Genomic DNA, 57671 nt, shown 5'->3' on the forward strand with positions numbered 1-57671 from the left:
TTTTCTTGTACTGAAAACCCTAGGCTATGCCTGGGGTTCCGGAAAGCTTCCAGCGATGTATCAAAAAAAGCCTCCCTTCGTGCTAAGATGAATTTTGGTTCGCCAACCAAATTCATCAGACAAGGGGAGACTTTTTTAATGTCATCGGATGTTAACAGTTTAGCACATACAAAATGGAATTGTAAGTATCACATTGTTTTTGCACCTAAGTACCGAAGACAAATCATCTATGGAAAGCTAAAAAAAGATATAGGTATGATTTTTGCGACAGTTATGCGAACGAAAAGGTGTAGAGATTATCGAAGCCGAAGCGTGTAAAGATCACATTCATATGTTAGTCAGTATACCGCCTAAGATCGGTGTCTCAGCTTTTATCGGGTATCTCAAAGGGAAAAGTAGTTTAATGATCTTTGATCGACATGCCAACTTAAAATATCGGTACGGAAATCGAAAATTTTGGTGCAAAGGATTTTATGTGGACACAGTTGGAAGAAACAAGAAAGTCATCGAAGAATACATTCGCAACCAGATACAAGAGGATGTAGTCGCAGAACAATTAAGCATGTTTGAACACATTGATCCGTTTACTGGAGAAGAAGTCAACCGCAAAACAAAGAAAAAGTAGGGGCAGCCCTTTTAGGGTAGCCGGGAAAGTAGTGCGGTTGGCGAACGCCTCGGTGCCCATTTAAGGGCTGGCCAGTAACAAAGGCTTTCAGCCGTAGAGCAAACCACCCGTTCACACGGGTGGTTTTGATTTGNCGCCTCGGTGCCCATTTAAGGGCTGGCCAGTAACAAAGGCTTTCAGCCGTAGAGCAAACCACCCGTTCACACGGGTGGTTTTGATTTGTTAGCCTATATTTAAATATAATGTTGTTTTTTAGAAACGAAGCCGCCTGAGTGCGAGACGCATGCGGGATCGCGAGCCAGGGGAGACCCCGCAGATAAAGATCATGTCCGAGGAGGCTCCCGGATCGCCCGCGGCAAGCGAGCACCTGCAGCGGCGGCTAAAAAACTGTAAAAAAACAACAGCAAACGTTTAACAAAGCCATTTCTTAAAAAGGAGCTAAGGCTATGCAAAAAGTGGATGTACGAGAAAATCCTGCAAAAAGAGAGAACAGAATAAAGCAGCAGTGGGATGAACAGAACGTTTTTCAACAATCAATCACCAACCGTAACAACAGTCCTTCCTTTGTTTTCTATGATGGGCCGCCGACTGCAAATGGTATGCCCCATGCCGGGCATGTTCTTGGCCGGGTCATTAAAGACTTTGTCGCAAGATATAAAACGATGCGCGGTTATCAAGTAAGGCGAAAGGCCGGATGGGATACACATGGGCTTCCCGTGGAATTAGGTGTCGAGAAGCAGCTAGGCATTTCGGGTAAACAACAAATTGAAGACTACGGGGTAGAGAAATTCATTAAGAAATGCAAGGAAAGTGTGTTTACGTATGAACGTGAATGGAAGAAGTTCACCGAAGCCATCGGCTACTGGGTAGATATGGAGGATCCGTATGTCACGCTTAATAACACGTATATTGAAAGTGAGTGGCATATCTTATCAACACTTCATAAAAAGGGATTGCTTTATAAAGGGTATCGCGTTACGCCCTACTGCCCAAGCTGTCAAACCTCATTAAGTTCACACGAGTTGGCACAGGGGTACAAGGATGTCAAAGACTTAACGGTAACAGCGAAATTCAAAATTAAGGATTCCGAAAATGAATACTTTCTTGGCTGGACGACAACGCCTTGGACACTTCCTGCCAATGTTGGGCTAGCAGTTAATCCAGAGACAACCTATGTTAAAGTCGGCCAGAATGGCGAGATTTACGTCGTTGCAAAAAATCGGTTAAGTCATGTCATGAGTGGAGACTATTCGTTAATCAGTGAGCATCAAGGCGAAGAGTTTGTCGGCTTGTCTTATACTCCGCCTTTTTCATTCGTTCAAGTTAAAAATGGCTATAAAGTCATTGCAGGTGATTTTGTTACTGAAGATAGTGGGACGGGTATTGTCCATATCGCGCCGGCCTACGGCGAAGATGACTTTCGGGTCGCAAAAGCGAATCACCTTGATCTCGTAAATGTGGTTGATCGAGCAGGACGTTATACGGAGCAGGTGAAGCCCCTTGCCGGCAAATTTGTGAAGGATTGCGATGTTGAGATCATCAAAATGCTTGCTAATGATGGCCTCTTGTTTGACAAGAAAAAGGTGGAGCACAGTTATCCGCATTGCTGGCGATGCGATTCTCCGCTCTTGTATTATGCGATGGAAGGTTGGTTCATCAAAACCACAGCAATCAAAGATGTATTGTTGAAAAATAATGAATCCGTTGAATGGCATCCGGATCATATTAAGCATGGCCGTTTTGGTAAATTCCTTGAAAATGTGGTGGATTGGAATCTAGGACGTAACCGCTATTGGGGAACACCGCTGAATATCTGGGTTTGTGAGCAATGCGGTCATGAATATGCACCGGACAGCATCAAAGATTTACGAGAAAAAGCCATTGAAACAGTTCATGAAGATATAGAGCTGCATAAGCCTTATGTCGATGGTATCACGCTGAGGTGTCCGGACTGCGGTCATGAGATGAAGCGAACAACAGAAGTCATTGATGTTTGGTTTGATAGTGGCTCCATGCCCTTTGCACAATATCATTATCCATTTGAGAATAAAGAGTTATTTGAAAGCCAGTTTCCTGCCGACTTTATCGCGGAGGGTATTGACCAGACGAGAGGCTGGTTTTACAGCCTTTTAGCTGTTTCTTCATTATATAAAGGCAAAGCGCCATATAAAAGGGTTCTGTCACTGGGCCATATTCTTGACGAAGATGGGCGGAAAATGTCCAAAAGCAAGGGAAATGTCATTGATCCAATGGAATTAGTCAGCGAGTTTGGGGCCGACGCCTTAAGGTGGGCACTGCTGTCGGATAGTGCACCATGGAACAGTAAACGTTTCTCAAAACAAGTAGTGAATCAGGCAAAATCAAAACTGGTCGACACACTTGTCAATGTCCATTCCTTTTACACGCTTTATGCAAGTATTGATCAGTTTGATCCGAAAACAGATCCTCAAGGGAAACAAACAACGCTGGATCAGTGGATTCTTTCTCGATTGAACACTGTTATTGGTCTTGTAAAAGACAATCTAGATCGTTATGAATTTACCGGAGCGGCACGTGAACTCTCAAACTTTGTCAATGAATTGAGTAACTGGTATATCCGCCGGTCACGCGCTCGCTTCTGGAGCGAAGGACTTAATGAAGATAAGCTTGCTGCCTATCATACACTGAATCAAGTGCTCGTAAAATTAAGCCAGTTACTTGCACCATTTACGCCGTTTATTGCCGATGATATCTATAGCAATCTGACAGGAAAAAGTGTTCATCTTTCAGATTTTCCTGAATCGGATTTAAGCCGCATCAATCGTTCATTAGAAGAAGAGATGGGTGAGGTTTTGGCGGTTATCGAGACCGCGCGTTCATTACGAAATACAGAGGGGATTAAAACGAAGCAACCATTATCTGAACTGTTTGTGATTCCTAATCAGAATGTGGCTGTCGATTATTTGCTTAGCTATTCAGATATTGTTAAGGAAGAAATAAATGTTAAAACTTTTGATGTTCTTCAGGATGACTATCGTTTCGTCAACTATCAGCTAAAACTGAATTTCGCGACGGCCGGCCGTAAATATGGAAAAAACAGCCCGCTTCTTCAAAAATATCTGCAAGGACTAAGCAATCAAGAGGCAAGAAAGGTTGTTGCACAAGGCTTTGCGGAAACAAAGCTTCCGAGTGATAAGGATGTTCGCGTTACTCTGGAAGATGTAGTGGTTGAGAAAAAGACGACAGAACATATGGCGTTGGCGTCCGACCAAAAGCAAACCATCATCTTGAATACGGAGATCAACAATGAACTCAGGAATGAAGGATTTGCAAGAGAACTGATTCGTTCTGTTCAGGAATACCGTAAAGAGCTTAATTTGCCAATCGAAAAGCGAGCTGATGTCGCTTTTGAAAGCAGCGCGTACGTCCAAGAGATTATTCGTGATTTCGACCAATTGTTGAGAGATAATCTTCTGGTCAACACGATAACGTTCAGCAAGGGAGAGAATGCAACAAAGTATATCACAGTTAACGGGGAACGTATTGGCCTCACCGTACATTGAGATGAGCATATAGTAATAAATAGCGCATTTGATGGCTATATAAACTACTTATGACATGGAATATAAAAGCGGCTCAGCCTGAATAGAGGATGAGCCGCTATATTTTTTGTATAGCGTTATAAAGGGGCTTTAGGGACTTATTTAACTTTAATCCGAACATCTCCATGAATCCGTTCAGGATAATCCATAATTTTTAGTGTGATCGGGCCTTTGTAGTTACGATTTGGAATGTTGACTATCTCATAATGAATCGATTTGCTGAACATCTCTGTTCCTTCCGATCGGGTATCATACTGTTTGCCGCTCTGGTCAGTGAAGGTAATGTCAAAGATTCCATAACCGGAATGGCGATCAATGCTCGGCACGTGTACAGCGAATCGCAAGGTAAGGTCGTTCTTGTGATCGCTGACGCCGGTACGGATGGATTTTAATGCGATTTGTTTAGCAGCAGGGTTCCCAACCAGTTTTTTCTTCTTCAAATCAACCGTTACATAACGCGCGCTCTTATCAATAGCACGCGCACGGGTTAATCTCAGATACAGCGACCGTGGATGCGCGAAATAGTTGCTTTGTAGATAAAATGTTTGATCATTTTCATTCGACCAAGTACCAACGAGTCCGTCTGGCGGGGTCCAACCGCGCCCTTGTTTATCGACAAGCTGCAAATCATCCAGATGGGTGATTTGTTTTGTGTTTTTCGGGTCGTAAGTAATGTGAACCGCGATTCGTGTAGGATAGACGGTGACCGATTGAACAGTTAGCTTTTGCCCTTCCAAGGAAACGGTCTGGTGCACCGGATAACTCATCTTCATCTTTTCGTATTTTGTCACATCATAAGGAACTTTGAACGTCCATGTTCCCATCTTAAAAATTAGAGATAAATAGAGTGGGTCGGTCAGTTTTTTCGCATCAAGTGATACCGATAATCGGTCATGAATTGGTGACTGATTTTTTGACCCGTGGCCGAGTAGGTAGTTAAATTCGGCAGCACCCATAACTGAGTGTCCATCTTTGTTTTTAACATCAAAATCGTTCAGTTGTGGATTAATCTTTTTCCCGGGCTGCTTAATGGTATAGAAGAAAATAACTTGATCTGAATCGGCAATCATGCTGTCAATGGTGACTGTTGTTCCGTTCTTTGTTTGTGACAGGTCGAGCTTTTGCAGGTGGTGATGGTTAATCGCGTCTTCGAGACCGTGATCGCCATTCAGCAGGGTGACGATCGTCTGCATGCCAGGTACACGAGAGATATAGTCAGCGAAGGTAGGCGAAATTTTGATGGAAGAGAGAAACAGGAGCAAAATCGCTGCCGCCGCGATCATGCTTTGCATCGCTCGCCGTTTTCTTTTGATTCGCTTCTTTGCTTGTTCAATGCCCGTATAAATGGCTGATTTAGATTGATTGGACACATCCGTTTTGTAAAAGTGTTCACTCATTTTGGTCAATTCTTTTTCAAGATCCCGCATTAGTGTTCCTCCTCTCTGTCCAATTGATTTCGAAGCCGTTCTAAGCCATGATTTAACCGCGTTTTTACTGTACCTAAAGGTATATCCAGGTTTTCCGCAATTTCGGAGAGTGTATATTGGTGATAGTATTTTAAAAGAATGATTAGTTGATATTTTTCATCGAGCCCATGAACGAGCTGCTCGATATCAAGTTTTGCCGCTTGATCAGGAGGAGTTTCGAATCTGTCCGGCACAGAATCAACGGGCATAGCTTTCCTTTGACGTTTCAGTTCGTCCAGACAATAGTTGATCATGATCCGGATCATCCATGTTTTTACATACTTTGGATTCTCGACTTTATGAAAATGCTTGTAAACACGGCAGCTGACTTCCTGAAGCGCGTCGAGCGCGTCATGCTCATTTTTTAGGTAGTGCCAAGCCAGGCGGTAGAGTTCACTGTGACAAGATGCCATCAAATCGGTGAATAGCTGATCATCACGCTTTTTGACTCTGTTGAAGAAGTTCCCAGACATTTTGTTCACCAAATTTCTTTTTGCTCTATACTTATTAGACTGCGAAACTGCGGAAACGGTTTTTGATTTTTTTTTTGTGGGGAGGAGAGCCGAACAAAGGAGCTAATGTTGAACACAAAAAAGATGCGATAAAAATGGAAACGGCTCAACCTTTATAAGGCTGAACCGGTTTTTGTCAAACATATGTTCGCTTTGTGCTGCAATTCAACAAGGGAGGCTATACCTCAACTTTTATACTAATAGTATAGAACATCGTAAATTATAAGTCTATATTTTTCAAGTGAATTCTTTTATTCTAAATTTACCCGGCCGGTAATACGCACATCATCAGGACGTTGATGTAGGGAAACGAGGAAGCACAAGTGAATGTTTTGAAATGGGATCACAATTTACAGATTCGCTTAGTTGGCGAAGCGTTATTTAATCTGTTTTTTTGGATGTACTTCCCTTTTATCACCGTCTATTTTAGTCACGCATTAGGCAATTCGATTGCAGGGATGCTGATGATGGTTCCTCCAATTATGAGCACGTTTGGCAACTTGATTGGCGGCGGATTGGCTGACCGAGTAGGACGGCGTCCGATCATGCTACTCGGCGCAATAATCCAAACGGTGATGTTCGTATCTCTTGCGTTGTCTCCATCGATCTGGCTTGATTACTTTTCTTTTATGGGGATCAGCTTGGGGACGGCTCTTTATAGCCCGCCAAGCGCAGCGATGGTTGCTGACCTTACACCGGAGAAAGAGAGACGTCAGGTGTTTGCTACCTTCACGACAGCCAATAATATCGGTGCTGTTCTTGGCCCTGCACTCGGAGCCATTTTATTTTTTCATTATAAAAGTGAACTTTTGTGGACTTGCGCTATAGTCTTGTTGACCTATTCGGTGGTTATCTTCTTTAAAATACATGAAACCAAACCTGCAGTAACGGATGAGAAAAGTGATGCACCATTAACGCGACAGTTATTTAGAGGACTTTGGACGAAATTCAGCATTATCTTTACCGACAGAGTGTTTGGACTCTATATTCTGGCAGGTGTTTTTGCGATCATTACGATTATGCAATTGGATCTTCATCTAGCCGTTTATGTGATGAACCACGTGCCTGCGCAACCGTTGATTGCTTGGAATCATTGGTCCTTCAAGCTTTCGAGTTCTGAAGTTTTTGGCTGGCTGCTCGGGTTAAATGGACTGATGTTTGTTGTCCTTGTGCTCCCGATCAGCAGCTGGCTGAAAAATTGGCGTGAGCGAAATATCTTGCTTCTCTCGTGTTTCTTATCTGGAGTGGGTACATTTGCGGTGGGATTAAATTCGAATATATGGTATCTATTTTTTGTAACTATTATTTTCACACTAGGAGAAATTGTACGCTCTCCGGTAACGCAAAGCTTTGTCAGCAATTATGCCCCTGAGCATAGCCGTGGCCTGTATCTAGGAGCATCAAACTTACAGTTCACAATTGGACGATTTCTCGCTCCGATCAGTGTATTCTTGTCTGCCTGGGTTCCACCGATGGGTATTTTTAGCATTCTGCTCTTTTTTGCGCTTGTCGGCATGTCGCTTTACTATTATTTATTTAAAATTTACGCAGTAAACTAGGGAAACACTTAAATTATATAAATGTTTGTTTAATGATAGGAAGAGTTTGAACGATATTAAAAGTAGTTAAATAATGAACAAAAACTGCTCGATGATGGCACAAAAATTCTATTTGCAGAAATGATTTTTATGGATTGCGGGGTGGGTTATTTGTTGTTTGATCAATCGCCTTTTCATTGTCGTGTTGAATGGGGGAGACGTGGTGCACGAGATGCAGCTGATCGTGGAGATCTTGTCATTGTTGTTGATGTCCTTAGTTTTTCCTCAACAGTTGTCACAGCCTTAAATTATGGTGCGATTATCTATCCGTATCCTCCTAACTTAAATGGAAAGGATTTTGCGGGAAAGATTGGTGCTCAATACATTTTGGGAAGATCCGAAGCAGCAAAGTTAGGAATACCAACTTTATCACCGGTTTCTTTTAATCAGGCACATGAAAACAAAAAGTATGTGCTGACCTCGTTAAATGGGGCTTTCTGTACGTGGATTGCCTCAAAGGTGCCTGCACTACTCATTGGCTCACTTTTAAACGCATCATCAGTTGCACGGGTTGCCAATCAACTGAGCACGCAGGCGAATGTAAACATTACGGTCATCCCATGTGGTGAGCAATGGAATGACGTAAGAGCGAATGAAGATACACTGCGGCCATCAATTGAAGACTATCTCGGTGCCGGTGCGATTCTTGCGGAATTGGAAGGGAGCAAATCACCGGAAGCTGAGCTCTGCACAGCTGCATTTACCCATGCGAATCAAAAGATAAGCGACCTCATTTGGGATTGTGGCAGTGGCCGAGAATTACGCGAAAAAGGATTTGCAGAGGATGTCAGGCATTGTAGTCAATTGAATATATTCCAAACCGTTCCTTTGCTTAAAAAGGATCATTTTGAAGACGTGAGGTGAACTATGGGAAATTGGTTAGATAGTCAAACACTGATCTGGTTCTTTCCTATTGTGTTTGTCTTTCATGATTTTGAGGAAATTATTATGATTGAACGTTGGAACGAAAAAAATAAGCAAAAGGTCTATCAAAGATTGCCGAGACAATGGGCGGATCGAATGATCAGACAGTTTTCCATGTCGACAGCACAATTTTCTGTTGCCGTGCTGGTCGTCTTTTTATTTGTCAGCAGTTTTACCTATATGGCAAGTCAGTATGTCCGACAGGGTCCCGGCGCAAATATTTACTGTTTTACGACGGCTATATTGCTATTGTTCATCCACTCGTTTACCCATATCGGCCAATCCGTTTTTTTTCGCTCGATTACGCCGGGTGCGGTTACGTCACTAATTATCGTTTTGCCTTATAGCCTTGTGTTGTTGTACTCGCTTCTAGAAAGCCATGTATTTACATGGTCGATGATCTTTTTCAGCCTGCCATTTATGGTATTAGCGTTACCGGTGGTGCTTCTCGCTCATTTTATTGGGAAAAAAGTGGTTTGAAATGAGAAGGTATTATGATTGCTTTAGATAACCGCGTGAATCTCGTTGTTGGACAAAAAAACTCCAGCTTTTCCATCTTCATTTGCATGAGACTTCATTACTTTATGTGAAGCTTAAAATGATCATTAAGGAAGTGTGTATCAGAAAATAGATCCAAAATGCTTTCCAGTTGTACCCTGGATTCTTGTGGAGATAGCTTAGACGTTCATTGCGGTCTGGTATTTCTATTTTCAATCTGTTTATCTCACGCAATGCACCTAAGAAGCAGAAGTAATTTGCAAACAATGTAAACAAAATTCCAACACCAAAGCTAACACTATAATCTGCAATAACCGGTACATAATCTGAGAATAATGAATCAACGATCCAGAAGGCTAAATATCCATAGGACAAATAGTATAGCTTACGGTGCGCAGACCAAAAGGAAACAGCGAAAAACGCCGACCAATTCCATGAAAAGAATCGTCTCTTTTTGCTCATCTTCGTCCAACGTTTTTCGTAGGTTTCATCATTTTTGCCGAGATAGATTAATAACTCTTCTCTTGTGTCTGCATCTAAATCTAAATAATGGACACCCCAATCTGTGTTCACATAAATCCTCCCCTATCTATTTATTTATCAGCCATCCTACAGTTTACTTTTAGAAATACCCTTACCATGACAAAGAGCAAGGACAATAAAAGGGACAGGGGATGGCCTATTTATCTATAAAATGAATAATCCCGTTCGACTTTGCTGATCCGTGTGACGAATGAGGCATACCAGTCGCTTTTTCCTTTGTTCTGCGCCATTCGGTGATCCATGTTTTCTTTCCACAGCTTGATGCTTTCCAGCGTCGCCCAGTAAGAGACGGTAATACCTAGCCCATGTTCGTCACGAACACTTTCAACGCCGAGAAATCCTGGCTGCTTGCTTGCAAGCTCAACCATTAAATCAGCGACTTTGCCATATCCTTGTTCATCGCTCTCAGTCCGTTGAGATGTGAAGATCACTGCATAATAAGGGGGTTGGGGTGTGTTTGCAAATGACAACTGTACTGCCTCCTTCAATGATTCGTTCCATTTATGAACAGACGGATCCAAAGGTTCTCTTAATATTGGATGAGCCCTTGGGCTTTCAATGTATCTAGCATCTTTCTCTTGTTTTCCGATTGTTCTGCGGATACTGCCTTTGCGATTTGATTGGTAAACGTGTCTACTCGGCGGTTCGCATCACGCAAATCATAATATTGATTGACGTCGTGGTCGTAGGCTTTTAATTTTTCCGAAGGCTGTTCGATTGGTTGATATTCATTTTCGTGATAGACTGCTTCTTTTGGAAGGCGCGGCTTAAGTTGCGGGGACTGGTTTGGATAACCGATGGCGATACCGAATGCAGGAAATGTGTATTTCGGCAGCTTTAAAAGATCAATGACTGCTTGAGGATCATTCAAGATACTGCCGAGGTAAACGGCACCAAGGCCCAAGCTTTCTGCGGCGATCACGAGATTCTGAGCGGCAATGACCGTATCACTGAATGCTCTAAAGAAGAAATCGGTAGAGCCCAGGATATCAGTAGGCTGTTCCTTTGCTTCGGCGATCTTCGCGTTTCGGTTCATGTCTACAACGAATACGAAGAGACGATCTGCTTCGGCTATGTAGTGTTGATTGCCTATTTTCGCTAGAGCCTGCTTCTTTTCTGGATCAGTAACACCAATAATTGAATATTGCTGGAAAAAGTTGCTGGTCGATGCATGTTGCGCAGCACTGATGAGTAGATCCACTTGTTCCTGCGGAATCTGTTGATCGGTGAAACTGCGAATACTGCGGTGATTTAATTGCAATTTGATTGTTTCATTCATGCTCATCATAAAGGACTCGCTTTCATTTAAGATGGAGAACTCGCTAGGATCGCTATATATATATAAATGATTGATCCTGTAGATTTGCTTTTGGTTTTTCTGTAGTGATTATATCATGTCCGCGCCAGTGATTAGTGTATGAAAAATCCACCGTATCGGTTGGTTGTCATTGGAGACAGACACAGACAACCCGGTTAAGACTCACTTTGTCCGGATATACGCTGTGTTTTTACCTCTACCCACTGTTTGGATCAAACCCTTACGCGTAAGTTGTTTGAGAATGCGGCCGGACATCGTTTGAGAAACCTGCAAAATGTTTTCTACATCTCTTCTGCTGATTTTCATTTTCTTCTCCACCAGATTAATCACAGCCTGTTCCTGTTCAGAAAGATCACTTACTTTATTGATTACATTCTTGTTAGGAAGGGTAATTTTAAATGCATTATCGGATACTTCAAACTTTGGTTTTACTGGGAAATCGTAATAACTTCTGATCATTTTAGGAACTCCTGTCCCATAAGCTTCTACCAGCTTTAGGAGATAGAAAATACGAGCCAATTTCTCGTTTCGTGTCATCGAAACACCAAGCATCATATCTTCAATTGAGATTCCTTTGACTAAACCACCAATTGAAACAAACTCGATACGGTCGTCAAAAATACTGAGCAAAGTACTTGCGCTATAAGCATAATCTCTATGAACCAAAGAGTTGAGCAGTGCTTCTCGTAGGGCATCCTCAGGGTAATCTCTGCGATCTACACGGTGAAGACCGGAAAATTCTGCGCGAATACGATTGTACTGAGAAATATATTCATAAACCTCATTAAGTTGTCTGAGCAAAGAACCTCCAAATTCACGACGATCTTTGAACACCGCTTTGTCTGTCCCTTCAAAAACGGCAGCTTTAATGGTATGCGCACATTGATCGGACAACAGCACACCGAGATTTGTGTAAAGTCCGTCTGCATTCACTAAATTTAAGGTTTTATATTGACTTGTGCCAAAGAGAACTTGTCTATCCATAAATTCTTCATTTGCAGCTTTGAAAGTCAAATTCTGATTAAGTGATCGCGTGGTTTCATAGCTGTCACCATCTGTTTCCTTGATCATTCTTCTTATGGCACTTTCAGTAGCGGGAACGGAGGAAGGACCTTGACGGATAAACACACCTTCCGGACGCATTCCTTTTCCTGAAAGATAGTAAGGACTTTCCGTTCCTTTCTGTATCGTTACTTTTATTACAATCTTTCCTTCTATAGATTCAGTTTTGCAGGAAGTAAATAGTGTGATATCGGGTTTAATCGCATCTCTGATCATATTTGTCAATTTCAGCATTTCTCCATCCGGATTTTGTACACCGATAATTTCACCGTCATCCCCAATTCCTACATAAATCGTTCCTCCATCTGTATTGGCGAAAGCAACAACTGTTTTTCGGAGATCATCAACAAACTGTCTTTTCAATTCGAGTGTTAAACCTTCTGTAAATTTCATATGAAACCTCCCGACCTTTCTAACACATATTCTAACACATATTCTAACACATTCTAACCATTCTTATTCATTGAAAGTGTTAGAATAGTATTAAGGAGCATACAAGTTGGTTTATGGGATTCGAAGGTTCATCCATTAGTTCGTATCTGTGCAAACTCCAGTATGATGCTCGATTAAATCATTTGAAATTCCGGTGAATTATTTTACGATATTTACGAGACCTTAACAAAAACAAAATAATCTTGTTTTACACTATTTAGTGAAATCGTTTTTTCGTGATTCAAGATTCTACGTAGTTTGTAAAGGTAACGAGGGGAGATTTACCAATATGATCAGCCGAATAACTGAAAAGAGCCTAATCTTTATTGAAAAATATTTTTATTTATTTGCGCTCATTGAGTTGCTCATTCTTCTCTTTAACCTTTATTACAACTTGAATCTACCGAATTTGAAAAGTTGGGATGAGTCGCGGCACGGAAGCAATGCTTTCGAAATGTTAAAGCAGCACAACCTTATCGTGAATTATTATCGCGGCATGCCGGATTATTGGAATTTAAAGCCACCATTGGCTAACTGGTTAATTATGATGGGTTATCAGTTGTTTGGTTACAATGCGCTAGGGCTCCGATTCTTTTCGGGTCTATGTATGGTGATTATTGAGATTGCTCTGATCCCGTTTATGAAAAACCGATACGGGAGTTTAGCTGCATTAATTACCGGCGCTGCGTTTCTTTCATGCGCACCGATAATATTGAATCATTGCGGGCGTACGGGCGATCCTGATGCTGTATTTCTATTGTTTTTTACGCTATCCATGTTGAGTTTGATGAAGATGGACCAGAAAATGATTTACTTTTATCTGAGCGGATTGTTCTTTGCATTTGCATTCCTGGCAAAGAGCTGGCATGCCATGTCCATTGTGATCATTATCGGACTGGTCATTTTGTGCGGAGGAAAGCTCAGAAAAATAAGCATTCGTCAATACGGTTTGTTTTTCTTATGTGCGGTTCTTCCAATCCTTCTTTGGGCATTAGCTCGATACTTCTATGACGGTATGACCTTTTTTAAAGCTATGATTCAATATGATCTATTAAAAAGGAGTACGCTTGCCATTGAGCATCATCGAGAACCGCGATGGTTTTATTTTCATTTTATTTTAACGCATTATACGTATTGGTCTCTGCTCGTGTTCGGAACGTTGACCGCATGTCTTACTTTGCTGAATCGGGAACGATTTAGTCGGCATAAATCTGCTATTATTCCAATTTTTTTCTGGCTGATTATCCCTTTTATCATTTATACGCTATCGAAAACAAAGCTTTTTTGGTATATTTGCCCTGTATTTCCTGCACTAGCCATATGTGCCGGACTATTCACAGCGCGATTAATACGAATGAAAAAGACCGGATTAACCGTATTCTTGATTGCTCTTCTTGTTTTATCTTTTTACGGATCGGAAAAATATATTGTACATTCAATTACAAGACAACGACCGGCAGACATTCAGCTAATCTTCCAAAATGCAGAGCGCGATGCGCATGTTAAGCAAATGAATGTCTATCTTGGGGATCGCTTGACTTGGCAGCAGAGCACATACTTGTCAGCTTTGCTCTATGGTCAATTTAAACCCCGAGATGGCGGCTTATCTGCCTTTGCTCGCGCTCATGATAACAAGAGTCTTTTGCTCCTTTCAAATAATGTGGAAAATAAACGAATGATTGCATCGAAGCACTATCAGATAGTGACGAGCAATACCGGTTATTATTTGATTAAGAAAAAATAGAGTGCCGATGCGATTTATTTCGATTCCACCCAAGTGAGTCGCTTTGATTGGGGTTGAAAATGTGTTCTATGGTGTTGTTTTTAAAATTTTATATAAACCTATAAATGAAAGCGCTTTATTTTAGGAGTAGTAAAAAAGTCTGGGTATATCTTGTCGAAGGTTGTCGGCAAATCTTTGCTATGCGGGATTTTTCGGGGTTTTTCAGGAGTTTAGACCGTGTTCCAATCTGCCGTTCTTCTACTATACTTTTCTCAAGAAATAAAAAAACATCGTTTATATGACCTGCACCTTCACCTCAGAAGACATCTTCATTTATTTATTTATTCTTTCTTACTCGACGCAAGCATCCCTAATCAAGCGGAAAACCGTCATTGACGGCTCACATAATGGATCTTCCGCTAAATACGCGCGCTTCTTGTGCACAACGCGGAAGTCACCACATCATGTGGAAGTTCCGGCATGCACATGCATGCAACAAAACAAGGAGGTTTTATCATGGCAGGACAAATTCGTTTAACTCCGGAAGAACTGCGCAGCTACGCCGCAAAATATGGTCAGGAATCTTCAAACACAGGCGAATTGATCGGCCGGTTGGATGGCATGATTAATCAGCTTGCCCAAGTTTGGGAAGGCGCGTCAAGCCGGGCATTCAAGGATCAGTATGAACGGCTTCGTCCATCCTTCCAACAGATGCAGCAGCTCCTCGAAGATGTCAATCATCAGCTTGCGAAAACAGCGAGCATTCTGGAAGACACCGACCAGCAGATTGCCGGACAAATCAACGCATAATTCACTGAGAAAAGTCGGGCTCTGGAGAGGAGTCCGACTTTTTGCCATGAAAGGAGGTGCGCCTACATGGGGGCATCTGAAACATTAAACGCAATTTTCCGCACGCTGGCCCATCAGTCGGCGGCGGTGGACGATAAAATTGACCGGTTAAAACGGGCAAATCGAAGGCTGGGTCAGGAACAGGCCGCAAGTGTTCATGCTATCCGCAACCTGACACAACCGGAGCTCGGTGCAGATTGGACGGGATCTCGAGCACGTACGTTCCAGAAAAAGCGAGAAACCGCGCATGATGCGATGAAGGCCAAACTGACCGATGATGTGGACGGTTATCAGCGGCGGATTGAGGCCAAAATCCATGAACTGCAGCTGGAAAACGACTTTCTCCGAGCGACCAATGCCATGGCGCGTGAAGCGGGCACGCTGCTTCACAAAGGTGAAAAAGCCGCAGATGCTCTGGAACATAAATTAGCCACAATAAAAGGGCGGTTATTCTAATGTATCAGATTGAATTAAACCACAGCGTGGTGAGCGGGCGCATTGATGAGGCGGAGCAGGCACTCGGCCAGGTCACACGTCCTTCATCCACGTCATCGGGAAGAAACCGACTGGCCGTGACCGCTGCTTGGCAGGATGGGGAACAGATGATGGTACAGCTTCTGTCTGCGTACCTTGCCGGGGTACGGAAGAACATTGCCGATACGCGTGCCAATGTTAACCTGCTGAAACGGCAGGACGAGGTGATCAAATGAGAATAAATTCAGGCGGTGCGGGGTCTGCAGGAGACACAAAAACCTATGATTCCGAATCGCTCATCTCAGCGGCTAATGCGCACGCCAAACAGTACGAGACATTGAGAAGCCAATTCCACACCTTAAGGACAGCTTTTATCCAAATCGCTAATATCGGTTCGGATTTTCAGGGACAGGGTGCTGAGGCAATAAAAAGCTTTTACTCCGCACAAGTCAATGTGGTGGACGCCTGGCTGCGGATGATTGACAAGAAGATTGCTTATTACCACGATGTTGCCGGTACGATTGATAACAAAAACCTCGGCGGGAACACGCAAGTTCAGGTTCCTTTTCTGAATGAAGACCTGTCCCGAGGCTACGCACGCTCAAAAGAAATGATACGTGAGCAGCGTGACGACATTTCCAAAATTTTATCCAGCATCTCCGACCTGGTGCCGATCAACGTTTTTTCAAATCACGAGGTCGATCAAGCGCTCGACGCTGCTGAAGAGAAACGTGCTCAAAATGTTCTCGATGTCCAGGAATTCGATCAGAACCTGACGAATGAATACCGGCAGGTGAATGAAGATTTACCCTATATTGCTTCTCTTTACGGGGAGCTGATCAACGCCACCCATCAAGGTGCTGATGTTCAGCCGATGCATTTTAACGCTCATGCTTATCATGACAGCAAGATCTTTCAAGTTCAGGACGAGATGGCGAAGGAAACTCAGAAGTATCTCAAGATCAAGAAGCAGCAGGAAAAGGCGAAAGAGGTAGAGAAAACTTCAGAGAAAGATCCTATCGAAAGCCTTGCCGCGGCAATTGAAGGCAAAGTGGCGGACACCGTTGATCAGGTTGTTGAAGAGGTCAAGAAGGAGACAACACAAGCTGGAAGAACTGCCGGCGAAATCAAAGATGAAGCAGAGAAAATGGCCAACTCTTCAGCGGTTCAGGGTGTTGTTCATTTTACTGTTGGTGCCGCCGATCAAGTTATTGAAAACAACACGGGCTTAAAGATTGGTCACCAAGATGAATGGGATCAGTTCAAAGCCTATAAAAGCGGTGAAATTGCTGGAGATGTGTTCTCTGCTTTTGAAGGGGTTGCGGAAATAATCGGAGGCGGAGGCATCATAGCGGGTGGTACTACTGTTTCCGTTGCTGGTGCCCCCGAAACCGGCGGAGTTTCCCTCATCATCGAACCCGGTGTCCTTGCATTGGGGGCTGCCGAAATTGGCCATGGCAGTTTCGTCACAGCGAACGGGTTTAGCAACTACGCCAAAGACATCAAAGATCTGAAACAGGATATTTCTGTTGAAAAGACGGGTGGGGGAGTTAATAAAGCAGGTGTTCAAACAAGTAAAAAGCTTCAAAATGTAGAAGGGTATACGCCATCTAAAATTAATGGCAATGGAGATATGTTGAAACGAACTTACACCATTGAGGGGAAACAAATTGTAATTAATAGCGGGCATGGATTTAGGGCACAAGGCCATAAAACAGGAAGTGTACGAGATATAGGATCAATGGATGAAATAGAAACTAAAATCTTAGATGATATAAAATTATATATTAAATCAAATGGTAATATTCCTAATGTTCCTCAAAAAATTGAAAGAGTAGTAGAAGTAAATGCAAGAGAAGTTGGATATAATCTAACTAGAACAAGTGATGGTGTAATCAGAGTTTCTACGTATTATCCTAAGTAAAGGGAGTGATTACTTGAAGCCATATGAGCTTGCTTTAAAACTACTTGATTTGTCTGAAAAAAATTGGTTTGATTATAGCCAAAAAGAAAGAGCCAATCTAGAATCTGAGTACAATCATTTGATTGAGTTGTTTATAAAAAGTATAAAAAGCGAAAGTGATAGAGCAGTAATTCAATCGATTATCGAATTAGAAAAGAAAAAATTATTTTTACCTACTAACTGTCTAATTAATTTATACAAGCAGGCTTTAAGCCTATCCGATGAAAAGATTGAATTGTTAAATGAATTTTTATCCTTCTTGGATTTATACAGTCCTGATTGGGATGTTGAAGTAGATAATATTAAAAATGCACTTAAAAATAGAAGCATAACAGATGCCTACGATTTAGCAATGCATGTTTCTGAAACGAAAGATTTTTGTTAATGGATATTAAGAACTACTTTCCTAGGATCATTATCATGTGCATAATCCCAACAGCACAGTCAAAAAAGGTTATTACCTAGATGTTAATGGTAGCCAAGTATCAAAAGGTTAGAAAGCATCACATATAGAATCCGCAGGAGGAGATTCATGGAGCTTTCAAAGTTTATTAAAGACTATACCCTTCATGATAGTCTCGTAAAAAAATAGAATATGATAAGGCGAAGAGGCAATTAACATTAACTTTAGATTTATGTCAATGGAAACATTCTTTTTATAAAGAAACAGATCCAGAAATGCAGCTTGGATTTTTAATTTTTTCAGATGTCGTTTCTATAAAATTGAACCTGAATTGTACGAGCTGGATAGTAGTGAAGTATTAGAAGTTGAAGTCCGACCATCTGATGGAAAAAGCGAATGTATTAAACTAGTCATTGAAGGTTTGGACGATGTAATCGTGATCAATATTTAGTCTAATAAAGTTGAATGGAAGATATCAAACGTGGATGGATAAGAGTCACTTTTAAATGAACTGAAAAAAAACGATCTACTTGCGTAAACTTCGTAATTGATCGTTTTTTTCTATGGCTAGATCATTAATGAATGTTACTTTTTAGTCGCATTATGATTTCTTAGAGCGGTACGGTATTGATCCTGAAACCGGACGAAAACTGAGTGCCGCAGAACGTGTAGAAGCCGGAGCCATGGCTGCTTCCACATTCATTCCGATTATTGGCTGGTACGGCAGAATCGCCAAAGGCGGCGAGTCACTTTATAAAACGGCGAAAGGTTTGGAAGCTGCCGACCAATCCCTGAAAGCATATGATCAGGCGAGCCGAACCTTGAAGATGTCTACAACAACGACTTATAAATAACTGAGAGAATAACAACTGTTAAAGACCAAAACGGAATATTTGAGTGGATTGTTGACCCGACCAAAGGAGTAAATCATAGAAGATTTATTCCTAATGGACATATTACAGGTTCTCCAAATCAAAGACCATAAGGTTAAAGGTGATAATAATGATTTTTTCTATTAATATTTTTAAGAAAAATAAAATCAATTACGATTGGAAAACATTATATGTGGGATTTAATCTGGGTTTGATTAAAAACTCTGACATAACTAATTATGCGGTTGATTTTTTAGGCAGCCATTCAGAATCTGATAATCAAAATATTGTTGAACTCGCTTGGGGTGGAAATGATATTGATTACGAGAGATTACTCAGGAACATATTGAGAGAATCAAATGTCGATGACTTAGTTCCAGATTCAGATGTTTGGCAATTAGAAACAAGAAAATGGAGATTCGGTATTCTGACTGATTTAGAAATAATGTATCAAAATGATCCTGAAGAATTATTAAACAAGATTGCTGAAGTGTATGCTGATTTTGATTATCCAGAAGACATGGATAGTTTCATTAATTATCTGACACCTAAAGCTGGCTATGATCCGTCATTGTACTCACCAAAGGAGAATGTAGCAAGATTAATGAATTATTTTAATGTTTTTTTAAACAAAGAACAACAATACTTACAAAAAATTGCATGACTTAACAGTAAGAATAAGCTTTTGCAAAAAAGCTATTCAAAATTTTGTTATATAACAAGGATTTTATTCACTATAAAAAAAGCAGTATACTATCTAAATGAAACATCAATGAATAGACAGTTTGGCGTGTTGTAAACTGGAACTGACGATTTAGAAAAAGTCGTTGCTCATTATTTATTGAGTAGGCGATGAGATGAATTTTGAAGTAAACGGAACAGTGAAGGTTTTAGAAGATAATTCTAAGGATGGTATTAAAAAAGGAGATATTCGTACGATAATAATGGTTTATGAAACACCTAATATAGCATATGAAGTTGAGTTTGTAGATGAAGAGGGTAAGGTTAAATTTCAGGGAGTTTATCATGAAACTCAAATAACTAAATTATAATAACTTAAAACTTGAAGGGATTTTACTTTTCAGGTTTTTTTGTGCTCGCGCCAAGGTGCAGAAGTTCACCCCATATATTTCAACGCTGAAACTTACCATGACAGTAAAATCTACTAGGTTCAAGATGAGATGGCGAAGGAAACGCAGTTGCGGATAAGAAGCTTCTGATCGGGGGATTTCTTTATGCTTGGGAGTGGTTGGTTTCGGCCAAAGGATTTTTTAACATATAGAACCCGTAGGAAAAGAATAATCAAGCCTTCAGAATTTATTAAAGACTATACACTTCCTGAATGTCTTCTGCCGTAGATATTCTTCTAGAATTCGACTGTTACTTAAAAGGCTAAATAGCCGACACAGTTCGACAACACGTCTAATTGATGTAGTATACAATTAAAGAAACTTACAATGATTAGGATGGATTAACCATGAAAAAATTCTACCTCATCCTTAGAATAGGTATAACCGTTATTTCTGTTTTTCTCCTTACACTTTCATACTTGAGAATAATTTCTATAGCAACAGCAAGCCAAATAATTATTCCTATGTGCATACTGTATATCGCATTTGTTCCGACAGGTACAAAAAATTAGAGCCCACATCTAGGACTATAGATAGTTAATCGATTGTCGTTGTTCCATTCGTTCAGGTAAAAATTATAGTGTATAGATCCTAGATGCCTTATAATCACATTTCCAACCGTCATATTGATAACCGTCAGGGATTCTCAAGAAACACCCAATTGTATGATCACGTCTTCTTTTTACGATTCCTGAGACATTCTGGTTATCTATATTACCTTCTGCTGTAACAAGAAACTCATCCTCACATGCAAGCACGATACCGATATGATCATGCCACGCACTGTCTTTAGGCTTGTTTTCCGGAGAGATTATATGATTAAAAATAACAATATCACCCCTCTCAGGTATAAATCCGCCATTGTCATGAGAAATAAAACCATTGGCTTTACCCCATTCATACCACGCGCCTGCTCCGGCAAATCTGTATTCAATCGGCGGCTGTTTAATAGGCAGCTCCATCCCGGCTTTCAAAGCGCAATGATAGACAAAAGCAGCACACCAGTTATTTCTTAATTCGTCGAAGGCAGAGGCCTCAGGATAATACTTGATGATCTCAATAAAAGTTTTATTTTCTCGTTCCCCGCATATGTTTTGTCCGGCAAATTTTTCAGCAATATCTGCAAATAATGATTTTTTGAATGGTTCAGCCGCGGTTTCCTGGTTTTGTCCATAGTCAATAGATGCTGCTTCGATGTCGAATTCATTCAGCAGTTTATTTAATCGCGGAACAGCACGCTCATTTATGAGTGAGACGGTGTCGGTTAAAAACCGTTGCAATAGATCTGCATCTTTTAATACTTCATCGTATTCATCATGGACAACTTCTTTATTTGAATGGTAAAAAATTGCGGATAGGATACACTTTTTCTCTTCATCCGAAAAGATATTCATATTTCTGATCGCCGGGCGAGCCATCTCCGCACCACTTTGTGCATGGCATAAGGAGCTTCCGGTAAAAAAGGCATAGATGTCATGCAAGAGCCCGCTTATATAAGCAAGTTCAGTATTCAGTCCTCTTCTGCCGGCAATAAGTGCGCAGCATTGGGCAACACCATAAGTATGAATGATTGCACTTTTGCGTTCCGTATCCGATTTTATGTTTTCTATAATCTTATCAACATAATGCTGTACAATCGAAATTCTATTCACTTGATGCCCCCCACTTTACCATATTCTTATTTCTATTAACGTTATTTTTGACTACTTTACAGGATCTGAAAGGCTTTATCAAAGAGTAATCTTATATGAACGGTAAATCTAATTAGCATGCATAATTCATTTTCAAAAATTTAAAACTACTTCCGTTAGTATCCTGCATAAAACTATATTCTTCTTTAAAACCAATTTTTTGATATACCTTTATTGCTCTTTGGTTAAAAGCAGCCACTGATAATGTAATAGTATTAGGTTTATAGTTTGATTTTGCAAAATCAATACCTGCTTTTAAAAATTCATATCCGTGTCCTTTACCCGTTAACTCAGGTTTCATACCCAGTCCTATTTCAATAGTATTATTTGAAAGCTTATTAAAGCAAAAGAATCCAATAATTTTATTGAAACTTTTAACTACGTAAAACAAATTACTTCTTTTTTCAGGATTAAGAAATTCTTCTAGATCTTCCTCATCTGCTTCCATATCATAAAAAGAATAGTCACGGTCATAATGCCAATTATAGGATATATCTTCTGCTTGTTCCTGTGTCATTACTTCAAACTTATAATTCATAATAGATGCTCCTCGAACGATTATCTTTTTAAAAAGCCCACTATTCTAGTCTACTGAGAATATAAGAATATGTTTGTTACATTTAATAACAATATAAAAATCAGCCATGATCTCTATATGAATGAATGCCAAGTTGCGCCGCTGTTCTTTTGAAAGTGGAGTGCATCGAGAACTCTGGTACGCATTTTGGGGCGAGTGAGGTAATCTGCAATATTTTCAGGGGTTAAGGTGACGAATGCGGTTTCCTGTGTTTCATCAGACGTTCTTAGCGTTCCGCCGACAGCTTTTCCGATAAACTCCAGATTGATAATATTCTTTGACATATTTTGGTTGATAGCACAAAGCTGTTCAACCTCAACAAGGATTCCTGTTTCTTCTTCGATTTCTCGTTTCAATGCGTCGACAAGTGCTTCGCCTTCTTCTACTTGGCCACCGGGCAGCTCCCATGTATCGTCTCGCCAATAGGTTCTAACCAGCAGCACTTGGTTCTTGTCATTGGTGATGTAGCCGCGGACGGCGACGATGTGCATTGGTGTGTAGTAATCTCCAGTTGCTTTTAGAAAATCTTCGTGGCTTGTCATAAAAAGCGGTTCCAATTGTTTTCTTCGCTCTTGAGCACGTTTGTACATAGGGTCTTGTGCAACCGCGCGCATGATTTTTTTATAAGCATCAAAGTTTTCGTACTCCCAGATCACCACGATTTCATCTTTATTTTCAGTGACTAGCCGTTCAACCAATTTGGCTCCGTGCTTCAATTGATTGGGAAACAGGTACTCATCGAAAAACTGAGTAAATCGTTCGTATTGATCAGGGCGTATTTGATAACTTTCTCTCCGGTAGATCATGGTTAAACCTCCAGAAAATGTTCCGTATAAAGCAATTGTATTCCCATCCTCCATAAGATAAAATTGAAAATAAAAAAGTTAGGTTGACACTTCTTATTATATTTGCTATAAATGGAGTCACAAACGCAAAAGGAGTTTTTACTCATGATTGAATCGGGCAAACTCCAATTGAATACATTTTATTACTACTTTGGTTTCTTTCGTTAGTGTTTGCATTCGTTTCACTGGATGCAAACACTTCAGCAGATGTTTGCATCCATGCGGAAGCCAGAGTGGTACGGTTCAACTCGGGAAAAATAACCACATGGATAAATGATCAATAATCCGTGTGGTTTTCATTTATTAGTAAGAAGCCTTAAACACCCACGGTTATTGATGCCGTGGGTGTTTTTCTCTAAAAAAAGGCTATGTTAAAGCTCAATTTTGAATTTGCTACTATGTTAATTGGAGCGGAAGGTGCGAGACTCCTGCGGGAGGGTTCCTGATGATCGCGAGCCAGGCGAGACCCCGCAGCGAAGTATTGAGCGAGGAGGCTCGCGGATCGCCCGCGGCCGTACCTGTTGATGCGAGCACATGGAGCGAAAATCAACAGTAAAATTTAACAAAGCCAGAAAATACAAAAGGCAGGGAAAAAAATGAGACATTCATTAGTTGGCAAAATGAAAAAGGAATTGGCGCTGTTGCAGCCTTCGGACATTTTGTTATTTGATCAAGCGACTTCATCGATTCCTGATATTATCAAATTAACGATTGGCGAGCCGGATTTTAATACTCCGGAGCATATCAAAGAAGCGGCAAAACGAAGCATTGACAGCAATCATAGCCATTACGCACCACCAGCAGGTACACCTGAATTAAGAAAAGCAATCAGCAATTTTCTTAAAAAGAAATATGATTTGCATTACAATCCTGATCACGAAATTCTGGTAACAGCCGGTGCAACGGAAGCGATTTATACCGTCTTGACATCGATTCTGAATCCTGGAGACAAGGTGTTGATGCCGACGCCGATCTTCCCACTATACATTCCGGACACGATTCTCGCTAAAGCAGAGCCAGTGTTCATGGATACATCATCAAATGGTTTTGTGCTTTCTCCTGAACTGCTTGAAGAAACGCTTGAAAAGCATGGCGATGCAGTAAAGGCCATTATTTTTAACTTCCCTACAAATCCGACCGGCGTTACGTACCGGAGAGAAGACGTAAAGGCGCTCGCTGAGATTCTAAAAAAACATGATATCTTCATAATCAGTGATGAAATATACAGTGAACTCACGTATGGCGAACGTCACGTGTCCATGGCTGAGTACCTGCCGGACCAAACGATTGTGCTTAACGGTGCGTCAAAATCGCATGCGATGACTGGTTGGAGGATTGGGTTCATCTGTGCTCCGGCAGCAATTACGACAGAGCTTGGTAAGATTCATCAGTTCACGATCACTTCGACAACAACGATGGCACAAGATGCTGCACAGGAAGCTTTTGAGAATGGGATGAACGATGGCGCGGAGATGCGTGTGGAATATGAAAAACGCCGTGATTTTGTTTATCAAGAAATGCGCAAGGCCGGCTTTGAATGTGTAAAACCAGAAGGTGCCTTTTATCTATTCGCTAAAATTCCCGATGGATTTATCCAAAAGAGCTTGGATTTCTGTACGGATTTGGCACATAAAGCGCGAGTTGCTGTTATTCCGGGCGGATCATTCGGCCCGGGTGGCGAAGGGTATATCCGGATTAGTTATGCAGCAAGTATGGATCAGCTCAAGGAAGCGATGCGCAGGATTGCGGGCTATGTAGCCGAGAAAGAGGAAGAAAAAGGGAGTGTGCAACGATGAAAATCATCATGTTCAGTGTCCGAGACGACGAGGAAGCGGCGATCCGAGAATGGGAGCAAAAGAATGGTGTGCAGGTGACTATCAATCGCCATGAATTGGATGCCGAATCGGTGAAATTGGCACAAGGTTATGATGGGATTGTCATCCAGCAACGCAATCGCATCAGTGATCCAATTATTTACGAGACGCTCGAAGCATTCGGCTTGAAACAGCTTACCTCGAGAACAGCGGGATTCGACATGATTGATATAGATCAGGCAACGGCGCATGGTCTTGTTGTTACCAATGTACCCGCGTACTCGCCGAACTCAGTTGCTGAATTGGCGGTCACTCAAGCGATGCGGTTGATTCGCAACCTGTCATTGTTTGATGAGCGGGGCAGGCAGCAGGATTACCGCTGGAGCGGCCTAATGGCACGTGAGATCCGCTCCTTAACCGTCGGTGTGATTGGCGCGGGACGAATCGGCGGAACGGCTGCCCGTTTGTTTAAAGCCTTGGGCGCAACAGTCATTGCGAATGATGTTGTCGAGCGGGACGATTTGAGCGATGTGCTCACCTATGTATCAAAGGAAGAATTGCTGCGACAGGCGGATATTGTGACGTTGCATGTACCTTTAATGGAATCAACCACGAAGCTCATCGATACAGACGCTTTGGCATTGATGAAACAGGATGCATTCCTGATCAATGCCTCGCGTGGTCCGGTTGTTGACACCGATGCTCTGATTACGGCATTGCAAAATAAGAAAATTGCAGGGGCGGCTGTTGATACGTTAACTGGTGAGGAGCATTTCTTCAATCAGGATTTGCGTGGTGAGGAAATCCCAAATGAGCAGCTACAAACATTACGAGCGATGCCAAACGTCTTGATCACACCGCACATCGGTTTTTATACAAACCTTGCCGTACAAAATATGGTTGAAATCAGTTTGAATGATGTGCTGACTATTCTTAAAACAGGGAAAAGTGAACATCAGGTCAATAAGGTAGCAGTTAAAAATTGATCAATGATTCTCCATCATTTAGTGGAAGAAGAGGATTGAAATGGAAATCAAGTCCACAACAGATGCTGCACTGATCGCAAGACTTAATGAACCGGTACAAAATTTGCATGCAAAATTATACCCGGAGTACTTCAAACCGTATAATTTTGATGAAATAAGAAAATGGTTTGAACGGGTAGTGGAAGAAGATCACGAGTCAACCTTTTTAGTAATCAAAGATGAGGAACAAATTGCCGGGTACGCGTGGATTCAAGTTTTTACTCGTAAAGAAAATCCTTTTAAGAAAGAATCAAGGGCACTTGAGGTTCATCAATTTAGCATCATGCCCGCTGAACACAAAAAAGGTTATGGAACTCATTTGATGAACTACATTTGTCAGTTTGCTAGAGACAAAGGAATCAATGAAATCGTTCTTGATTACTGGTCGGATAATAAAGCGGCAGAACAGTTCTATCAGAAGCAACAATTTACGGTATATCGAAAAGCTGCTCATAAGCTGCTATAAATTGAGTAAAAGAGCTAACAAATAATTTCACGTAAAAAAGTTATCGCGCAGACGATTCATCTGCGCGATAACTTTTTTTACAGGATGAATTCAGGGTTCATATCGGCGGCGTAATGCTTGGGAAAAGTTCTGATTCAGAACACGAAAGTGCGAGACTCCTGCGGGACTGGTATTGTTGATGCGAGCCAGGGGAGACCCCGCAGACAGCGGGTTGACCGAGGAGGCTCCCGGATCGCCCGCGGAAAGGGAGCAACTGAAGTGTCATCAAAGCACAAGTTTGGTGAATTAAAGCCGCATAATAGTGATTGCCTGGTTTTTTTGATGAAAATTGGATACGAAAGGATAGATCCAATTGGATCTTTTCAATAACAAGTGGCGTGCTATGATAGGAATAATAATTTTTAGAAATCTTACTGAGGGAGGGTACCATGCGACTGGATATTAACCGGAATGAGACGCTTCCTGTGTATATGCAAATTGCCAATCGAATTAAAGAGCAAATCCTTTCAGGAATTTTGCCGGCGGGATTCGTGTTGCCGCCGGAGCGAAAAATGGCTGACGATCATGCGGTGAGCCGAACGACGGTAATCAGGGCTTATGAAGAACTCAAAGCTTTAGGACTCGTTGCGTCACATCGAGGAAAAGGAACAGTGGTGACTGAACGGAAAGTGCCTGAATCGCACGGGAATGACCAGAAAGTCTTTCCCTTGTCCTGGTACCCCCTGTTTGACAAAAAAATTGCCAATGTGAGCGATACAGTCAGTGAATTAATGCATGCGGGCAATCACAACGATGTCATTTCTTTAGCGGCCGGCATTGGTGATCCTAACTTGTATCCTATTTCTACACTACAGCAGATTCAAAGAGAAAGCCCTCTGGAAAGTGATCAGTTGAATCTTAGTCCTGTTGAGGGTCTCTATTCACTTCGAGAAAGTATCAGCCGGCTAATGACAGGCCGCAACCTGTCTGTATCGGCAAAAGAAGTAATGATCCTCGCCGGATCCATGCAGGGAATTGATTTCGCCGCACGTGCTCTTCTTTCTCCAGGGGATGCTGTTATTGTTGAGGAGCCGACGTTTTTACAGGCGATTCAATGCTTTCGGGCGGCAGGGGCAAAAATAATTGGTATCCCAATTGACCGGGAGGGTATTCGACTTGATGTACTCGAAGCACAGCTCGCGCGCTATAAGCCGAAATTTATTTATACCATTCCCGCCTACCATAATCCGACTGGAGTTGTAATGAGTATAGAGCGTCGAAAGGGCTTGCTTGACCTTGCTTATCGTTATCAGGTTCCTATTCTCGAAGATGATCCTTATGGCGATATCAGCTTTGCTCAAGAGAGGCTACCGCCGCTGAAGGCACTTGATCCCTACGGTTATGTGATCTATCTCAGCACATTCTCGAAAGTGCTTTTTCCCGGCTTGCGGATTGGATGGACCATTGCGCCGGAACCGGTCATGAGAAAGTTTGCACTCTTAAAACAAATTGCGGATCTTCACGTGAACACACCAGGGCAATTTTTGGTGGACCAATTTCTTAGAAAGGGATACTATGAAGCGCATTTGCGAAGGACATCGTTGGATTATCAAAAGAAGAGAGATGTCATGGCAAAAGCGTTAACTCAAGCAAAAGGTTTGATTCATTTTGAGATCCCTGACGGAGGTTTCTATCTTTGGTGCCGGATTCCGTACCAGATTTCGCAAAAAGAGTTACTGGCTTTGTGCTCAGATCAGGGTGTGATCTATACACCGGGCAATGTTTTCTATCCTCAGGAAAGTGACGGAGAACATTGGCTGCGTTTGAATTTTACCTATGAATCAATGGATCGTTTGGAACGAGGGCTTTCTATTTTTATAAACGCTGTGAAGAAGTTGAATAAACAAAGCAGTCAAACCGATTTAGAGACAGGCTCACGGCCGATTGTTTAGGCGGATAGGATTCAACAATAGAGATGTTTTAATACAAAAATATTGAGAGAGAGTGAGATTCATGGAAATAAAATTTTCAGAACGTGCCAAACATGTGTCAAATACAGCAACACGCGAAATCTTAAAAGTTACCGAAAAACCTGAAATTATTTCTTTTGCCGGTGGTCTGCCAGCACCTGAGCTTTTCCCAGTTGAAGAAATTAAAGCAGCTTGTGAGGCTGTGCTCAATGAATCTGGGGAACAGGCGCTGCAATACAGCACAACGGAAGGCTATCTTCCTCTACGTCAAGCAATTGTTGATCGGTTAGCAGCGATAGGGATTGATACAACCCCAGATAATCTCCTAGTCATTACCGGATCCCAGCAAGGACTGGATTTAACTGGCAAGTTGTTTCTGGACGAAGGCGATATCGTGATCTGTGAGAGCCCGACGTATCTTGCAGCCATTAATGCGTTCAAAACGTACAATCCAAAATTTGTTGAAGTACCGATGGACGACGAAGGCATGATCATGGATGCACTTGAACAGACACTTCAAGCGAACCCGGATGCAAAATTCATTTACACAATTCCGGACTTCCAAAATCCAACCGGGCGGACGATGAATCTGGAGCGGCGAAAGAAAATAGTTGAACTGGCTAATAGATACAACATCATAATCGTGGAGGACAATCCGTACGGTGCCGTTCGTTTTGCCGGTGAAGCACTCCCGCCTGTGAAGCATTTTGATACAGAAGGCCGTGTTGTCTACCTGAGTACATTCTCTAAAATCTTTGCTCCGGGTCTTCGTCTCGGATGGATTTGTGCAGATGAAACGCTCCTTGAGAAATATGTTGCCTTTAAGCAGGCTACAGACCTGCATACAGATAGTTTTGCCCAAAGAATCACCGCTAAATATATCGAGCTTTTTGATCTTGAAGAACATATACAGAAAATTAAAGCAGTCTATCTTTCGCGGCGTGAGAAAATGATGGAATGTATCGATGCCTTTTTCCCGAAACAAGTGAACCACAGTGTTCCGGAGGGCGGTTTGTTCATTTGGATTGAACTGCCTGAACAGATTGATACCGAAGAACTCTTTGCCGAGTGTTTGAAAAATAATGTCGCATTTGTGCCGGGAAAACCGTTCTTCCCAAATAGTGCGAAAAAAAATACCTTTAGGTTGAACTACTCCAACATGCCGGAAGAAAAAATTGTCGAAGGTATGAAGCGTATTGGAAAAGTTCTAGACGAGGCAATAGCAAGTCAGGCTGAAGTTAGTGTTCATTAATTCATAAGAAAACACCTCCGACGGTATGAACCGTTTCGGAGGTGTTGCTGTTTTCTAAGCTGTTTCTGTCAAGCAGCCGTTTGTTTGCTTGTTTTCAACAATCCAAACTTTGTGAGACGCTGACGGACCTGGATGCCGACAACGCTGGCAATTAACGCTTTGATCACACCGACAACGATGAAGGGATAGACACCGACAGCAAGAGCCTTCGCCCATGAGAGATCCAGCACGAATTTCAGCTGAACGGTTCCAATTACCAAAGTCACAATCATACCAACAATATTGGCAACGATGGCCATTGGTGTGTTGAATGCGGTACGTTCGAGAATAAATCCGGTAACAAAGGCAGTCACAATGAATCCGATGATATAGCCGCCGGAAGGACCAAGGATGACGCCAAGGCCGCCGTTCATTTCAGCAAATACCGGAAGACCAATAGCACCTAGTCCTGCGTAGACAAGCATTGAAAGTGTACCGTAGCGACTTCCGAGAATGGTTGCCGTCAGTCCAACGGCAAGTGTTTGTCCGCTGATTGGGATAACCGGAAGTGGGATGTTCACTTGTGCAAGAATTGCAGTAATCGCTGCAAACAGTGCACATAAAATTAAATTTTTCAGTCTCGAATGATTCATGAGTAAAAGTCCCCTTATATATATGTTAACCTTAACAAGAAATAGGTTAACATATATTTTTCGAAATGGCTATATTTTTTCTTTAATAAGCGTGAGCTTTTCACGGAATAACTTGGAAGATTTGGTACGGGAACTTCCGCTGATTATGGTCCTTAGTTATTTATAAAAAAATCCCATCCCGCTGATTAGGAGATGAGATGCAACTAATTATGATTTATTGTTAACCATGAAGCATGCGCGTTTACATGGAATGATAGGAAATAACAAAGTGCAGGATTGCTAGAGCTGAGGTTGGATTACAGTATTTGTGGTCAAGATCTCCTTTGAATTTAATGGAGTCATATTCATTCAGATGATACGTCTCACCGCCTACTTCCAGCGTCAGTTTGCCGGACATTACAGTGACGTATTCAATGACTCCGAATTGATGAGCTTCGGATGGGTATTCAGCATGAGGTTGCAGGTATCCACGGTAGAGTTCATATAAGCCATGGGATTGAAACAAGGGTTCCGCGACAAATACTTTGTCTGAGCTCATCAGTTTCAACCCATCTTCTTTTCTGGCGATCGACACGTCGGACTCAATGGACAGAAGAGCGCTCACCGGGATATTCAGGCCGTTGGCAATTTTCCAGATGACAGATAGTGTGGGATTGCCTTCGCCGCGTTCAACGTTCATTAAGGTAAGTTTGCTGATCCCGATCTTTTTCGCCAAATGCTCCATGCTCATGCCGCGATTCGTGCGAAATTGACGCAGATTAGCGCCGATCCGCTTTCCTGCAGCGCCTTCTTCCCAAGGATTACTTTGTACCACTATATACACCTCTTTCGGTTGGTATAATCTAATTTACAAAAAGTAAAACATTATATACTAAATGTGCCGCTTATATTATAATAAACAATAAGTTTAATCTATTATACTATTTGATTGGCTTTTATAACATCTAAAATGACAGATTCTAAGAAGGGGATCCCATTGATTCAGAAGAAGGAAACGATAAAAACAGCGTGTATGGAAGCATTGCCGCTAGCGCTTGCGATTGCAACCTACGGCTTGTCTTATGGTGTTTTGGCGACCCAGGTTAAATTTAGTTTGCTTACAGCAGTCAGCATGTCTGTATTTGTTTTTTCAGGATCGGCACAGTTGGTTACGGTAGCGATGCTGGCCGGCGGCGCCAGTTTGATTAGTGTGCTGCTTACCGTCATCCTGCTTAATTTGCGCAATCTACTCTACGGTGCAGCGCTCGCGGAAGGTCTTGCGCCGGCAAAGAAATGGACCGCGTTGCTTGCTTTTGGTATATCGGACGAGCCATTCGTGCTAGCAACTTCACGGTTTAAAAAGGTGGGCCCTGATCCTCTCTATTTTGCAATTGTGACAGGCATGTTCTATATCGCCTGGATCCTTGCTGCATTCTTCGGTGCTTTGATTGGCAACCAACTTGACCCGCAGAAATGGGGCTTAGATCTCGCGTTTCCGGTCACATTTGCTGCGCTGCTTGTCCCTGGACTGAAGGGAAAACCGGTGATTGGAACTGTTCTGGCTGCAACTGTTATTGCAATGGTGCTCGAATATTTAAAACCGGGCAATGAACTAACGATTATTATTACCGGACTGCTTGCACCGCTAGTCGGACTTTATTTGCACAGGAGGACAAATCATGCTTAATCAATGGCTGTTGATTGGCATTCTTGCCATTTCTACGTATTTATCCAGACTTATTGGCGTTGTTTTTATGGCTCGGCAGAAAATGAGTCCGTCGTTGCGCCTTTATTTCAATTATGTTCCGATTGCCATCATTGCGGCATTGCTTGTGAAGCAAATTTTCGTTCCTACTGATGGGCAACTGACAATTTCTCTGCCCGTACTCATCGGGTGCATCTCAACAGCAGTCGCAATTAAAATCACAAGGTTGTTTCTTCCTTCAGTTGTAATCGGTATTGTGGTCGGTCTGCTTGTCCGGTATTTTTTAATCTAGAAAACATCAATTCAGCATATATCCTTTTAGTGAGTGCGCATATCTCCTTGAGTTTCGTGCATAAATTTGTAATATCGCGCATAAATCCAGTCGGTTCGCGAATAAACCTAGGGGTTAAGCGCACAAGTTCTTCAAGGCAGACAAACGAGCAGGTGAATGATAGACTCGTAAAAATTGCGTTTTGTTGCAATTTATTATAATATAAATCGTAATTATTACTATTTATATTGATCGATCACCAACATACAATTGAACGTCAAACTGAAAAGGAGAACGAACAAATGCCAAGCAAAAGTGAACTCTCTAGTGCGCGAAGAGAATTGAAAAGCACAAACAAGAAAACACAGCGAAGAGCATTAAAAGTTATTAAAGAAGCGAAACGCTTAAAGAAAGGGCTATAAGTTCGGTAAATGATTGAAGACGCCGAATGTTTATTTCTAATCCTTTACCGATAATCGAAAGAAAGAATAAAAAATGGCTGTGCCGAAAAGAAGAACGTCCACAACACGTAAAAATAAAAGACGTACGAATAAGGGTTTAAATGGTCCTGCATTGTCGCGTGATCCGCAGACGGGTGAGTATCATCTTTCTCACCGTGTCAATAAAGATGGCTATTACAAGGGCCAGCAAGTGATTGAACCGAAAGATTAAGAGAAACGAAGAAAAGAGATCGCCTTACAGAAGGGCGATCTCTTTTTGTCTTAATCAGTAGCGAACAGATTCGGTGATCGGTTTATGAGTAAGAATTTTACGGTTTTTAGTTGCAAAATAAATAAGCACATAATAATATAAGTGTATTGATATATAATCGGAGGTGAATATATGATTGAGACCATTGAAGATATGTCTGTAATTTCTTCAGTGCTTAAACTACTTGGTGATAAGACACGGCTGACCATTCTTTCTTATTTGAAGGACCAGGAACTTTGTGTCTGTGAACTTGTTGATTTGTTAGACATTTCTCAGCCGGCGATCAGCCAGCATTTAAAAAAGTTACGCGTAGCAGAAATTATTCGTGAGCGCAAACAAGGCACATGGGTCTATTACAGCTTGAATGAACAGATTCCAACGTATGTGTCAGTAATCATCGATCACTTGCCGAACCAGAATACGAAAGACTGCAGCAATCATGAATGTTGCTAATAAAAAAAAGTAACAAATAAAAGGAAGTAGCAGTGAATGGTGTTCAAAGGCTATTGAGATAGGATTTGATGCAAATCAAGTAATTTACGGAAGAAAAGAAGGAAAAGGGCACTAATTAAGAAAGGGACGAAGAACACATGAAAAGTATTCAAATTTTCGAACCGGCAATGTGCTGTGCTACAGGGGTTTGCGGTCCGGGTGTCAATCCGGAACTGATTCGCATCACTGGTGCTGTTGGAAACTTGCAAAGGCAAGGATATCCGATTAACCGTTACAATTTGGCTAACGATCCAGCTGTATTTGCTGAAACAAAGACCATTCATGATCTTTTGGAAAGTAAAGGGATGGAAGTATTGCCTGCAACATTTGTCGATGGGCAGCTTGTTAAAGAAGGAACGTACCCAACGAATCAGGATCTTGCGAAGTGGACCAGTGTGCCTCTTGATGAACTGAGTAAGAAGCCGCAGTTTCGCATTACGCTCAACGTGAACAACTAAGGGAAGAGGAGAACCATTTGACTCATCTATTTCATCCTCAAAACATGGATCTGACCCCGTTCCTTTTCTTTACGGGAAAAGGAGGTGTAGGAAAGACATCCATTGCGTGCGCGACGGCGACCGCTTTAGCCGACAAAGGGGAAAAGGTGCTGCTTATCAGTACCGACCCCGCATCCAATTTACAGGATGTTTTTGGCATTCATTTGACAATGGCATACAAAGAAATTGCTGAGGTACCTAACCTTTTTGTTTCAAACCTGGATCCAGAGGCGGCTGCGGCGGATTATCGAGAAAAGATTGTCGGACCTTATCGTGGTAAATTGCCGGAAGTTGCTGTAAAACAAATGGAAGAACAGCTTTCTGGGAGCTGTACAGTGGAAATTGCGGCTTTTAATACTTTTTCTTCGATGTTGACGGATCAATCGATTACTCAGACTTTTGATCATGTTATTTTTGATACGGCGCCAACCGGACACACCTTGCGCCTTTTACAATTGCCAACGGCATGGAGTGGATTTTTCAAGACGAACACCCATGGAACTTCCTGCCTGGGACCGCTTGCTGGGTTAAGCGATAAGAAGAAGCAGTATGAAGAAACGGTTCAGGCGCTAGCGGATAGAAAGCGAACGACACTCATGCTAGTCACGCGTCCTGATATTTCAGCACTTTCAGAAGCTGCTCGTGCTTCCAAGGAGCTTAGGAACATTGGTATTGAAAACCAATATCTGCTCGTTAATGGACGAATGAAGGAATTCTCTAAAGCAGATTCATTAGCTTCAGCCTTTATCAAGCGTGAGCAACAGGCACTTGCCCATCTTCCTATTGAATTGAAAAATATCCCTGCATTTGATCTTTTTCTAGCACCTTTCAATATGACGGGTGTCATGAACATTCGCAGGCTTTTTTCTACGGAAAATTCAAGTGAGGCTGTGCAAACAAGTCATACTGATCAAAATAAAATTGTTCAGTATCCCAAATTGAATGTTGTTATTGACCAGTTGTTGAAACAAAAGCAACGAGTAATTTTCACCATGGGGAAAGGCGGCGTCGGGAAAACAACCATTGCCCGAAGGATTGCTGTCGGTCTTGCAGCTCATGGAAACAAAGTGCACGTGACAACAACAGATCCGGCGGGTCATCTGGATGAACTCATTTCTGGTGAGAACGGAAACATAACCGTCAGCCAGATTGATCCGAAGAAAGAAGTGGAACGTTATCGGCTGGAAGTGATTAACCAGTCCAAAGATCAACTTGACAGCGAGGGACTGGCTTACCTTGAAGAAGATCTCCGTTCCCCGTGCACAGAAGAGATTGCTGTCTTTCGTGCATTTGCCGATGTTGTAGAACGAGCCGATGATGAAATCGTTGTTATTGATACAGCGCCATCCGGACATACACTTTTGCTGCTGGATGCGGCGGAGGCATATCATAGGGAAATTGCTCACACTGCCGGAGAAATACCTGCTTCTGTAAGGAATTTGCTGCCGCGCCTGCGGAATTCGGATCAAACAGCCGTCATCATAGTGACCTTGGCTGAGACAACACCTGTATTTGAATCTGAAAGACTGGCGACCGATTTGAAGCGTGCAGGTATTACCCCGAAATGGTGGGTGGTGAATCAAAGTTTGGCGGCTGCTAAGACGATTCATCCCGTATTGCAAGTCCGGGCGGCAAACGAACATGCCTGGATTGAGCGTGTCGCAATCGATTCAGAGGATCACATGGCTGTTGTGCCCTGGCATGAGTAGACATTTGGAGACTTTGAGGAGGAATCATGATGAACATATCAGATGATGCAAAGGAAATTCTGTTAAAAAGTATGAAAGAAAACGATTGTAATTGTATACGTGTCACTTTTGAACCTTCTGGATGCTGTGGATCTTCGATTAGTTTTGCATTGGATAAGTTAGTCAATGGTGATCAGCAAGTCAAAATTAATGATCTCGCCATCGTTATGGATGAACAGGCACAAAATCAAACAGCATCACTAACGATCAATGCTGAAAATGGCGAACTCGTTGTAGATGGGGGAGATCACGGCTGCGGTTGCGGATCTTCCGGCTGCTGCTGAAACAATATATCGGGGTTAAAAAAAATTGAATCTCTAACTCTAATTTTATTTTGTAAGATAGAAAGGAAGAAACTAGGATGTCCGCAATTTTAGCGATCATTGTTTTTTTACTTACGCTTACCCTTGTGATTTGGCAGCCAAAGAACTTATCCATCGGCTGGTCGGCATGCGGAGGCGCGCTCATTGCACTGCTTGTCGGTGTTGTTCATTTAGCAGATGTTTGGGCGGTTACCCATATTATTTGGAACGCGACGCTGGCCTTCGTTGCGATTATCATTATTTCATTAATTTTGGATCACATCGGCTTTATTGAATGGGCCGCATTGCATATGGCTCGGCTTGCCAATGGAAACGGCATACGCATGTTCGTCTTTATTTCGATTCTGGGTGCGTTTATCTCCGCCCTTTTTGCGAATGATGGCGGTGCATTGATTCTGACGCCAATTGTTTTGGCGATGGTTCGAGCACTTAACTTTGACGAGCGACGTGTTTTTCCATTTGTGATTGCCAGTGGGTTTATTGCAGACACAACGTCCCTGCCGCTCGTGGTCAGCAACCTGGTCAATATCGTATCAGCTGACTTCTTCGGTATTTCGTTTGGTAATTATGCATTACATATGATCATACCAACGATTTTTTCACTAATCGCGAGTATCGTTGTGCTTTATCTCTACTTCCGAAAAGACTGGCCGCGAAAATACCAGATGTCAGATCTAAAGAAACCATCTTCGGCTCTTAAAGATATCCGGATGTTTCATATTTCATGGTTTGTCTTGATTGTTCTGGTTGTTGGTTATTTTGTCAGCAGCCTAGTAAAACTTCCGGTGTCTTTTATTACCCTTGCTGTTGCTTTTATCTTCCTTTTTCTCGGGAGTCGGAGCTCCGCCATTCAGACAAAAACGATACTAAAAAGCGCACCGTGGAGCATCGTCTTCTTTTCATTAGGTATGTATGTTGTTGTCTATGGCTTAAGAAATGCGGGTATTATTCATCTTCTTGCCCGAGTGATTGAAAGTGGATCAGATGGCGGACTTTTTGCCGGTACCATGATGATGGGCTTTCTCTCTGCTGTGTTGTCGGCAATCATGAACAATATGCCAACGGTAATGATTAACGCGCTTTCCATTGATGCAACGTCAATCACTGGTGTCATGCATCATGCTCTGGTCTATGCGAATGTGGTGGGCGCTGATCTTGGACCAAAAATGACGCCAATTGGCTCTTTAGCTACTTTGCTCTGGCTCCATGTGCTATCAGAGAAAAATGTGAAAATTAGGTGGGGCGATTATTTCAGAATTGGCATCGTGATCACCATTCCGGTCTTGTTCATCACATTGGTTGGCGTTTATTTGTCCATTCTTTTATTAGGATAAATGAGCAATAGTTTTGAAAACGGCTTAATAAACAAATGTAAAAATTGTGTAAAACCGTGTTTCATTGATTGAGATATATAATAACGCGCTTATATAATGATCATATAAAATGCTTTTCCAATATAAATTAAGTTGGGAGATATAAGATGAGAATCGTAGTGATTGGCTCTGTAGCAGCAGGAACAAGCGTCGCGGCAAAGGCGAGAAGAAATACCGAAGATGCTGAAATCGTGGTCTACGACCAAGATAAGGATATTTCTTATTCGGTTTGCGGCATTCCTTATTATGTAGGCGAAGAAGTTGAAACAATTGATGAATTAACGCCCAGGAATGCGACGTGGTTTAAGAAACGCTACAATGTTGATATTTTTACAGAGCATCGAGTCACTCATATTGACGAAGTGAAAAGCGAACTACAAATCATAAACTTGCAAACAGGCCAGATAATCATTGATTCGTATGATGCGCTTGTCTTGGCTACAGGTGCTGCACCGATTACACCGGATGCTTTTACACACCAAAAATGGAGGAATGTGTTTCAGGTACGAAATATTCAAAATGCATTATCGATTCGTTCCTATATTGAAGCGCATCAACCGAAAAAGGCAACAATTTTGGGTGCTGGATTTATTGGGTTGGAAATGGCGGAACAGCTTTTTAATGCGGGTTTAGAGGTCACTTTGATCCAACGTGGAAAACAAGTCATGAAACATATGGATCCGGATATGGCATTCCGTGTTGAAAAACTTTTACGAGACAAAGGCATTCGCATTCTTCTCGAAACAACCGTAACAGAAGTGGTTGGTAAACAGTTAGTGACTGCTCTGAAAACGAGTGCAAATGAGCAGATCGATACAGATATGGTTATCCTTGCTACCGGAGTCAGACCCAATACACAATTGGCTAAAGAAGTAAATGTGACCATAGGCGCAACAGGTGCCATACAAGTCAATAAGAAAATGCAGACGAATGTGAAAAACATCTATGCGGTCGGTGACGTTGCCGAGAGTTACTCTTTAATAACCGGAAAGCCTATGTATCGTCCGTTAGGTTCAACAGCAAACAAAATGGGCCGCATTGCGGGTGATGTGATTACCGGCGGAGGGTTGGAACATCGAGGCATTTTAGGTACGGGCATCGTTCGCGTATTTGATATGGCTGTTGCACAAACAGGACTGACCGAGAAAGAAGCAAGAGAGGCTGGATATGACCTTGCCGTTTTGTATAATATTAAGCCGGATAAAGCGGATTATCTTGGCGGAATAGAGTTGACGATAAAAGCGATCGCTGATAAATCCTCGGGCCGTATTTTAGGTGCTCAAATTACCGGTGTAAACGGCGTCGATAAACGAATTGATGTATTGGCAACAGCAATTACTTTTAAAGCGAAGGCAGAGGATTTGTTTCATTTAGATCTTGCTTATGCGCCGCCGTTTGCGACAACAAAAGATCCTGTTTTATATACAGGGATGGCTCTGGACAATGCGTTGAAAAAGAATCCGCTCATTACTCCGGCTGAACTTGTCATGAGACAGCAAGCTCATGAACCACTGCAAGTGATTGATACCAGGTCTCCAAAACAATACACAGTTTCGGCTGTAGAAGGTGCAATGAATATTCCTTTGGCCAATCAAAGGGAAATGGCGGAAACTCTGGATAAATCTATTCCAACCGTCACGTATTGTAATAAAGGAGTAACAGGAAATGCCGCTCAAAATATTTTGCTGAACCTAGGGTTTGAAGAGGTTTATAATTTGTCCGGCGGGAATAAAAACTACCAACTATATCTTCAAATGAAGAAGTAATTTATGCTTTTAGCACCTTCTATTTTTAAAGAACCGAAGAAAACAAACATGTTATCTATGATTGTTTTCTTTATTTGAAATAATTAATTGCATTTTACAAATAAATATTCTATACTTAGTATTTGTAAGGGAGGAATTGCGATGGAAAACCTCAGAGAAATGTTTCAAATCATGATCAGGCGTTTCGGTTTTCTGGATAAATACTGTTGTTCAACAGGTGGCTATAACATTTCTCTTGTTCAGAGTCATATCCTGTATGAGATTTGGCGCCGGCCTCGACAGTCTATACAGACTATTTCTGAAACATTGGGCATCGAAATGTCAACATTCAGCCGGCAAATTCAGACGCTCGTTAAAATGAATCTTGTGAAAAAGTCCCCAAGCTCAGATGATGGACGTGTGTTTGTGTTGAGCCTGACAGAAGAGGGGAAAGAAGTGGCTGATCAGATCGACGATCAAATGAACAGTTTTTTGGATGACGTCTTTTCTCGGATGAGTGCTTTTGAAAAGGAGACGGTCATACATTCAATCAAATTGCTTAACGCATCAATGGCTCAGTCGGATCGCTGCTGTTCACCGGTTTCTTGCAAGCAAGTGAAGGAATAATCGGATCGGAATGCCGGCATCTAGTCTTGTTTTCGAGGCTTGTTTGGAGAGTCTATTATATTTCATGGTAGATGTTTTTTTATAAGTATATATTTGCATATTGCAAATAAATAGGAGGATGACCTTTGTTCCGGAATATTATTCAAAGCTTCTTATCAATCGCTCTTGAATTGACGCTATTATTCATTGGTATTTCTTTTCTCATCAGTTTGATTCAGGGTTTTATTCCTTATGAAAAAATGAATCATTATTTGAGTGGAAGAAATACAGCCTTGGGTGTTCTGGTCGCCTTGATTTTGGCCTTCATCACACCCTTTTGTTCTTGTTCAACGATTCCGGTTATCGTCAATCTGCTAAAGGAAAAGGTACGTTTTGGTATCGTTATGGTCTTTTTGTTTTCCTCTCCAGTACTTGATCCGACGATTATTACCTTGATGGGCGCTCTGCTTGGCGTTAAAGTTGTCGTTACCTATACCGTGATCACGTCAATCTTATCCGTTATCATTGGTATGCTCCTTGAAAAATTAGGATTTGAAAAGTCGGTAAAACAGGTGATTATGACCGGTTATGAAGTGAATGAACAAAAGTTTAGTCTTAAAAAAGCATTTCGGGAAACCATAGCGCTCATGAAATCTGTTTACCCTTATTTGATTATCGGAGCGGCAATTGGTTCAGTGATCCACGGTGCTGTGCCCACAGAATGGATCTCGTCTGTGTTTGGCGGAAATCAGTGGTGGCTTGTTCCGGTAGCCGCTATTATCGGTATCCCATTATATATCCGTTTATCGATGATGATTCCGATGTCGCAGATTCTGATTTTAAAAGGCATGGCCGTTGCGCCTGTGATGGCTCTGATGATTAGTTCTGCCGGTGCAAGCTTACCGGAACTGACGCTACTACAATCTATTTTTCATAAAAGACTGGTTATTGCTTTTGTCGTTTCGGTATTTGCGATGTCTACAATTTCGGGATTCCTGTTTTATGTGATTTAAAAAGGTCTTAATGGAAGGAGGTGTGGATCATGGGTTTTAAAATTAATTTATTTGAAAAAAAGAAAGGGCATTCGTGCTGCAACATCAAGATTGAGGAAGTTAAAGCTGATCGTAAAACAGAGTCTTGCTGTGATCAAACCAAATTAGATGGAAAGGCTGACGGTGTGAAGTGAACATACGGAAGGCGAATGAAAAGGATCTCTCGGATATTCTGTGTATTTATAATGAAGGAATTGAAGACAGGAAAGCGACATTGGAAGAAGATCAGAAAACAGTTGATTACATGCAAAACTGGTTTGCTGTTCATCAAGGAAGATATGCAGTATTAGTAGCGGAAGAGGAAAAAATCGTAGGTTGGGCATCGCTTAATCCTTATTCTCAGCGATGTGCCTACAAAGGTGTCGCAGAACTGTCTATTTATATTGAAAGAGCGCATCGGGGCAAAGGAATCGGCAGTAAGCTGCTTCAGCAGCTCGAGAAAGTTGCCTTGGAGAACGATTTCTATAAAATCGTCCTGTTTACCTTTCCATTTAATGAGTCTGGGCAGGGTCTCTACAAGAAAATGGAGTTTCGGCAAGTAGGTATATTTAAAAAGCAAGGCATTCTTGATGGGGAATTTATCGATATTATGGCGATGGAGAAGCTATTATGAGCTAAGTTCGATGATTTAACAATCAATAGAATAAGTTAACATAGGGTGATCGTGAAGAACAAATCGTTTCACGATCACCCTTTTTTCGTTTTTTCAGCGCTACAGAGTTGTTGGTTATACAAAACCCAATAAATAAAAATCTCTATGAAAACGTTTTTATTATATAATGGAGGATAATGAGTAGTTGAAGTTGAATGTTTAAAGAGGTGAACAAGATGGGACGACGACGTGAGAAGATTTACAGTGAATTGTCCAGGCGATGCGCTCAATTCGATAAGAAAGCACTTCTCGAAACATCAGGAATTACGGCTTCTGATCTTGCTAAAGCGCTGGACATTCTGAGGAGCAACGTTAGTTCAGAATTGAATGAGCTGGTCAGGGAGAAACGTGTCATTAAATTTATTACCCGTCCGGTGTTGTATGTGCCTGCCGATCTTGTACGCTCGCAATTTGGAGATGTCATTAGTGATTTTGCTGTGAAAAGCGCGTCATTAAAGGAACTTTTAAATCAAGAAAGTGAGCATGAAAAAAATGAGGATGCGTTCTCTCATTTAATTGGCGCGGATAAAAGTTTGAAAAATAGTGTGAAGCAGGCAAAGTCGGCAATTGTGTATCCTCCAAGGGGGCTGCATACGCTGATTCTCGGTCCGACAGGTTCCGGAAAGACGCTGTTTGCGCATATGATGCACAACTATGCGCAATCGATCGGCCGGATCGACGATAAGGCACCTTTTATCGATTTTAATTGCGCGGATTATTATAATAATCCGCAATTGTTGATTGGGCAGCTCTTCGGTTATGTAAAAGGAGCTTTTACTGGAGCCGCGCGTGATCAGGACGGATTAGTGGCTAAAGCTGATGGTGGAATCCTGTTCCTTGATGAAATTCACCGTCTTCCCCCGGAAGGCCAGGAAATGCTGTTTTATTTTATGGATACCGGTCATTACAGCAAACTGGGTGAGACAGGAAACAAGCGTGAGGCGCATGTGTTGATCATTGGTGCGACAACAGCAGATCCAGAATCGGCTCTATTGCAGACTTTTTTGCGGCGGGTTCCGGTGATGATCAATATTCCGAACTTTCAAAGCAGAAGCGTCAGTGAACAGATTGAACTCACCAAATTTTTGCTCTCACGCGAAGCGCACCGTACGCATCATAAGTTCCATGTCAGCGCTGATGTTGTGAAGGCATTGATCGGTAGTGTGACATTTGGGAATATCGGGCAATTGAAGTCGAATGTTCAATTGATCTGTGCTCAAGGGTTCCTTGATAACATGAATAATGATTTCGTTCAGTTGGATGCGAAGATGCTTCCGTCGGAAATGCAAGAGGGTCTTCACCGTATTTCGCACAATGCTCAGATTAACCAGGAATTGAACAAGCAACTGCCGCTCTATCTTGTGGTAACAGGTAAAAAAGATCCCTTGCTGACTGATGTGGATCGTTATGAGCCGCCTTTTGATCTATATAAAATGATTTCTGGCAAATACGACTCACTGACGCAGGAAGGCTTGTCTACACAGGATATTAGAAAATTCATCGCAGAAGACATAAAAGAGCAGGTTAAGAAATTCTACAGGAAAACAGCGAAAGATATGCTCATGTCTTTTGTTGATAAGCGGATCATGGATATATCGAAAGATTTGGAGTCTATTTGTTCTCAGGTACTTGGCGAGCATCTCAGCAACCAGTTTGTTTCGTTATTGACGGTGCATCTGTCTTCTTTCCTAGAGCATCCTTTACGTAAAATTGACTGCTCGCCCGATGTGAAACAAACCATGTTCACGTATGCGCCAAAGGATTATGAAGCAGCCTGCGCGATTGCACGGCTTATTGATCAGAGGCTCCATACAGAACTTCCTGAGGTGGAAATTGTCTACATTGCGTTTCTGATTGGTTCCTTTGTTGAATTATCCCAACAAAGAAATGTCGGTATTGTCGTTGCCGCACACGGGCCACACACAGCAAGCTCCATGGTCAGCGTGGTTAAAGAACTGATGGGCGATTATCCGATCGAGGCTGTTGACATGCCGCTCAGCTTGAATTTCGGGGACATATTTGAAAACATTGTTCAGGCCGTTAAGTCCGTAGATCAAGGAGCAGGTGTCCTGATGATGGTTGATATGGGTTCGCTTTATTACTTTGAAGATAAAATTGCTCGCGGAGCGAAAGTGCGGGTTAAAGCGATTGATATGGTGTCAACACCCATGATTCTTGATGCGGTAAAGAACGCCAACTATCTTCATATGGATCTAAAAGGCATTGTCGATTCCCTGTATAAGCTGCGGCACACGGTTGGATTGGAGCACGCCACGACGACGGAAAGTCAACGGCAAAAAGCAATCCTTACGATCTGTACGACAGGAAGCGGCATCGCGAAGCGGATTAAAAATATTGTCAGTATGTATATCCGTAATATTACGGATGAAGAAATCATCGTTATCCCCGTATCTATTGAAGGTTTATATGATAACGCACAAAAAATGCAGGGCAAGTATGAAATTGTGGCAAGTATCGGCGCGAAAAATCCGAAGCTGGAAGGCGTTCCTTACATTACATTATCCCAATTCGTCGGTGGGGAAGGGCAAGACATTCTTCAGTCTATTTTAACGGGTAAGTCATTGCCAATTAAAGATAATCCATCACATGTGATTGTTAAAGGTGTCTGTGAAGACAGTCTTCAGGACATGCTGATGTATCTCAATCCGAAACGAGCGGTGGCAGCCATTCTTGAATTCAGTGACGCAGTGCAAAAAGCACTTAATCTTCATTTTAAAAACGCGACACAAATCCGTATCATCATGCATTTGGCTTTTGCGTTGGAGCGGGAAGTTGCACGGACACCGCTTAAATATGAAGGTACATTAAGTGATGAGAAAAAACAGCTGTTCCGTGAATTGGAGAAAACACTGGAAGTCATCAAATTTAAATTAAATATTCAAATGAGCGATGGAGAATTTTATTATTTTATTGATATGTTGATTGATGAGCTCGGGAAAAGCGTATTATTTGATCGTGTTTCACAAATTTAGTGTTTCATTTCTTAGTGTTTCGTTTCTTAGTGAATTATTGAACGTTTTAGTGTTTTATTTTGAACAGTTAGTGTGTTATTTTTTTAAGTGATCTATATGAAAACGCTTTTATTAGGAGCCTTTTTCAGGCTTCTTTTTTTAATACACAAAATTGGCACGATAATTGCTTATATAAAAGTGTACAGAGAGAAGGGAGGGGAAAAAGAGTGGTCGCAATCGTTATCGCAACGCACGGGAATTTATCAGAGGCTTTGATTGGTACAGCCAAGATGATTTTCGGCAATATGGAAAATGTCGCACAGGTCACTTTTAAACCCGGTGAAGGAATTGAAAATCTTTTAGACAAGTATCAAACGGCTAGCGGTCAATTTGATGATGAACCTATATTGTTCCTTGTTGATCTGTTTGGTGGAAGCCCTTACAATGCGGCGAGCCGCTTTGTTGCCCGTCAGGAGAATATGGACATCGTCACAGGTGTCAATCTTCCAATGTTTGTGGAAGTTCTGGGTAAGCGCTTAGCTGGAGGCACGCTGGAAGAGCTGGTTCAAACTGCCAAGCTTGCAGGTGCTGATGGCATTAAATCATTCAAAGAAATTTTTTCTCACCAGAAAATCGCGAATAGCGCTAAAGAAGACGAAGGAGATGAATTAGGATGAAAATTAAATGGTTACGAATTGATTCACGGCTGATACACGGACAGGTGGCAAACAACTGGGTGAACCATGTTGGGGCAGGTACAATTATTGCCGCGAATGACAGCGCTGCCAAGGATGATTTGAGAAAGACATTGCTCCTTCAGGTGGCTCCTGGACGAACAAAATCCTATGTTATGTCCATTGACAAAACAGCACGCTGCTACAAGAATCCATCCTATGACAATCTGGAAGTATTGTTAGTTGTTGAAAATCCAACAGATGTGCTCCGTTTAATCGATGCCGGTGTAGAAGTTACCCAAGTCAACGTTGGCGGTATCACATTCAAGGAAGGCATGACCTTAATTTCTGAGGCGGTTTCTGTTAGCCCGGAAGATGTCGAGGCATTTAAAGAATTGGATAAGCGTGGGGTGAAGCTCACTTTACAGCAGCTGCCGAATACCGGCGCATCCGATTTTATGAACCGGCTGAAAAGCAAAAAGTTAATATAAATAGAAGGAGGGTATTAGATCATGAATACTATGCAATTTATTTTAGTTATTCTCGTAGCACTCATCTGCGGTATGGCGAGTGTGCTCGATGAACGCCAATTTCACCGCCCGCTTGTCGCATGTACACTCATTGGACTCGTTTTAGGAGATTTGCATACCGGTATTATTCTTGGTGGTCAGCTTGAATTGATTGCTTTGGGGTGGATGAACGTTGGTGCCGCGATGGCTCCTGATTCTGCTCTTGCATCCACGATTTCGGCTATTGTTGTCATTGTTGGTCATCAATCCATCGGTGAGGGTATTGCCATTGCGATTCCTCTTGCCGCAGCAGGTCAGGTATTAACGATTTTTGTTCGTACAATTGCCGTATTTTTCCAGCACCAAGCAGACCGCTTTGCGGCCCAGGCTAATTTTCGAGGGATTGAGTGGTGCCATTTTGGTGCACTGCTCTTGCAAGGGCTGCGTATTGCCATCCCAACGGGCGCCGTTGCCGCGATCGCCGGAACGAGTATCGTCAATCAATGGCTGGATGCCATTCCTCCGGTGATCACGCATGGACTTCAAGTTTCCGGCGGTTTCATCGTTGTCGTCGGGTATGCGATGGTTATTAACATGATGAAGGCACGTTCGTTGATGCCATTCTTCTTCATCGGTTTTACGCTTGCGACGTTTATGACAGGTATTAACCTTGTTGGTCTAGGTATTCTTGCTGCGTGTGCCGCGGTTGTCTATGTTCAGTTGAATCCGGACTTCCATGATTCGATTAAAGCACCTGCAGCTGCAACGAACGTCGGAACTGATGACGACGATGTATTAGGATAAGGAGGGTGAAGAAAATGACAGAAGTTAGAAAAATTGAATCATTAACAAAAAAAGATATTATCAGTACCTATTTTCGAAGCACATTTATGTTAGGTTCCTTCAACTTTGAACGTATGCAAGCGATTGGATTCTGTGTGACGATGATTCCTGCAATCAAACGCTTCTATCATAAAAAAGAAGATCAGGCTGCCGCCCTGAAGCGCCATCTTGAATTCTTCAATACAACGCCTTGGCCGGCGTCAGCAATCTTTGGTGTAACCTCCGCCATGGAACAAAAGAAGGCGGAAGGCGGCGACATCGATGAAGCCGCAATTACAAACGTAAAAATCGGATTGATGGGACCTTTGGCCGGCATTGGCGACCCAATCTATTGGGGCACTGCGCGTCCGATTCTTGCAGCACTAGGTGCATCACTTGCGTTGAGCGGAAGTATTCTCGGACCGTTACTCTTCTTCTTTGGCATTAACATTATCCGATTCTTAACTAGATGGTATGGATTCAAGGTTGGTTACAATCAAGGTACGGATATCGTGCAAGACGTTGCTGGCAACCGCCTAAAGAAATTGACGCAAATGGCGTCCGTTCTTGGATTGTTCGTCATGGGTTCTCTAGTCTCAAAATGGACCACTATTAAGATGCCACTTGTACTTGTTTCTTACAAACAAGCAGGCCACGTTGTAAGTACATCTCTGCAGAACATTCTGGATTCACTGCTTCCAGGCCTTGTTGCCTTGCTGATGACGTTCGCTTGCATGTGGCTGCTCAAACGCAAAGTCAATGCGATTTACATCATTTTCGGTATGTTTGCGGTCGGCATTCTCGGCTATTGGGCAGGAATCTTCGGACTGTAATTTAAAGAATCATAGACTTAGGCGCATCATTTGATGATGAATTAGACTTTTTGGAGAATGGCTAGGAGGGATTTTCATGTTAAAGAGCGTTATAGCATTTTTGGAACCAAAGAATAAACCTGAAGGTTATGTATACAGTTCGTCGAAACTGGTCACAGGATTGATGATCATCGGGATCCTGTTATACACCATTACCAATGGGTGGGGAACGATCGTTTCTCTGTCGCTTGCAATCGCCTTGCTGATCGGACGCTATTTGCTTGCAAAGCAGGCTACAGGGGATTTCCATGATATGCACGAAGCAAAAAAAGGCTATGCCAAAACAAAAAATAAAGATTATCTGCGGTTCATTAAAGCGCGCGGCGAACAAATGTTGAATGACAATAAGGTGCTCACCAAAACTGCTAAAGAAGAGATTCATGAGCTCCTGGCCTATACCGCCAAATATCTCTAATTCATACTCGAGAATGATGCTGCGAAACTGAATAAATAAAAGATGAAGCGAAGGGATTGGGGCCCTTCGCTTTTTTTTAATGAGCAAACCGATAGATATCGGTCTGATTTGCTAATTTATCGGTCTCTTTGAAATTTTTATCGGTCTATTTTCAGGATTTATCAGTCTTTCAGCTTAGCGAATTATTCAGCAGGTGAGCAAATGATTCAGCAGAACAGGCATGTGTCATCTTCAGTTAATAAGGAGTCAATAGTCGCATTTCTAATTTGTATAGTAAAATCAATACAATAGGTGCGACATTTTTTTGATCACAATGAAATGAGAATCTTTGGAGGAATTAGATGCAACTCAAAGACTATGTAAATCGGATACAGCAAGTGTACCCAGATTTGACGATAAACAAGGCAGAGCTTAATACCATCGGTCAGAATAATGATGTACTGATTGTTAATCGCGAACTAGTTTTCAAATTTCCAAAATACCAGGCAGGAATCATTGATCTGCAAAAGGAATCCCAGTTGTTAAATCAAATCAAAGGTTATGTCTCATTGGCTGTGCCCAGTCCTGAATACGAATCCTATGAAGTGTTAAAACCAGGGCACGTCTTTAACGGTTATTCATTGATACAAGGCACGCCATTATGGAGCAAAGAGCTGAATAAAGCGGACAGCCAATCACAGAAAATGATTTCGGACCAGTTGATTCAATTTTTGATCGATTTGCATAGCATCCCTACTGGTGAACTTCATTTAGGGACCCAAGATCCTTATACAGATATGCTGAACCTGTACCGGAAAATTAAGGAGAAGCTTTACCCATTTATGCGAACGGAGGCTCAAAGTGAAACATCCCGTATGTTTGACAAATTCCTAAGTGGCGGCAAACTTTCCAACATTAAGCTTGCTTTAATCCATGGTGATTTTGGATCGTCCAATATTCTTTGGAATTCAGAGCCTAAGAGGGTTACAGGAATCATTGACTTCGGCGGCTCCGGAATTGGGGATCTTGCTTATGATCTTGCCGGATTGCTGTCTAGTTTTGGTGAGCGATTCTTTAATCAATGCATGAGTCAATATCCTGATGGGGAGAAAATCGTTGAGCGAATCAATTTTTACAGAGGGACGTTCGCACTTCAGGAAGCCTTGCATGGCTTAGAAAATAACGATCCGCAGGCGTTTGATAATGGAATCAGCCGATATCGTTGACAGCAAGAGTAAATCGCCTTTTTGGCTAGTAACTAATGACATCTTAATCCTATTAAGGAATTCTAGTAACAAATCTACCTGTCAAAATGATGAAACTAATTATTGTTTGCTTCCAGATAATGAATAATTGACTAAGTCAAGTAATTGAGCTATAGTTCGAAAAAAGGAGGTTTTTATATATGCCAGGGCAATCTGCCATTTTAAAAATTAGAGCATTTAACCGTTATTACACGAGAGTATTAGGTCTGTTAAATCACCATATTTTATCGAGCGATGTTTCGTTAACTGAAGCCCGTATTCTGCTAGAGATCAAGACAATAGAGACATGTACTGCGAAAAAATTAATCGAAAAACTTGAGATTGATGGCGGTTATTTAAGCCGCATTTTGAAAAATTTTGAGAAAAGCGAACTAATTACGCGTTACGCATTGCCGGCTGATAAGCGAGTCAGCGTTATTCAGCTTACAGAGTCTGGTACTGAAAAGCTGAGTGAACTGGAAGGAAAATCAAATAACCAGATTGAACAACTGCTCCATCATTTGGACAAGAAAAAGCAAGATCAAGTACTCGCTGCAATGGAAACGATTCACACGGCTTTGAGCAAAAATCAAGGGGTGGTGCTGCGTTCCTATCGTCAAAGTGATCTGTCCTTTATCGTTAATGCTCACAGAGATCTATATCACCGTGAATATGGCTTTAATGAAAAATTTGTTCGATATGTGGCGGACGCTGTATCCACGTTCGCTGTTCAACATGATGCAAAAAGAGAGAACATTTGGATTCTGGAAGTGGATCAGCAGCCAAAAGGGGTGATTGCAATTGTCAAAGAATCTGAGGATACAGCTCAACTGCGCTGGTTTCTGCTTGATCAATCACTGAGAGGCAAAGGTTACGGGCATAAACTGCTGGACGAAGCGATTCAGTTCTGCCGCAGCCAGGGTTATGAAAAAGTCATCCTTTGGACAGTCAGCGATTTGAAAGCCGCGCGCCATATGTACAAAAGCAAGGGATTTAATCTTGTTGAACAACATGAAAATGGTGACTGGACGAGTCATGTGATTACAGAAGAAAAGTGGGAAATGACACTATAATTGTGCATAGTGTGGACCTATTGATTCGAGGAAGTTCGATTTAAACGAACACTTTTTAATGGATTACGACAGTCCACGTTTTACTTTTATAAAGGCGATGATTTCCTTCAATTCATCTGCTGTTAATTTTTCATCGTCAATCAATAATCTGCAGTCTTTAGTATGCATCTTATCTAAATGGATGTCCGATGCAAAGTCTCGGTTAACCAGTGTGTCGAGGGAGATGTTGAAGAAGTCGGCAATTTTGATGAGCGCGTCGATAGGGGGCTGGCGATATCCGGTTTCATAACTGGCATAAGTGCTTTTTGCGATCCCGAGAACATCGGCCATGTTCTGGATCGTTAATTTCTTGCATTTTCTTAATTCAATTAACTGCTCAAGCATACAAAGTCCCTCCTTATATAGCATTCTATCGAAAAGTACGCTTAAAGTAAACTTTTGTGTTGATTATCATAGAAAAGAAGCTATAATCTTAATATAAATACACGAATCGGGGACATATGCAGTGAAAAAAATTCTAGTGCTTGCAACTGGCGGGACCATTGCATCAACGCATCATCAAGACGGACTGGCACCCGGTCTGACGATCGATCAGCTGGCTCGTTATTTCAAACATAACTCGGATGTATCGGTTGATTTCCAGGTTCTCATGAATAAAGACAGCACCAATATGCAGCCTGAAGACTGGCTGACCATGGCTAAGGTTATTGATGAAAATCAGAGCCGTTATGACAGCTTTATCATTACTCATGGGACAGACACCATGGCTTACACGGCATCAGGGCTTTCCTATCTCCTCCATGGCCTAAAGAAAACCATTGTGATCACAGGTTCCCAAGTACCTGTAAGTTTTAAACGGACCGACGCGAAGAAGAACATTAACGATGCGCTGACTTTTGCTCAGAAAGCTGATATTCCTGGCGTGTTCATCGTTTTTGACGGTAAGGCTATTCTTGGAACGCGGGCAATTAAAATCAGAACGAAAAGCTATGATGCCTTCGAGAGCATCAATTATCCGTATATCGCTTCAATTGGTGAGCAGGACATCCAAATCAATTTTCAGCCGGAGACGGAAACCGTTGTTTTTCCAAGACATTTCGGCATTTGCCCGAATGTGTTCTTGCTGAAAGTATTTCCTGGGCTTTCTCCAGCATTTTTTGATTTTTTGCAGCAGCATACAAAGGGTCTGATCATTGAGAGCCTTGGAAATGGCGGCCTTCCTTTTGAAAAAAGAGATCTAGTATCAGGAGTCGAAAAGCTGGTAAGCAAGGGCATACCCGTAATTATCACCACGCAGTGCCTTGAAGAAGGACAGAACATGGATCTGTATGAAGTAGGAAAACGTGTCGCTGATGCAGGGGGAATTACCGCAGGTGACATGAACACAGAAGCGATTGTTGCGAAATTAATGTGGGTGCTTTCCCAGACATCGGATCCGGCAACGATAAAGCGCATGATTCAGACGCCGATTGCTCATGATTTAGATTATATTTAAAAGTTTTGAAAGAAGGAGAGTATCATTAAATCAATAGTTCTTACGATCCTAACGGTTCTCATAGGATCGATTTTTTATGGCATTGGCATCAACTGGTTTCTGATTCCTGCCAATGTATATGCGAGTGGGTTCGGCGGCCTGTCACAGTTGATCGCAACAACCGTTCATCATCTCTATCCGTTTTTATCCATTTCGAATATGGTCAGCGTCCTCTATTTGCTGTTCAACATACCGGTCTTAATTCTTGCCTGGTTTGCGCTCGGGAGAAAATTTGTCTGGTACACAATCCTGAGTGTAATCTCCTGTTCGCTCGCACTCCATGTGATACCGGACATCGATTTTTCTTCTAATGTTCTGCTGAATGCGATCTTCGGAGGGATCTTCTGCGCGACAGGTGTTTCCCTGACCTTGAGATCCGGTGCTTCTACGGGCGGGCTCGATGTGATTTCACTGGTTTTAATTCGAAAAACAAATTTTTCATTTGGACGAATCAGTTTAAGCTTTAACGCAATGATCACCATTATTGCAGGAATCGTATTTGGCGTAGAGAAATCGCTATATACATTGATCAGCCTGTATACAAATGCCAAAGTTGTCGACACCATCTATACAAGCAAATTCAAAATACAGTTAACTATGGTAATCGCAAAAAATAAACTAAATACGGTAAGGGAGCTTGTCCTTAATCACACAAATCATGGATTGACGTATACCGAAGCTAGAGGCGGATATACGGGTGACGAAAAGCAGATTATTTATACGGTGATTACCCGAGACGAATTGCAGACGCTCACTTCATTGGTTCATCAAGCCGATCCTTCATCATTTATCACGATTCAAGATGTCGGAGAAGTTAAAGGAAAGTTTATCATGAAATAAAAGTCCTTATTGTTCTTGATCGATCTCGTCATGTGTATATTTTCAAATGCGTTTATTTTTGAATGTAGGGGTGGCCGTGATGGTGAAGAACACAATTGTTTTTAGGCTGATCATTGACAGTAATAAAAATTCATGCTATTTATTAATCAATAAATAAATATAAAGGAAATCTTTTATGAGTAACAAAGAGGAACTCGCATCAAATCGAAAAACTCAAATTCTAGAAGCAGCAGCTGAGCTGTTCGCGGAAAAAGGTTATTACAAAACGACGACTGCCGATGTAGCACGATTGGTTGGAGTCACCCAGCCGTATGTTTTTCATTTTTTTAAATCAAAAGAAGAGCTTTATTTGGCTGTACTGCAGAAAGCTAAGGAAATTATTCTATACGCCTTCTCTAGTACTGAAGCAACAATGGAAGATTTGCAGAAATCAATGGGGAACGCATTTGAAGGGTTGCTGAAAAGCTACCGCAATGAAATGCTGCTCATGATGACGGCATTCTCTATTCCGGAACCGGCAATTAGAAACTATGTTAGAGCTGGATTTGATGAAGTTTATGAGCGCATTAGAGGTGCATTTTCTGATGCAGGTATTACTGACTTTGAAAACCAGGCGAGAAAATTTATCGGCTGCGGTTTGCTCATCACAATGGCAGAAGTCTTACAGCTGCCCAACTTATTTCTGAAAGATTAAGGATTAGCCATTCAGTGGCTTTTCTATTGCGTTTTATTTATTTATTGATAAATAAACTGGAGATGATTACATGTTTACTGCCTCACGTATTAAAATACTTGTTATCACTTGTGCAGCGCTTTTTATGGCTATGCTGGATAACTTAGTTCTCGGAGTGGCGCTGCCTTCTATTCAGGAATCCTTTCATGCAAGTTTGTCCGACTTGGAATGGTTCACAAACGCCTATACGCTTTCCTTCGCAGTATTGTTAATTCCCTTCAGCATGCTTGGGGACCGTTTCGGACGTAAAAAGATCTTCTTAGGCGGAGTAATTCTCTTTACCTTAGGCTCTGCATTATCCGGAATGAGTGGGCATTCTCTTCAGTTGATTTTTTCACGCGCACTTCAAGGCGTCGGGGGAGCTGCCATCGTCCCACTTAGCCTCACACTTGTTCATACCGCTTTTCCTGAAAAAATGCGCGCAGCGGCAATGGGCATCTGGTCTGGAATCTCCGGTCTCGGATTGTCGGTCGGGCCGCTCGTGGGTGGACTGATTTTGGAAGGGGCACCGTGGCAGCTTATTTTCTGGGTGAACGTGCCGGTCGGTATACTTGCGTTTCTCCTCGGGTTAAACTGGCTGCGTGAATCTAAAGGCGAAGCGAAGCCGATGAATCCATTGAGCGTTTTGCTGCTTGCAGCTGGTATGTTTGGGATCATCTTTGGCTTGCAAAGGAGCAACACCGACGGCTGGACGTCATTGAATGTTGTTGGATCTATTCTCGGTGGATTTACGATACTGTTGTTGTTTTATTTATGGGAGAGAACACGCAAACATCAATTGATCCAATTTCATTTTTTCAAGGGTCGTCGTTACGCGGTCTTGATTATTGCTGGATTTCTCATGAACGCCGGCATCTTTGGATCCATCTTTCTATTAACACTCTTTTTGCAGCTCGCTCAGGGGTATTCAGCGCTGGGGGCTGGAATCCGTGAAATGGCTTGGACCGGCTGCACGATGATTGCCGCACCGCTTGCGGGGCTCTTTATAACGAAACTCGGGACCAAGACTGTGTTATCGATTGGCTTACTTTTTCAAGCCATTGGGCTTATTGGTTTTGCTGTCCTCATTACCAGTTTGGATCCAAACTTTTCTTTTGGATACATTGCAACGTTCATGGTGCTTGCCGGCGCCGGTATGGGGTTGAGCTTTACGCCGCTCGCACACGGAATATTATCCTCTGTTCCTGAACGTTCGTCTGGGGAAGCAAGCGGCCTAAGCAATGCAACGCGTGAACTTGGCGGTGTTTTTGGAATCGCCATTTGTACATTGATTTTTGAGTCAGGGGCAAAAATTACATCTCCTCAGGCATTCAGTGATCATATTGTTCCTTCCTTACTTGCCGGTGCCGGATTTGTCCTACTTGCGCTGGGGTTAGTAATGGTACTATTTAGAGAAGTGTCCGGAAAGAAGACCATGCAGGAGATTCCGGAAGTGGTGCGAGAAAGGAGTGCTGAAAGCTATGGCACAGAATAAAAGAATCGCGGTGGTTGGCGGAAATGGAAAGGCAGGTCGATTTGTCGTACAGAAGGCTCTGGAAAAAGGTTATGCTGTTCGCATGCTTGTCCGAAATCCACAGAGGGTAACCGTATCAGACGAAAGAATTGAAGTGACAAAAGGTAATGCTGAGGACATCTCTTCGATCCAGGCATTGCTTGAAGGCTGCGATGCGGTGATTAACACATTAGGGCAACCGAACAAGGCAACGCCTATATACAGTAAAGTAACAAGCCACATTCTGGCTACAATGAAAGAACGAGGTATTCAGCGCTATATAACAGTCACGGGAGGATCATTAAATGCGCCTGGTGATCGGAAATCGCCGATCAATAAAATCGGTGCATGGCTTTTTCAACGACTGTATGCAGATATGATCACCGATAAGGAAAAAGAACTTCGTATCCTGCTGAAAAGCGATGCCGATTGGACATTAGTGAGGCTGCCGTTTGTTATTGAAAAGCCAGCTGTTAGCAAAATTAAAGTGAATCTCTATGACATGCCGGGAATGAAAATGACCAACTCAGATATCGCCGATTTTCTAGTCAACCAGATTTCCGATACAAAGTATATACGCAAGTATCCTTTTATTTCGAACTGAAAGATTGGCAAAGTCTGATCCAGGAATGAAAACAAAATTGAGCGAGGGGGAAAATAATGGATAAGTATATTGTGGAAAAAGTGTCCGTTCCTGAATATTCTTTGGTCAATCAATCTTTTCCTCAGATCAATTATTCGGATTCATATAGAGTGATTTTGCCTGGTGAATCAACCCAAGATGTAGCGTCTGTCACACGATTATTTTTGACTGCTGTACCTCCTTGGGTTTCATATTTGATGAAGGTGCGTGATCACCTGGTCAGCTTGGTTGGGTTAAAAACATCCGACCAGTCGGAAAGACAGAATATAACCTATAACCCTGCAAAAAGGAAGCAGAATAGGAATTTTTCGTGTCATGGAGCACACATCCCATGAGATTTTATTGGGGGAAGATGACCGTCATCTGGATTTTCGTGTGTCTATTTTAATGGATGAAGTGCATGAACTAAAGTATGTCACAATCTCGACTGTCGTATTTTTTCATAACAGGTTAGGCAGACTGTATTTTTTCGTTATCGAAAGATTTCATAAAGCAATCGTATCTGCGATGCTGAAAAATATGATACGTCAAATAACATCTTCGACTTGAAATGACAAAAGGGGCTTGCACCGTTTGAACAATTATCTTCCTAGAGCCTGCTGTTCATCGGAAAAATAAGCGCTTGATCAAAGAGAGGAGATCTCTGTTTTGATCAAGCTTTTTAAATTCCAATTTACGTGGTCTTTCATCTTTCAAATTTAAAATAATGTTGTTCGCATAATAAAAAATATTGTGGGGAAACACCTCTTAAGCTATTGTAGCTTTAAGAGGTGTTTTTTAACATTTACATTTCTAGACGAGGTGTTGTTTTTGCAGAAAACCATTTTACTTGTTGAAGATGATCGATCGATTAGCGATATGGTAAGAAGATATTTAACAAATGAGGGTTTTCATGTTGCATGTGTCTTTGATGGCGAGGCAGCAGCGAATGCCTTTAAGCATTCGCATTATGACTTGGTTCTACTGGACTTAATGTTGCCGAAGTTAAATGGCATGGACGTTCTTCAAACGGTGAGGGCAAAAAGCTACATTCCCGTCATTATTATGTCGGCAAAAGATAGTGAACTTGATAAAGCACTAGGGCTTGGTTTTGGTGCAGATGACTATATTACGAAACCATTTTCGATGATTGAACTTGCAGCAAGAGTGAAAGCAGCTATAAGAAGAGCAACACAATACATAGCAAGTCATTCAAAGTTGAATGAATCAATAATAACCGTACATAAGATTGAACTGGACACGGAAAATCATCGTGCGATGAAGAACGGTGTTGAGATTAACTTAACATCGAAGGAGTGGAAGATTCTCCTGTTGTTTTTTACTAATCAGAAGAAAGTATTTACAAAGGAGCAAATCTACCGTTCCGTATGGGGCGATGACTATTTTGGTGATGAAAACATTATTAATGTTCATATGAGCCGCCTGAGAGAAAAAATTGAAGATACCCCGTCTAAACCAGCTTATATCAAAACATTATGGGGAATCGGATACAAATTGGGAGACTTTAAATGATCGCTTTATTAAGCTGCATTGTCATTGTCCTTTTACTCAGTACTATTTATCAATTTCAACAAAAAAAAGTAAGAGATAAGGACATTGCTTACATAACAAACAAGTTAGAGCAGATCACAAAGTTGCAATCAAAGGAACGGCTCCTCGTACGATCAGAGGATCAGCAACTCATTGATCTGCTTGTTCAGCTCAATCAATTATTGGATAAAAATCAAGAACATTCACGTCAGTTTATAAGAATGGAAACCTCGATGAAGCGGATGTTGGCCAATGTATCTCACGATCTTAAAACGCCACTAACCGTAATTGCAGGCTACACCGAAATGCTGCAGAGCCAATCTCAGATTGATGAGAAAGAGCGAGTGCGTCTGCTCCAACAAGTGCATGACAAAACTATTGAATTGATTGCATTAATGAATACTTTTTTTGATTTAGCCAAATTAGAGTCTGGAGATAAAGAGATTCCGCTTGATAAAGTTAATCTAACTGAAATATGTAAAACAAATATTCTCGTATTTTATGATTGGATCCAAACAAAAGAAATAGAAGCTGTCATTGAGATCCCTGAAAAGCCCATTTTTGCGTTTGGCAATGAGGAAGCATTAAACCGTGTATTGAACAACTTGATTTCAAATGCGCTTCGCTATGGTGCAGAGGGCAAAATGATCGGTTTAAAAGTATTTTATGATGAAAAGCGCGTCTATGTAGAAGTATCAGATCGCGGAAAAGGAATTAATGAAACTGAACAAGAAAAGGTGTTTGAACGTATGTTCACACTTGAAGAGTCTAGAAACAAAGCATTTCAAGGCAGTGGTCTAGGTTTAACGATCACAAAAAGATTGATTGAAGAGATGCAAGGAAACATTTCGGTACAATCAAGGCCATTTGAGAAAACGTCATTTACCTTTTCATTACAGCGCCTCAACTAGCCGTTATTTTTTCTCTTAAGATTTTTGTAAGGATTAAGACAGAAAAAAGC

The 57671-nt window shown here is 41.8% G+C and carries 61 protein-coding genes and 1 pseudogene; 50 read left to right on the plus strand and 12 right to left on the minus strand.

The genetic code is table 11. The features are described from left to right. Positions 1–138: 138 nt before the first annotated feature. Positions 139–625, plus strand: a pseudogene (gene tnpA, locus P343_RS23890) (IS200/IS605 family transposase). Between the two features lie 446 nt (positions 626–1071). Then, the gene (gene ileS / locus P343_RS23895) at positions 1072–4167 is read left to right on the plus strand and encodes an isoleucine--tRNA ligase (protein ID WP_023509276.1); all 3096 of its coding nucleotides are present in this window, start codon (positions 1072–1074) and stop codon (positions 4165–4167) included. 137 nt (positions 4168–4304) lie between these two features. On the opposite strand, the gene P343_RS23900 is transcribed toward ileS, so the two are convergent. Together P343_RS23900 and P343_RS23905 are read right to left on the minus strand one after the other, a co-directional pair. Then, a complete protein-coding gene (locus P343_RS23900; protein WP_023509277.1) occupies positions 4305–5633 on the minus strand; it encodes a DUF4179 domain-containing protein in 1329 nt (442 codons plus the stop codon). Beyond that, a complete protein-coding gene (locus P343_RS23905) occupies positions 5633–6145 on the minus strand; it encodes a sigma-70 family RNA polymerase sigma factor (RefSeq protein ID WP_023509278.1) in 513 nt (170 codons plus the stop codon). The genes P343_RS23900 and P343_RS23905 overlap by 1 nt, the downstream gene beginning before the upstream one ends. A 362-nt stretch (positions 6146–6507) precedes the next feature. Here P343_RS23905 and P343_RS23910 point away from each other — a divergent pair, with 362 nt between their 5' ends. The 3 genes from P343_RS23910 (at position 6508) to P343_RS23920 (ending at position 9186) form a co-directional block, all read left to right on the plus strand. Beyond that, positions 6508–7743 carry an MDR family MFS transporter gene (locus P343_RS23910; RefSeq protein ID WP_023509279.1) on the plus strand — a complete coding sequence of 412 codons (1236 nt, stop codon included), beginning with the start codon at positions 6508–6510 and terminating at the stop codon, positions 7741–7743. A gap of 153 nt (positions 7744–7896) precedes the next feature. Next, complete coding sequence (locus P343_RS23915; protein ID WP_023509280.1) at positions 7897–8646, plus strand: 2-phosphosulfolactate phosphatase; 750 nt, start codon at positions 7897–7899, stop codon at positions 8644–8646. Positions 8647–8649: 3 nt separating this feature from the next. Further along, positions 8650–9186, plus strand: coding sequence for an HXXEE domain-containing protein (locus tag P343_RS23920; protein WP_023509281.1), 537 nt, complete (start codon positions 8650–8652; stop codon positions 9184–9186). 102 nt (positions 9187–9288) lie between these two features. Here the strand turns inward: P343_RS23920 and P343_RS23925 are convergent, their stop codons facing one another. The 4 genes from P343_RS23925 to P343_RS23940 form a co-directional block, all read right to left on the minus strand. Beyond that, positions 9289–9777, minus strand: a complete 489-nt coding sequence (locus P343_RS23925) for a DUF2628 domain-containing protein (protein ID WP_023509282.1) — start codon at positions 9775–9777, stop codon at positions 9289–9291. Between the two features lie 110 nt (positions 9778–9887). Continuing rightward, positions 9888–10217, minus strand: coding sequence for an antibiotic biosynthesis monooxygenase family protein (locus tag P343_RS23930; protein WP_023509283.1), 330 nt, complete (start codon positions 10215–10217; stop codon positions 9888–9890). Between the two features lie 59 nt (positions 10218–10276). After that, positions 10277–11032 carry an oxygen-insensitive NADPH nitroreductase gene (nfsA, locus tag P343_RS23935; RefSeq protein ID WP_023509284.1) on the minus strand — a complete coding sequence of 252 codons (756 nt, stop codon included), beginning with the start codon at positions 11030–11032 and terminating at the stop codon, positions 10277–10279. 195 nt (positions 11033–11227) lie between these two features. Continuing rightward, positions 11228–12520, minus strand: a complete 1293-nt coding sequence (locus tag P343_RS23940; RefSeq protein ID WP_023509285.1) for an RNA-binding domain-containing protein — start codon at positions 12518–12520, stop codon at positions 11228–11230. A gap of 328 nt (positions 12521–12848) precedes the next feature. Here P343_RS23940 and P343_RS23945 point away from each other — a divergent pair, with 328 nt between their 5' ends. From P343_RS23945 to P343_RS23980, 9 genes are all read left to right on the plus strand, one after another. Next, positions 12849–14303, plus strand: coding sequence for an ArnT family glycosyltransferase (locus P343_RS23945; protein WP_023509286.1), 1455 nt, complete (start codon positions 12849–12851; stop codon positions 14301–14303). 495 nt (positions 14304–14798) lie between these two features. Then, complete coding sequence (locus P343_RS23950; RefSeq protein WP_023509287.1) at positions 14799–15092, plus strand: WXG100 family type VII secretion target; 294 nt, start codon at positions 14799–14801, stop codon at positions 15090–15092. A gap of 66 nt (positions 15093–15158) precedes the next feature. After that, positions 15159–15587, plus strand: coding sequence for a YwqH-like family protein (locus P343_RS23955; RefSeq protein ID WP_023509288.1), 429 nt, complete (start codon positions 15159–15161; stop codon positions 15585–15587). After that, a complete protein-coding gene (locus P343_RS23960) occupies positions 15587–15841 on the plus strand; it encodes a DUF5344 family protein (RefSeq protein WP_023509289.1) in 255 nt (84 codons plus the stop codon). The genes P343_RS23955 and P343_RS23960 overlap by 1 nt, the downstream gene beginning before the upstream one ends. Beyond that, positions 15838–17529: a ribonuclease YeeF family protein gene (locus P343_RS36310; protein WP_023509290.1), complete on the plus strand. Its 1692-nt coding sequence runs from the start codon at positions 15838–15840 to the stop codon at positions 17527–17529. The genes P343_RS23960 and P343_RS36310 overlap by 4 nt, the downstream gene beginning before the upstream one ends. Before the next feature lie 13 nt (positions 17530–17542). After that, positions 17543–17953 (plus strand): hypothetical protein, encoded by a 411-nt coding sequence (locus P343_RS23970; RefSeq protein WP_023509291.1) that lies wholly within the window; start codon positions 17543–17545, stop codon positions 17951–17953. A gap of 644 nt (positions 17954–18597) precedes the next feature. After that, positions 18598–18825 carry a pre-toxin TG domain-containing protein gene (locus P343_RS36920; RefSeq protein WP_152525259.1) on the plus strand — a complete coding sequence of 76 codons (228 nt, stop codon included), beginning with the start codon at positions 18598–18600 and terminating at the stop codon, positions 18823–18825. A 148-nt stretch (positions 18826–18973) separates the two neighbouring features. Continuing rightward, positions 18974–19507: a DUF2247 family protein gene (locus P343_RS36655; protein WP_023509293.1), complete on the plus strand. Its 534-nt coding sequence runs from the start codon at positions 18974–18976 to the stop codon at positions 19505–19507. Positions 19508–19700: 193 nt separating this feature from the next. Further along, positions 19701–19895 carry a DUF4926 domain-containing protein gene (locus tag P343_RS23980; protein WP_023509294.1) on the plus strand — a complete coding sequence of 65 codons (195 nt, stop codon included), beginning with the start codon at positions 19701–19703 and terminating at the stop codon, positions 19893–19895. Positions 19896–20548: 653 nt separating this feature from the next. Here the strand turns inward: P343_RS23980 and P343_RS36320 are convergent. From P343_RS36320 to P343_RS36660, 3 genes are all read right to left on the minus strand, one after another. Beyond that, positions 20549–21625: an HD domain-containing protein gene (locus P343_RS36320; RefSeq protein WP_023509295.1), complete on the minus strand. Its 1077-nt coding sequence runs from the start codon at positions 21623–21625 to the stop codon at positions 20549–20551. A gap of 112 nt (positions 21626–21737) precedes the next feature. Continuing rightward, entirely contained in the window at positions 21738–22202 is a 465-nt protein-coding gene (locus tag P343_RS23990; RefSeq protein ID WP_023509296.1) for a GNAT family N-acetyltransferase, read from the minus strand. Between the two features lie 113 nt (positions 22203–22315). Further along, on the minus strand, positions 22316–23047 hold the full coding sequence (locus P343_RS36660) for an NUDIX hydrolase (protein ID WP_023509297.1): 732 nt from the start codon (positions 23045–23047) through the stop codon (positions 22316–22318). Positions 23048–23682: 635 nt separating this feature from the next. Between P343_RS36660 and P343_RS23995 the strand changes: the two genes are divergently transcribed. The 5 genes from P343_RS23995 (at position 23683) to P343_RS24020 (ending at position 29592) form a co-directional block, all read left to right on the plus strand. Then, entirely contained in the window at positions 23683–24882 is a 1200-nt protein-coding gene (locus tag P343_RS23995) for a pyridoxal phosphate-dependent aminotransferase (protein WP_023509299.1), read from the plus strand. Next, the gene (locus P343_RS24000) at positions 24879–25886 is read left to right on the plus strand and encodes a D-2-hydroxyacid dehydrogenase (RefSeq protein WP_023509300.1); all 1008 of its coding nucleotides are present in this window, start codon (positions 24879–24881) and stop codon (positions 25884–25886) included. Before P343_RS23995 ends, P343_RS24000 begins: the two co-directional genes overlap by 4 nt. Before the next feature lie 40 nt (positions 25887–25926). Next, positions 25927–26391 carry a GNAT family N-acetyltransferase gene (locus P343_RS24005; protein WP_023509301.1) on the plus strand — a complete coding sequence of 155 codons (465 nt, stop codon included), beginning with the start codon at positions 25927–25929 and terminating at the stop codon, positions 26389–26391. A gap of 428 nt (positions 26392–26819) precedes the next feature. After that, positions 26820–28322: a MocR-like pyridoxine biosynthesis transcription factor PdxR gene (pdxR, locus tag P343_RS24015; RefSeq protein WP_023509303.1), complete on the plus strand. Its 1503-nt coding sequence runs from the start codon at positions 26820–26822 to the stop codon at positions 28320–28322. Between the two features lie 61 nt (positions 28323–28383). Then, positions 28384–29592 carry an aminotransferase-like domain-containing protein gene (locus P343_RS24020; protein WP_023509304.1) on the plus strand — a complete coding sequence of 403 codons (1209 nt, stop codon included), beginning with the start codon at positions 28384–28386 and terminating at the stop codon, positions 29590–29592. Between the two features lie 68 nt (positions 29593–29660). Here the strand turns inward: P343_RS24020 and P343_RS24025 are convergent, their stop codons facing one another. Together P343_RS24025 and P343_RS36665 are read right to left on the minus strand one after the other, a co-directional pair. Continuing rightward, positions 29661–30224 carry a biotin transporter BioY gene (locus P343_RS24025; protein WP_023509305.1) on the minus strand — a complete coding sequence of 188 codons (564 nt, stop codon included), beginning with the start codon at positions 30222–30224 and terminating at the stop codon, positions 29661–29663. Between the two features lie 241 nt (positions 30225–30465). Continuing rightward, the gene (locus P343_RS36665; protein WP_023509306.1) at positions 30466–31038 is read right to left on the minus strand and encodes a helix-turn-helix domain-containing protein; all 573 of its coding nucleotides are present in this window, start codon (positions 31036–31038) and stop codon (positions 30466–30468) included. A 162-nt stretch (positions 31039–31200) separates the two neighbouring features. On the opposite strand from P343_RS36665, the gene P343_RS24035 reads away from it, so the two are divergent. The 22 genes from P343_RS24035 to P343_RS24130 all read left to right on the plus strand — a co-directional run bounded on the left by P343_RS24035 (position 31201) and on the right by P343_RS24130 (position 49938). Continuing rightward, positions 31201–31890, plus strand: coding sequence for an AzlC family ABC transporter permease (locus tag P343_RS24035; protein ID WP_023509307.1), 690 nt, complete (start codon positions 31201–31203; stop codon positions 31888–31890). Beyond that, positions 31883–32200 carry an AzlD domain-containing protein gene (locus P343_RS24040; protein WP_023509308.1) on the plus strand — a complete coding sequence of 106 codons (318 nt, stop codon included), beginning with the start codon at positions 31883–31885 and terminating at the stop codon, positions 32198–32200. Before P343_RS24035 ends, P343_RS24040 begins: the two co-directional genes overlap by 8 nt. 281 nt (positions 32201–32481) lie before the next feature. Further along, the gene (locus P343_RS37075) at positions 32482–32601 is read left to right on the plus strand and encodes a putative metal homeostasis protein (RefSeq protein WP_023509309.1); all 120 of its coding nucleotides are present in this window, start codon (positions 32482–32484) and stop codon (positions 32599–32601) included. Positions 32602–32674: 73 nt separating this feature from the next. After that, positions 32675–32851, plus strand: coding sequence for a 50S ribosomal protein L32 (gene rpmF, locus P343_RS24045; RefSeq protein WP_023509310.1), 177 nt, complete (start codon positions 32675–32677; stop codon positions 32849–32851). Positions 32852–33022: 171 nt separating this feature from the next. Next, positions 33023–33343: an ArsR/SmtB family transcription factor gene (locus P343_RS24050; protein WP_023509311.1), complete on the plus strand. Its 321-nt coding sequence runs from the start codon at positions 33023–33025 to the stop codon at positions 33341–33343. Positions 33344–33480: 137 nt separating this feature from the next. Beyond that, positions 33481–33840 (plus strand): arsenite efflux transporter metallochaperone ArsD, encoded by a 360-nt coding sequence (gene arsD, locus P343_RS24055; protein WP_023509312.1) that lies wholly within the window; start codon positions 33481–33483, stop codon positions 33838–33840. 17 nt (positions 33841–33857) lie between these two features. Further along, a complete protein-coding gene (arsA, locus tag P343_RS24060; RefSeq protein WP_023509313.1) occupies positions 33858–35588 on the plus strand; it encodes an arsenical pump-driving ATPase in 1731 nt (576 codons plus the stop codon). A gap of 29 nt (positions 35589–35617) precedes the next feature. Then, a complete protein-coding gene (locus P343_RS24065) occupies positions 35618–35911 on the plus strand; it encodes an iron-sulfur cluster assembly accessory protein (protein WP_236620326.1) in 294 nt (97 codons plus the stop codon). Positions 35912–35988: 77 nt separating this feature from the next. After that, positions 35989–37284: an arsenic transporter gene (locus tag P343_RS24070; protein ID WP_023509315.1), complete on the plus strand. Its 1296-nt coding sequence runs from the start codon at positions 35989–35991 to the stop codon at positions 37282–37284. Between the two features lie 146 nt (positions 37285–37430). After that, positions 37431–39089, plus strand: a complete 1659-nt coding sequence (locus P343_RS24075) for an FAD-dependent oxidoreductase (protein WP_023509316.1) — start codon at positions 37431–37433, stop codon at positions 39087–39089. 141 nt (positions 39090–39230) lie between these two features. Then, positions 39231–39695 (plus strand): MarR family winged helix-turn-helix transcriptional regulator, encoded by a 465-nt coding sequence (locus P343_RS24080; protein ID WP_023509317.1) that lies wholly within the window; start codon positions 39231–39233, stop codon positions 39693–39695. A gap of 125 nt (positions 39696–39820) precedes the next feature. Beyond that, positions 39821–40687 carry a permease gene (locus P343_RS24085; protein ID WP_023509318.1) on the plus strand — a complete coding sequence of 289 codons (867 nt, stop codon included), beginning with the start codon at positions 39821–39823 and terminating at the stop codon, positions 40685–40687. Between the two features lie 29 nt (positions 40688–40716). After that, positions 40717–40860, plus strand: coding sequence for a hypothetical protein (locus P343_RS37080; protein ID WP_023509319.1), 144 nt, complete (start codon positions 40717–40719; stop codon positions 40858–40860). Continuing rightward, the gene (locus tag P343_RS24090; protein ID WP_023509320.1) at positions 40857–41339 is read left to right on the plus strand and encodes an arsinothricin resistance N-acetyltransferase ArsN1 family A; all 483 of its coding nucleotides are present in this window, start codon (positions 40857–40859) and stop codon (positions 41337–41339) included. The genes P343_RS37080 and P343_RS24090 overlap by 4 nt, the downstream gene beginning before the upstream one ends. A gap of 215 nt (positions 41340–41554) precedes the next feature. Beyond that, on the plus strand, positions 41555–44371 hold the full coding sequence (locus P343_RS24095) for a sigma-54-dependent transcriptional regulator (protein WP_023509321.1): 2817 nt from the start codon (positions 41555–41557) through the stop codon (positions 44369–44371). Positions 44372–44577: 206 nt separating this feature from the next. After that, positions 44578–45027 carry a PTS sugar transporter subunit IIA gene (locus tag P343_RS24100; protein WP_023509322.1) on the plus strand — a complete coding sequence of 150 codons (450 nt, stop codon included), beginning with the start codon at positions 44578–44580 and terminating at the stop codon, positions 45025–45027. After that, positions 45024–45515, plus strand: coding sequence for a PTS sugar transporter subunit IIB (locus P343_RS24105; protein ID WP_023509323.1), 492 nt, complete (start codon positions 45024–45026; stop codon positions 45513–45515). Before P343_RS24100 ends, P343_RS24105 begins: the two co-directional genes overlap by 4 nt. A 21-nt stretch (positions 45516–45536) precedes the next feature. Further along, on the plus strand, positions 45537–46337 hold the full coding sequence (locus P343_RS24110) for a PTS mannose/fructose/sorbose transporter subunit IIC (protein WP_023509324.1): 801 nt from the start codon (positions 45537–45539) through the stop codon (positions 46335–46337). A gap of 14 nt (positions 46338–46351) precedes the next feature. Continuing rightward, complete coding sequence (locus P343_RS24115; RefSeq protein WP_023509325.1) at positions 46352–47188, plus strand: PTS system mannose/fructose/sorbose family transporter subunit IID; 837 nt, start codon at positions 46352–46354, stop codon at positions 47186–47188. A 76-nt stretch (positions 47189–47264) separates the two neighbouring features. Further along, positions 47265–47642, plus strand: coding sequence for a hypothetical protein (locus P343_RS24120; protein ID WP_023509326.1), 378 nt, complete (start codon positions 47265–47267; stop codon positions 47640–47642). A gap of 341 nt (positions 47643–47983) precedes the next feature. Beyond that, positions 47984–48847: a phosphotransferase family protein gene (locus tag P343_RS24125; RefSeq protein WP_023509327.1), complete on the plus strand. Its 864-nt coding sequence runs from the start codon at positions 47984–47986 to the stop codon at positions 48845–48847. A gap of 179 nt (positions 48848–49026) precedes the next feature. Beyond that, on the plus strand, positions 49027–49938 hold the full coding sequence (locus P343_RS24130; protein ID WP_023509328.1) for a bifunctional helix-turn-helix transcriptional regulator/GNAT family N-acetyltransferase: 912 nt from the start codon (positions 49027–49029) through the stop codon (positions 49936–49938). A 63-nt stretch (positions 49939–50001) separates the two neighbouring features. On the opposite strand, the gene P343_RS24135 is transcribed toward P343_RS24130, so the two are convergent. Further along, positions 50002–50322, minus strand: a complete 321-nt coding sequence (locus tag P343_RS24135) for a helix-turn-helix domain-containing protein (RefSeq protein ID WP_023509329.1) — start codon at positions 50320–50322, stop codon at positions 50002–50004. A gap of 121 nt (positions 50323–50443) precedes the next feature. On the opposite strand from P343_RS24135, the gene P343_RS24140 reads away from it, so the two are divergent. From P343_RS24140 to P343_RS24170, 9 genes are all read left to right on the plus strand, one after another. Further along, positions 50444–51433, plus strand: coding sequence for an asparaginase (locus tag P343_RS24140; protein ID WP_023509330.1), 990 nt, complete (start codon positions 50444–50446; stop codon positions 51431–51433). A gap of 45 nt (positions 51434–51478) precedes the next feature. Beyond that, positions 51479–52312 carry a YitT family protein gene (locus P343_RS0118565; protein WP_269077904.1) on the plus strand — a complete coding sequence of 278 codons (834 nt, stop codon included), beginning with the start codon at positions 51479–51481 and terminating at the stop codon, positions 52310–52312. A 175-nt stretch (positions 52313–52487) separates the two neighbouring features. Further along, entirely contained in the window at positions 52488–53006 is a 519-nt protein-coding gene (locus P343_RS24145) for a TetR/AcrR family transcriptional regulator (RefSeq protein WP_023509332.1), read from the plus strand. Between the two features lie 70 nt (positions 53007–53076). Further along, positions 53077–54519, plus strand: coding sequence for an MFS transporter (locus tag P343_RS24150; protein ID WP_023509333.1), 1443 nt, complete (start codon positions 53077–53079; stop codon positions 54517–54519). After that, a complete protein-coding gene (locus P343_RS24155) occupies positions 54506–55141 on the plus strand; it encodes an NAD(P)-dependent oxidoreductase (RefSeq protein WP_023509334.1) in 636 nt (211 codons plus the stop codon). Before P343_RS24150 ends, P343_RS24155 begins: the two co-directional genes overlap by 14 nt. A gap of 56 nt (positions 55142–55197) precedes the next feature. After that, a complete protein-coding gene (locus tag P343_RS36325) occupies positions 55198–55515 on the plus strand; it encodes a DUF2867 domain-containing protein (protein WP_051384717.1) in 318 nt (105 codons plus the stop codon). Beyond that, a complete protein-coding gene (locus P343_RS37750) occupies positions 55496–55729 on the plus strand; it encodes a DUF2867 domain-containing protein (protein WP_084297724.1) in 234 nt (77 codons plus the stop codon). The genes P343_RS36325 and P343_RS37750 overlap by 20 nt, the downstream gene beginning before the upstream one ends. A gap of 309 nt (positions 55730–56038) precedes the next feature. Next, entirely contained in the window at positions 56039–56692 is a 654-nt protein-coding gene (locus tag P343_RS24165) for a response regulator transcription factor (RefSeq protein ID WP_051384724.1), read from the plus strand. Beyond that, positions 56689–57621: a sensor histidine kinase gene (locus P343_RS24170; RefSeq protein WP_023509336.1), complete on the plus strand. Its 933-nt coding sequence runs from the start codon at positions 56689–56691 to the stop codon at positions 57619–57621. The genes P343_RS24165 and P343_RS24170 overlap by 4 nt, the downstream gene beginning before the upstream one ends. The last annotated feature ends 50 nt before the right edge of the window (positions 57622–57671 follow it).

This window comes from Sporolactobacillus laevolacticus DSM 442 (assembly GCF_000497245.1).
Classification (GTDB): Bacteria; Bacillota; Bacilli; order Bacillales; family Sporolactobacillaceae; genus Sporolactobacillus; species Sporolactobacillus laevolacticus.

What these genes read in the sequence shown, in the direction of transcription:
- ileS (WP_023509276.1), top strand. Translation starts at nt 1,072, where the DNA reads ATGCAAAAAGTGGATGTACGAGAAAATCCTGCAAAAAGAGAGAACAGA.
- P343_RS23900 (WP_023509277.1), bottom strand. Translation starts at nt 5,633, where the DNA reads ATGCGGGATCTTGAAAAAGAATTGACCAAAATGAGTGAACACTTTTAC.
- P343_RS23905 (WP_023509278.1), bottom strand. Translation starts at nt 6,145, where the DNA reads ATGTCTGGGAACTTCTTCAACAGAGTCAAAAAGCGTGATGATCAGCTA.
- P343_RS23920 (WP_023509281.1), top strand. Translation starts at nt 8,650, where the DNA reads ATGGGAAATTGGTTAGATAGTCAAACACTGATCTGGTTCTTTCCTATT.
- nfsA (WP_023509284.1), bottom strand. Translation starts at nt 11,032, where the DNA reads ATGAGCATGAATGAAACAATCAAATTGCAATTAAATCACCGCAGTATT.
- P343_RS23940 (WP_023509285.1), bottom strand. Translation starts at nt 12,520, where the DNA reads ATGAAATTTACAGAAGGTTTAACACTCGAATTGAAAAGACAGTTTGTT.
- P343_RS23945 (WP_023509286.1), top strand. Translation starts at nt 12,849, where the DNA reads ATGATCAGCCGAATAACTGAAAAGAGCCTAATCTTTATTGAAAAATAT.
- P343_RS23950 (WP_023509287.1), top strand. Translation starts at nt 14,799, where the DNA reads ATGGCAGGACAAATTCGTTTAACTCCGGAAGAACTGCGCAGCTACGCC.
- P343_RS23955 (WP_023509288.1), top strand. Translation starts at nt 15,159, where the DNA reads ATGGGGGCATCTGAAACATTAAACGCAATTTTCCGCACGCTGGCCCAT.
- P343_RS23960 (WP_023509289.1), top strand. Translation starts at nt 15,587, where the DNA reads ATGTATCAGATTGAATTAAACCACAGCGTGGTGAGCGGGCGCATTGAT.
- P343_RS36310 (WP_023509290.1), top strand. Translation starts at nt 15,838, where the DNA reads ATGAGAATAAATTCAGGCGGTGCGGGGTCTGCAGGAGACACAAAAACC.
- P343_RS36655 (WP_023509293.1), top strand. Translation starts at nt 18,974, where the DNA reads ATGATTTTTTCTATTAATATTTTTAAGAAAAATAAAATCAATTACGAT.
- P343_RS23980 (WP_023509294.1), top strand. Translation starts at nt 19,701, where the DNA reads ATGAATTTTGAAGTAAACGGAACAGTGAAGGTTTTAGAAGATAATTCT.
- P343_RS23990 (WP_023509296.1), bottom strand. Translation starts at nt 22,202, where the DNA reads ATGAATTATAAGTTTGAAGTAATGACACAGGAACAAGCAGAAGATATA.
- P343_RS36660 (WP_023509297.1), bottom strand. Translation starts at nt 23,047, where the DNA reads ATGATCTACCGGAGAGAAAGTTATCAAATACGCCCTGATCAATACGAA.
- P343_RS23995 (WP_023509299.1), top strand. Translation starts at nt 23,683, where the DNA reads ATGAGACATTCATTAGTTGGCAAAATGAAAAAGGAATTGGCGCTGTTG.
- P343_RS24000 (WP_023509300.1), top strand. Translation starts at nt 24,879, where the DNA reads ATGAAAATCATCATGTTCAGTGTCCGAGACGACGAGGAAGCGGCGATC.
- P343_RS24005 (WP_023509301.1), top strand. Translation starts at nt 25,927, where the DNA reads ATGGAAATCAAGTCCACAACAGATGCTGCACTGATCGCAAGACTTAAT.
- pdxR (WP_023509303.1), top strand. Translation starts at nt 26,820, where the DNA reads ATGCGACTGGATATTAACCGGAATGAGACGCTTCCTGTGTATATGCAA.
- P343_RS24020 (WP_023509304.1), top strand. Translation starts at nt 28,384, where the DNA reads ATGGAAATAAAATTTTCAGAACGTGCCAAACATGTGTCAAATACAGCA.
- P343_RS24025 (WP_023509305.1), bottom strand. Translation starts at nt 30,224, where the DNA reads ATGAATCATTCGAGACTGAAAAATTTAATTTTATGTGCACTGTTTGCA.
- P343_RS24040 (WP_023509308.1), top strand. Translation starts at nt 31,883, where the DNA reads ATGCTTAATCAATGGCTGTTGATTGGCATTCTTGCCATTTCTACGTAT.
- P343_RS37075 (WP_023509309.1), top strand. Translation starts at nt 32,482, where the DNA reads ATGCCAAGCAAAAGTGAACTCTCTAGTGCGCGAAGAGAATTGAAAAGC.
- rpmF (WP_023509310.1), top strand. Translation starts at nt 32,675, where the DNA reads ATGGCTGTGCCGAAAAGAAGAACGTCCACAACACGTAAAAATAAAAGA.
- P343_RS24050 (WP_023509311.1), top strand. Translation starts at nt 33,023, where the DNA reads ATGATTGAGACCATTGAAGATATGTCTGTAATTTCTTCAGTGCTTAAA.
- arsD (WP_023509312.1), top strand. Translation starts at nt 33,481, where the DNA reads ATGAAAAGTATTCAAATTTTCGAACCGGCAATGTGCTGTGCTACAGGG.
- P343_RS24065 (WP_236620326.1), top strand. Translation starts at nt 35,618, where the DNA reads ATGAACATATCAGATGATGCAAAGGAAATTCTGTTAAAAAGTATGAAA.
- P343_RS24070 (WP_023509315.1), top strand. Translation starts at nt 35,989, where the DNA reads ATGTCCGCAATTTTAGCGATCATTGTTTTTTTACTTACGCTTACCCTT.
- P343_RS24075 (WP_023509316.1), top strand. Translation starts at nt 37,431, where the DNA reads ATGAGAATCGTAGTGATTGGCTCTGTAGCAGCAGGAACAAGCGTCGCG.
- P343_RS24080 (WP_023509317.1), top strand. Translation starts at nt 39,231, where the DNA reads ATGGAAAACCTCAGAGAAATGTTTCAAATCATGATCAGGCGTTTCGGT.
- P343_RS37080 (WP_023509319.1), top strand. Translation starts at nt 40,717, where the DNA reads ATGGGTTTTAAAATTAATTTATTTGAAAAAAAGAAAGGGCATTCGTGC.
- P343_RS24095 (WP_023509321.1), top strand. Translation starts at nt 41,555, where the DNA reads ATGGGACGACGACGTGAGAAGATTTACAGTGAATTGTCCAGGCGATGC.
- P343_RS24105 (WP_023509323.1), top strand. Translation starts at nt 45,024, where the DNA reads ATGAAAATTAAATGGTTACGAATTGATTCACGGCTGATACACGGACAG.
- P343_RS24110 (WP_023509324.1), top strand. Translation starts at nt 45,537, where the DNA reads ATGAATACTATGCAATTTATTTTAGTTATTCTCGTAGCACTCATCTGC.
- P343_RS24115 (WP_023509325.1), top strand. Translation starts at nt 46,352, where the DNA reads ATGACAGAAGTTAGAAAAATTGAATCATTAACAAAAAAAGATATTATC.
- P343_RS24120 (WP_023509326.1), top strand. Translation starts at nt 47,265, where the DNA reads ATGTTAAAGAGCGTTATAGCATTTTTGGAACCAAAGAATAAACCTGAA.
- P343_RS24125 (WP_023509327.1), top strand. Translation starts at nt 47,984, where the DNA reads ATGCAACTCAAAGACTATGTAAATCGGATACAGCAAGTGTACCCAGAT.
- P343_RS24130 (WP_023509328.1), top strand. Translation starts at nt 49,027, where the DNA reads ATGCCAGGGCAATCTGCCATTTTAAAAATTAGAGCATTTAACCGTTAT.
- P343_RS24135 (WP_023509329.1), bottom strand. Translation starts at nt 50,322, where the DNA reads ATGCTTGAGCAGTTAATTGAATTAAGAAAATGCAAGAAATTAACGATC.
- P343_RS24145 (WP_023509332.1), top strand. Translation starts at nt 52,488, where the DNA reads ATGAGTAACAAAGAGGAACTCGCATCAAATCGAAAAACTCAAATTCTA.
- P343_RS24150 (WP_023509333.1), top strand. Translation starts at nt 53,077, where the DNA reads ATGTTTACTGCCTCACGTATTAAAATACTTGTTATCACTTGTGCAGCG.
- P343_RS24155 (WP_023509334.1), top strand. Translation starts at nt 54,506, where the DNA reads ATGGCACAGAATAAAAGAATCGCGGTGGTTGGCGGAAATGGAAAGGCA.
- P343_RS36325 (WP_051384717.1), top strand. Translation starts at nt 55,198, where the DNA reads ATGGATAAGTATATTGTGGAAAAAGTGTCCGTTCCTGAATATTCTTTG.
- P343_RS37750 (WP_084297724.1), top strand. Translation starts at nt 55,496, where the DNA reads ATGGAGCACACATCCCATGAGATTTTATTGGGGGAAGATGACCGTCAT.
- P343_RS24165 (WP_051384724.1), top strand. Translation starts at nt 56,039, where the DNA reads ATGGTAAGAAGATATTTAACAAATGAGGGTTTTCATGTTGCATGTGTC.
- P343_RS24170 (WP_023509336.1), top strand. Translation starts at nt 56,689, where the DNA reads ATGATCGCTTTATTAAGCTGCATTGTCATTGTCCTTTTACTCAGTACT.